At 69.7% G+C, this 57,671-nt stretch carries 48 protein-coding genes and 5 pseudogenes (2 of these 53 cut by a window edge); 37 read left to right on the plus strand and 16 right to left on the minus strand.

Annotation, left to right across the window (positions count from 1 at the left end; all coding sequences use genetic code 11):
- The 4 genes from AVL59_RS13375 to AVL59_RS13385 all read left to right on the plus strand — a co-directional run.
- Nucleotides 1-752 carry the 3' portion of a hypothetical protein gene (locus AVL59_RS13375; protein ID WP_067303276.1) on the plus strand. The gene continues 313 nt to the left of window position 1, outside the view, so the window shows 752 of its 1,065 coding nt (coding positions 314-1,065); the start codon falls outside the window, past its left edge; its stop codon occupies nucleotides 750-752.
- Between the two features lie 132 nt (nucleotides 753-884).
- Entirely contained in the window at nucleotides 885-1,310 is a 426-nt protein-coding gene (locus tag AVL59_RS13380) for an organic hydroperoxide resistance protein (RefSeq protein ID WP_067303277.1), read from the plus strand.
- Between the two features lie 390 nt (nucleotides 1,311-1,700).
- A complete protein-coding gene (locus AVL59_RS53550) occupies nucleotides 1,701-1,892 on the plus strand; it encodes a hypothetical protein (RefSeq protein WP_208870367.1) in 192 nt (63 codons plus the stop codon).
- The gene (locus tag AVL59_RS13385; protein ID WP_067303280.1) at nucleotides 1,889-3,067 is read left to right on the plus strand and encodes a DMT family transporter; all 1,179 of its coding nucleotides are present in this window, start codon (nucleotides 1,889-1,891) and stop codon (nucleotides 3,065-3,067) included. Before AVL59_RS53550 ends, AVL59_RS13385 begins: the two co-directional genes overlap by 4 nt.
- 180 nt (nucleotides 3,068-3,247) lie before the next feature.
- On the opposite strand, the pseudogene AVL59_RS13395 reads toward AVL59_RS13385, so the two are convergent.
- The 5 genes and pseudogenes from AVL59_RS13395 to AVL59_RS13415 form a co-directional block, all read right to left on the minus strand.
- Nucleotides 3,248-4,603: pseudogene (locus AVL59_RS13395) on the minus strand (GMC family oxidoreductase).
- A gap of 107 nt (nucleotides 4,604-4,710) precedes the next feature.
- A complete protein-coding gene (locus AVL59_RS13400; RefSeq protein ID WP_067303289.1) occupies nucleotides 4,711-5,652 on the minus strand; it encodes a hypothetical protein in 942 nt (313 codons plus the stop codon).
- A 207-nt stretch (nucleotides 5,653-5,859) separates the two neighbouring features.
- The gene (locus AVL59_RS13405) at nucleotides 5,860-6,297 is read right to left on the minus strand and encodes a DoxX family protein (protein WP_067303292.1); all 438 of its coding nucleotides are present in this window, start codon (nucleotides 6,295-6,297) and stop codon (nucleotides 5,860-5,862) included.
- A gap of 103 nt (nucleotides 6,298-6,400) precedes the next feature.
- The gene (locus AVL59_RS13410) at nucleotides 6,401-7,339 is read right to left on the minus strand and encodes a TIGR03619 family F420-dependent LLM class oxidoreductase (protein ID WP_308281837.1); all 939 of its coding nucleotides are present in this window, start codon (nucleotides 7,337-7,339) and stop codon (nucleotides 6,401-6,403) included.
- A gap of 53 nt (nucleotides 7,340-7,392) precedes the next feature.
- Entirely contained in the window at nucleotides 7,393-8,748 is a 1,356-nt protein-coding gene (locus tag AVL59_RS13415) for a glutamine synthetase family protein (protein WP_067303298.1), read from the minus strand.
- Between the two features lie 284 nt (nucleotides 8,749-9,032).
- Here AVL59_RS13415 and AVL59_RS13420 point away from each other — a divergent pair, with 284 nt between their 5' ends.
- The 5 genes from AVL59_RS13420 to AVL59_RS13440 all read left to right on the plus strand — a co-directional run bounded on the left by AVL59_RS13420 (nucleotide 9,033) and on the right by AVL59_RS13440 (nucleotide 13,780).
- Complete coding sequence (locus tag AVL59_RS13420; protein ID WP_067303300.1) at nucleotides 9,033-9,605, plus strand: MarR family winged helix-turn-helix transcriptional regulator; 573 nt, start codon at nucleotides 9,033-9,035, stop codon at nucleotides 9,603-9,605.
- Between the two features lie 291 nt (nucleotides 9,606-9,896).
- Nucleotides 9,897-11,321, plus strand: coding sequence for an APC family permease (locus tag AVL59_RS13425; RefSeq protein ID WP_067303303.1), 1,425 nt, complete (start codon nucleotides 9,897-9,899; stop codon nucleotides 11,319-11,321).
- Nucleotides 11,318-12,133 (plus strand): SDR family NAD(P)-dependent oxidoreductase, encoded by an 816-nt coding sequence (locus AVL59_RS13430; protein ID WP_067303306.1) that lies wholly within the window; start codon nucleotides 11,318-11,320, stop codon nucleotides 12,131-12,133. The genes AVL59_RS13425 and AVL59_RS13430 overlap by 4 nt, the downstream gene beginning before the upstream one ends.
- 20 nt (nucleotides 12,134-12,153) lie before the next feature.
- The gene (locus tag AVL59_RS13435) at nucleotides 12,154-12,894 is read left to right on the plus strand and encodes an SDR family NAD(P)-dependent oxidoreductase (protein WP_067303308.1); all 741 of its coding nucleotides are present in this window, start codon (nucleotides 12,154-12,156) and stop codon (nucleotides 12,892-12,894) included.
- Between the two features lie 79 nt (nucleotides 12,895-12,973).
- Nucleotides 12,974-13,780, plus strand: a complete 807-nt coding sequence (locus AVL59_RS13440) for an acetoacetate decarboxylase family protein (protein ID WP_067303314.1) — start codon at nucleotides 12,974-12,976, stop codon at nucleotides 13,778-13,780.
- 123 nt (nucleotides 13,781-13,903) lie between these two features.
- On the opposite strand, the gene AVL59_RS13445 is transcribed toward AVL59_RS13440, so the two are convergent.
- The 3 genes from AVL59_RS13445 to AVL59_RS13455 all read right to left on the minus strand — a co-directional run bounded on the left by AVL59_RS13445 (nucleotide 13,904) and on the right by AVL59_RS13455 (nucleotide 18,695).
- Nucleotides 13,904-16,348, minus strand: a complete 2,445-nt coding sequence (locus AVL59_RS13445; protein WP_067303316.1) for a SpoIIE family protein phosphatase — start codon at nucleotides 16,346-16,348, stop codon at nucleotides 13,904-13,906.
- Between the two features lie 119 nt (nucleotides 16,349-16,467).
- Nucleotides 16,468-17,211, minus strand: a complete 744-nt coding sequence (locus AVL59_RS13450) for a gamma-glutamyl-gamma-aminobutyrate hydrolase family protein (protein WP_067303318.1) — start codon at nucleotides 17,209-17,211, stop codon at nucleotides 16,468-16,470.
- Entirely contained in the window at nucleotides 17,208-18,695 is a 1,488-nt protein-coding gene (locus AVL59_RS13455) for an aldehyde dehydrogenase (protein ID WP_067303321.1), read from the minus strand. The genes AVL59_RS13450 and AVL59_RS13455 overlap by 4 nt, the downstream gene beginning before the upstream one ends.
- 115 nt (nucleotides 18,696-18,810) lie before the next feature.
- Here AVL59_RS13455 and AVL59_RS13460 point away from each other — a divergent pair, with 115 nt between their 5' ends.
- The 6 genes from AVL59_RS13460 (at nucleotide 18,811) to npdG (ending at nucleotide 25,062) form a co-directional block, all read left to right on the plus strand.
- Entirely contained in the window at nucleotides 18,811-20,301 is a 1,491-nt protein-coding gene (locus AVL59_RS13460) for an aldehyde dehydrogenase (RefSeq protein WP_067303324.1), read from the plus strand.
- Nucleotides 20,294-21,253 carry a 3,4-dihydroxyphenylacetate 2,3-dioxygenase gene (locus AVL59_RS13465; RefSeq protein ID WP_079146678.1) on the plus strand — a complete coding sequence of 320 codons (960 nt, stop codon included), beginning with the start codon at nucleotides 20,294-20,296 and terminating at the stop codon, nucleotides 21,251-21,253. Before AVL59_RS13460 ends, AVL59_RS13465 begins: the two co-directional genes overlap by 8 nt.
- On the plus strand, nucleotides 21,246-22,094 hold the full coding sequence (locus AVL59_RS13470; RefSeq protein WP_067303326.1) for a fumarylacetoacetate hydrolase family protein: 849 nt from the start codon (nucleotides 21,246-21,248) through the stop codon (nucleotides 22,092-22,094). Before AVL59_RS13465 ends, AVL59_RS13470 begins: the two co-directional genes overlap by 8 nt.
- 94 nt (nucleotides 22,095-22,188) lie before the next feature.
- The gene (locus AVL59_RS13475) at nucleotides 22,189-23,553 is read left to right on the plus strand and encodes a pyridoxal phosphate-dependent decarboxylase family protein (RefSeq protein ID WP_067303329.1); all 1,365 of its coding nucleotides are present in this window, start codon (nucleotides 22,189-22,191) and stop codon (nucleotides 23,551-23,553) included.
- Nucleotides 23,554-23,593: 40 nt separating this feature from the next.
- A complete protein-coding gene (locus tag AVL59_RS13480) occupies nucleotides 23,594-24,364 on the plus strand; it encodes a type 1 glutamine amidotransferase (RefSeq protein WP_067303332.1) in 771 nt (256 codons plus the stop codon).
- Nucleotides 24,361-25,062, plus strand: a complete 702-nt coding sequence (npdG, locus tag AVL59_RS13485; protein WP_067303335.1) for an NADPH-dependent F420 reductase — start codon at nucleotides 24,361-24,363, stop codon at nucleotides 25,060-25,062. Before AVL59_RS13480 ends, npdG begins: the two co-directional genes overlap by 4 nt.
- A 35-nt stretch (nucleotides 25,063-25,097) precedes the next feature.
- On the opposite strand, the gene AVL59_RS56360 is transcribed toward npdG, so the two are convergent.
- The 4 genes and pseudogenes from AVL59_RS56360 to AVL59_RS13500 all read right to left on the minus strand — a co-directional run bounded on the left by AVL59_RS56360 (nucleotide 25,098) and on the right by AVL59_RS13500 (nucleotide 27,975).
- Nucleotides 25,098-25,538 carry a phosphatase PAP2 family protein gene (locus tag AVL59_RS56360; RefSeq protein ID WP_079146680.1) on the minus strand — a complete coding sequence of 147 codons (441 nt, stop codon included), beginning with the start codon at nucleotides 25,536-25,538 and terminating at the stop codon, nucleotides 25,098-25,100.
- A gap of 66 nt (nucleotides 25,539-25,604) precedes the next feature.
- The gene (locus tag AVL59_RS13490; protein ID WP_237281870.1) at nucleotides 25,605-26,237 is read right to left on the minus strand and encodes a GNAT family N-acetyltransferase; all 633 of its coding nucleotides are present in this window, start codon (nucleotides 26,235-26,237) and stop codon (nucleotides 25,605-25,607) included.
- Nucleotides 26,238-26,239: 2 nt separating this feature from the next.
- Nucleotides 26,240-26,944 (minus strand): P-loop nucleotide/nucleoside kinase family protein, encoded by a 705-nt coding sequence (locus tag AVL59_RS51270; protein WP_159399911.1) that lies wholly within the window; start codon nucleotides 26,942-26,944, stop codon nucleotides 26,240-26,242.
- A gap of 135 nt (nucleotides 26,945-27,079) precedes the next feature.
- A pseudogene (locus AVL59_RS13500) lies at nucleotides 27,080-27,975 on the minus strand (IS982 family transposase).
- Nucleotides 27,976-29,071: 1,096 nt separating this feature from the next.
- On the opposite strand from AVL59_RS13500, the gene AVL59_RS47975 reads away from it, so the two are divergent.
- From AVL59_RS47975 to AVL59_RS13560, 12 genes and pseudogenes are all read left to right on the plus strand, one after another.
- Nucleotides 29,072-29,494, plus strand: coding sequence for an ATP-binding protein (locus AVL59_RS47975; protein WP_372450378.1), 423 nt, complete (start codon nucleotides 29,072-29,074; stop codon nucleotides 29,492-29,494).
- A 595-nt stretch (nucleotides 29,495-30,089) separates the two neighbouring features.
- The gene (locus AVL59_RS13515; protein WP_067303347.1) at nucleotides 30,090-31,367 is read left to right on the plus strand and encodes a vanadium-dependent haloperoxidase; all 1,278 of its coding nucleotides are present in this window, start codon (nucleotides 30,090-30,092) and stop codon (nucleotides 31,365-31,367) included.
- Between the two features lie 35 nt (nucleotides 31,368-31,402).
- A pseudogene (locus tag AVL59_RS55535) lies at nucleotides 31,403-31,912 on the plus strand (DUF6529 family protein); the annotation flags it as partial.
- 83 nt (nucleotides 31,913-31,995) lie between these two features.
- Nucleotides 31,996-32,262, plus strand: a pseudogene (locus AVL59_RS13520) (transposase); the annotation flags it as partial.
- Between the two features lie 32 nt (nucleotides 32,263-32,294).
- Complete coding sequence (gene pcaDC / locus AVL59_RS13525) at nucleotides 32,295-33,584, plus strand: bifunctional 3-oxoadipate enol-lactonase/4-carboxymuconolactone decarboxylase PcaDC (protein ID WP_067303350.1); 1,290 nt, start codon at nucleotides 32,295-32,297, stop codon at nucleotides 33,582-33,584.
- A 36-nt stretch (nucleotides 33,585-33,620) separates the two neighbouring features.
- Entirely contained in the window at nucleotides 33,621-34,256 is a 636-nt protein-coding gene (locus tag AVL59_RS13530) for an MBL fold metallo-hydrolase (RefSeq protein WP_067303353.1), read from the plus strand.
- Nucleotides 34,257-34,297: 41 nt separating this feature from the next.
- The gene (locus AVL59_RS13535) at nucleotides 34,298-35,077 is read left to right on the plus strand and encodes an exodeoxyribonuclease III (protein WP_067303355.1); all 780 of its coding nucleotides are present in this window, start codon (nucleotides 34,298-34,300) and stop codon (nucleotides 35,075-35,077) included.
- Between the two features lie 15 nt (nucleotides 35,078-35,092).
- Entirely contained in the window at nucleotides 35,093-35,548 is a 456-nt protein-coding gene (locus AVL59_RS13540; RefSeq protein WP_079146683.1) for a DUF6278 family protein, read from the plus strand.
- Between the two features lie 127 nt (nucleotides 35,549-35,675).
- Nucleotides 35,676-36,419 (plus strand): amino acid ABC transporter ATP-binding protein, encoded by a 744-nt coding sequence (locus AVL59_RS13545; RefSeq protein WP_067303359.1) that lies wholly within the window; start codon nucleotides 35,676-35,678, stop codon nucleotides 36,417-36,419.
- A gap of 17 nt (nucleotides 36,420-36,436) precedes the next feature.
- On the plus strand, nucleotides 36,437-37,348 hold the full coding sequence (locus tag AVL59_RS13550) for a glutamate ABC transporter substrate-binding protein (protein WP_067303361.1): 912 nt from the start codon (nucleotides 36,437-36,439) through the stop codon (nucleotides 37,346-37,348).
- An 11-nt stretch (nucleotides 37,349-37,359) separates the two neighbouring features.
- Nucleotides 37,360-38,004: an amino acid ABC transporter permease gene (locus tag AVL59_RS13555; protein ID WP_067303363.1), complete on the plus strand. Its 645-nt coding sequence runs from the start codon at nucleotides 37,360-37,362 to the stop codon at nucleotides 38,002-38,004.
- Nucleotides 38,001-38,882 carry an amino acid ABC transporter permease gene (locus AVL59_RS13560; RefSeq protein WP_067303365.1) on the plus strand — a complete coding sequence of 294 codons (882 nt, stop codon included), beginning with the start codon at nucleotides 38,001-38,003 and terminating at the stop codon, nucleotides 38,880-38,882. The genes AVL59_RS13555 and AVL59_RS13560 overlap by 4 nt, the downstream gene beginning before the upstream one ends.
- A gap of 48 nt (nucleotides 38,883-38,930) precedes the next feature.
- Here AVL59_RS13560 and AVL59_RS13565 read toward each other — a convergent pair whose 3' ends face one another.
- Both AVL59_RS13565 and AVL59_RS13570 read right to left on the minus strand, forming a co-directional pair.
- A complete protein-coding gene (locus tag AVL59_RS13565) occupies nucleotides 38,931-40,499 on the minus strand; it encodes a CocE/NonD family hydrolase (RefSeq protein WP_067303367.1) in 1,569 nt (522 codons plus the stop codon).
- Between the two features lie 106 nt (nucleotides 40,500-40,605).
- Nucleotides 40,606-41,352, minus strand: coding sequence for a hypothetical protein (locus AVL59_RS13570; protein WP_067303370.1), 747 nt, complete (start codon nucleotides 41,350-41,352; stop codon nucleotides 40,606-40,608).
- A gap of 142 nt (nucleotides 41,353-41,494) precedes the next feature.
- On the opposite strand from AVL59_RS13570, the gene ggt reads away from it, so the two are divergent.
- On the plus strand, nucleotides 41,495-43,294 hold the full coding sequence (ggt, locus tag AVL59_RS13575) for a gamma-glutamyltransferase (protein ID WP_067303372.1): 1,800 nt from the start codon (nucleotides 41,495-41,497) through the stop codon (nucleotides 43,292-43,294).
- A gap of 10 nt (nucleotides 43,295-43,304) precedes the next feature.
- Here the strand turns inward: ggt and AVL59_RS13580 are convergent, their stop codons facing one another.
- Nucleotides 43,305-45,848, minus strand: a complete 2,544-nt coding sequence (locus tag AVL59_RS13580; RefSeq protein WP_067303375.1) for an ATP-dependent Clp protease ATP-binding subunit — start codon at nucleotides 45,846-45,848, stop codon at nucleotides 43,305-43,307.
- 171 nt (nucleotides 45,849-46,019) lie between these two features.
- Nucleotides 46,020-46,796, minus strand: coding sequence for a type I methionyl aminopeptidase (gene map / locus AVL59_RS13585; protein ID WP_067303377.1), 777 nt, complete (start codon nucleotides 46,794-46,796; stop codon nucleotides 46,020-46,022).
- Between the two features lie 62 nt (nucleotides 46,797-46,858).
- On the opposite strand from map, the gene AVL59_RS13590 reads away from it, so the two are divergent.
- From AVL59_RS13590 to AVL59_RS13630, 9 genes and pseudogenes are all read left to right on the plus strand, one after another.
- Complete coding sequence (locus AVL59_RS13590; RefSeq protein WP_067303380.1) at nucleotides 46,859-47,110, plus strand: helix-turn-helix domain-containing protein; 252 nt, start codon at nucleotides 46,859-46,861, stop codon at nucleotides 47,108-47,110.
- 141 nt (nucleotides 47,111-47,251) lie between these two features.
- A complete protein-coding gene (locus AVL59_RS13595; RefSeq protein WP_067303383.1) occupies nucleotides 47,252-48,661 on the plus strand; it encodes a hypothetical protein in 1,410 nt (469 codons plus the stop codon).
- Nucleotides 48,662-48,819: 158 nt separating this feature from the next.
- Nucleotides 48,820-49,662, plus strand: a complete 843-nt coding sequence (locus AVL59_RS13600) for a nitrilase-related carbon-nitrogen hydrolase (protein WP_067303386.1) — start codon at nucleotides 48,820-48,822, stop codon at nucleotides 49,660-49,662.
- A complete protein-coding gene (locus AVL59_RS13605) occupies nucleotides 49,659-50,942 on the plus strand; it encodes an aspartate aminotransferase family protein (RefSeq protein ID WP_067303388.1) in 1,284 nt (427 codons plus the stop codon). The genes AVL59_RS13600 and AVL59_RS13605 overlap by 4 nt, the downstream gene beginning before the upstream one ends.
- A 41-nt stretch (nucleotides 50,943-50,983) precedes the next feature.
- A complete protein-coding gene (locus AVL59_RS13610; protein WP_067303391.1) occupies nucleotides 50,984-52,558 on the plus strand; it encodes a PucR family transcriptional regulator in 1,575 nt (524 codons plus the stop codon).
- Between the two features lie 155 nt (nucleotides 52,559-52,713).
- Nucleotides 52,714-53,556 (plus strand): nitrilase-related carbon-nitrogen hydrolase, encoded by an 843-nt coding sequence (locus AVL59_RS13615; protein WP_067303396.1) that lies wholly within the window; start codon nucleotides 52,714-52,716, stop codon nucleotides 53,554-53,556.
- Between the two features lie 94 nt (nucleotides 53,557-53,650).
- A complete protein-coding gene (gene hydA, locus AVL59_RS13620; protein WP_067303399.1) occupies nucleotides 53,651-55,054 on the plus strand; it encodes a dihydropyrimidinase in 1,404 nt (467 codons plus the stop codon).
- A gap of 11 nt (nucleotides 55,055-55,065) precedes the next feature.
- The gene (locus AVL59_RS13625; protein ID WP_067303401.1) at nucleotides 55,066-56,088 is read left to right on the plus strand and encodes a TIGR03842 family LLM class F420-dependent oxidoreductase; all 1,023 of its coding nucleotides are present in this window, start codon (nucleotides 55,066-55,068) and stop codon (nucleotides 56,086-56,088) included.
- A gap of 115 nt (nucleotides 56,089-56,203) precedes the next feature.
- A pseudogene (locus AVL59_RS13630) lies at nucleotides 56,204-57,671 on the plus strand (NCS1 family nucleobase:cation symporter-1) (it continues 70 nt past the right edge of the window).

A 57,671-nucleotide genomic window follows, 5' to 3' on the forward strand; every position in this document is an offset into this window, starting at 1 on the left:
CCGTCCGGGTGGACTCCAAACGGAACCGGATCCTGGCCACCAACGTGGATTACGGACTCGCCGACCGCTCCGCGCCTGCCACCAGGTTCCGGGTCGCGGGTGTCGCGAGCTACGACACCGACAGCGGACGCCGGCTTTGGTACGCCGACCTGAGCAAGGTCGCGGGCGACGGCAAGCAGCATCTGGTGTCCGACGTGACGATCGCTGCGGACGGCACGGCGTACGCCGTCGACGAACTGACCCCGACGATCTTCCGCATCGACCGTGACGGGCGGGCCTCCGTCCTCCTGCGCGACGACCTGCTGGCCGGGAAGCTGGACATCCCGGACTTCCTGAACGACGTGGGCATGAGCGCCGTCGCATGGATGCCCGGGAACATCCTCGTCGTCGCGATGGCCGACGGCAGCCTGGTGCGGGTGCCGGTCGACCACCCCGAACAGGCCGCCAAGGTCCGGCTCACCACCGATCTCAAGACCATCACCGCGGGCATCCGGGTCCTGCCGGACGGGTCGATCGCCGCGATCAGCAGTGGACTGCTCAGCGGGCAGGCCGCCGTCGTGCAGCGGGTGCGCCCCGGCCCTCACTGGAAATCCGCCACCGTCACGGTCACCGACACCGTCGCCGACCCGGTCAGCAGCGCCGTCACGGCCGGCCCGCGGGGCACGACCTACGCGCTCAGCGGCGGCCTGGCCGCCCTGCTGGCCGGCGGACCGAACGACGGCTTCACACTGCGCCCGGTGAACGTGCGCTGACCGCACTACCGGTCGGGCCCGCCGAGCCGGCACCTCTCTCCTCGTGCCGGTTCCGAAAAAGACACCGGCCCGAGCGTCCGCACCACACCTGCCCACCACCACCATCCGTGGCACCCACGAAAGGCACACAACATGTCTGCGCTGTACACCACCGAGGCCCTGTCGACCGGTGACGGTCGTAACGGCGAAGTCCGGTCCCTCGACGGCGTCCTGGACGAAGTCCTGGCGGTCCCGAAGGAGATGGGCGGCCCCGGCGGCGACAGGACCAACCCGGAGCAGCTCTTCGCCGCCGGATACGCCGCCTGCTTCCACAACGGACTCCGCCTGATCGCGGGCGGGCAGGGGGTCAAACTGTCGGCCTCGACCGTGCAGTCGAAGGTGAGCCTGCTTGCGCTGGAGACCGGCGGTTTCACCCTGGCCGTGTCGCTGACCGCGCACCTGCCGGGCCTGGAGCAGTCCACCGCCGACCAGTTGATGCAGGCCACACGTGAAGTGTGCCCGTACTCCAACGCCACCCGGGGGAACATCGAGGTGACCCTCACGGCCACAGTCCGGTAGGGGACTTCGGACGGCTGACGCCCCCGAAGAGGCTCAGCGGCTGCCGCCGCCGCATGGTGGCGGCAGCCGTGCCAGCCCGTCCCGTTGGCCGCCGCAGTCTTACCGCGCACAGCAGAACGTCCCCCACAGATCGGGCCGCCCGGTAACCCCGGCGCCGGCCGGTCTCCCCTCCGCTGTCGAAGCCCTGAGCCGCCCCGCACTTCCCACAACACAGAAACCGCGGACCCAGTGCCCCATATTGGACATACAACCGACGACCTATGCGCCGTGTTCGACAAAAGCGGTCTCACCCCACACCTGCCCGTCCTCGCGCGTGATGCCGTTCACCTGCCGGACGCCGGTGCAACAACGACCGACGGCACGTCGGTATCCGCGGCTCCGTGGCAGGGCGTGCGAGTACGCCACGGAACACGGCTCGGCCTGCCCGGCATGGACGTCCTCGATCGCAACCGCGGCGAGAGGGACGGCGCGGAGTACCGCCACGCGAACGCCCATGTTCCACCGCCGCGTTCCACGCACGACGGCATCGGAACCCCGGCATCCGCCGCCCGGTCGACCGCGGACGGCGGTACGAACGCGTGAAGTCCGAGATCGATCCGCTGTCCATGGCGGCGATGGCCCTCACCGTGGTCTCCGTCTCGGCCACCGCCCCGCTCACCGCCGCAGCCACCGCCTCGCCGCTCGCCATGGCCTTCTGGCGCAACTGCCTGGGCTTCGCCGTACTCGGGCCTCTCCTGCTGTTACTGCGCCGTCGCGAGGTGGTGCGCGTCGCTCGAGGCGAGCGCGGCATCCTGCGCCGGGAGCAGTGGCGGCCCCTGGTCTTCGGCTTCCTCGCGGCCACGGCGCTCGCCCTCCACTTCGCGGCCTTCATGACCAGCACCCGGCTGACCTCGGTCGCCATGTCCACGGCGCTCGTCGCCACCCAGCCCGTCTGGCAGGCCCTCATCGCCGCGGGCCAGGGCGTCCAGACGTCCCGCCGGACATGGGCGGGTCTCGTGCTCTCCGTGGTGGGAGCGGCCGCGGCGGGCGGTCTCGACATCAGGTCCGGCGGTACGGCGCTGCTGGGGGACCTGCTCGCCCTTGTCGGGGCCATCGCCCAGGCCGGGTACACCGCGCTGAGCGAACGGTCGCGCGCGGATGTGAGCACACCGCTGTATTCGACGTTCACTTCGCTGGTCTGCGGTCTGGAACTCCTCGCCGTCTGCTGGCCGGCCCACATCCCGCTGACGGGTTTCGACAGATCCACGCAGCTGTCGCTGCTCGGGCTGCTCATCCTTCCCCAGATTCTGGGGCTCGGCTCACTGAACTTCGCCCTCGGCAGGACATCGGCGACGACAATGAGCGTCCTGCTCCTGCTGGAGACCCCCGTGGCGGCGCTCGCCGCGTGGTGGTTCATGGGGCAGGGCATCAAGCCCGCGACCGTACCCGGGCTCCTGCTGATCATCGTCGGCGTCACGGTCGTGGTGACGAGCGGCGGCGTGGAACAAGCCACGGCACAGCAGGGCAGACACCGCAGTACAGGAATACCGCCGTACCCGGCCTACGCCCCCCGCACACCCCAGCCCCCGCCCACACCTCAGCCCCTGACGTTCCCGGACTCCGCCAAACGGGACCCCAGAGTGGACTGGGCAAAGTACACCGGAGACGAGATCCCAACGGTCACCCTCACCTATCACGGTGCGGGGGCGTTCGACACCCTGTTCTTGCGCATGCCGTACGTGGAGGAAGAGGAGCCCGGGCCTCGACGGCCCCACTGAGGCATTGGCGGACCGCAGCCGACGGCGGTAGACCGCCCATCCGATCGCAGCTCGAGGGTTGCGTCCAGAGAAGTGGTGTACGGGTTCGACCATATCTGAGGTTTGCTCCGGCTTCCGGATGATGCCCGTGTAGTCCCTCAGCACCATGGCCTTGACGGCATTCTGCGTGCAACGTCGAGTTCAGCGAGGCCGCTCCCCGATCAGCTCGGCAGCCTTTTCGGCGATCATGATCGTGGGTGCGTTGGTGTTTCCACTGGTGACAGTCGGCATGACCGAGGCGTCGACGACGCGGAGCCGCTCGACTCCGTAGACCTCCAGATCCGAATTGACGACGGAGTCGTGTCCGGTTCCCATGGCACAGGTGCCCACTGGGTGATAGGCCGTGGCACTTCATCTGCGGACGTGCTCTTCGAAAGCCGCGTCGCCCAGGCCGTCCAGACAGTCCAGGTCGTCACTGGCCGGCAGGTACGACCGCGCCAAATATTCGGCGAACGGTGCGCAGTGGGCGATGCCCATGACCGCTCTGAGTCCGGCGACCATGACCGACGCATCCGCGGGCACGTCGAAGTACCGGGGATCGATCAGCGGTGGGGCTTGCGGATCAGCCGACGCGAGACGGACGGTGCCGCGAGTCTGCGGGTTCAGGGGGAGGCAGTTCATCGTGAACACCGCCCGGTCAGGTACTTCCTCACCACTGAGAACGAGCGCCGTGGCCCCTCCCACCAGCTGGACGTCAGGACGGCTGGTGCCGTCCGTGACGTTGAGGAACGCGCCGACCTCGCCGTAGTTGGAGGCGAAGGGCCCGTCGCCGTGGGCGCACCACCGTTCGAGATTGTCCGGGGTGAGCAGGTCCCGGACGATGTCGGTGGAGTTCCGGGTCTCCCACACGACGGGAATCATCAAATGGTCCTGCAGGTTACGCCCGACCCCGGGCAGGGGTACTCGGACGTTTATGCCCACATCGTGCAGCTCGTCGGGATCGCCTATGCCCGACAGGAGCAGCAGCTGGGGCGAGTTGATGGTTCCGCCGCAGAGCAGAATCTCCCTGTCGGCGTGGGCCGGACGTTCCTGTCCGTCCCGGAGATAGGTGACGCCGGCCGCGCGTGATCCGTCGAGTGTGATCTTCGTTGCCATGGCGCTGGTACGTACCGTGAGATTGGGTCGGCCGAGGGCCGGGCGCAGGTAGGCGTCGGCCGTGGACCACCGTCGCCCGTGATGGCATGTCACCTGGTACAGGCCGGCGCCGGCAGGGGACGCACCCGCGAAGTCGTCGTTGCGGTCCAGTCCCCATTCCACGGCGGCGTCCAGCCAGGATTGTGAGAGTTCGTGGGTGTAGACGCGGTCCTCGACGTGCAGGGGGCCCTTCGAACCGTGGTGGGGCTCGCCGAGGCGGCGGTTCGACTCGGACTTCATGAAATAGGGCAGGACGTCGTCGTAGCCCCAGCCTTTCGCACCGTGCTCGTCACGCCAGCTGTCGTAGTCGTGCCGGTTGCCCCGGGTGTAGATCATGACGTTGGTGGACGACGAGCCGCCCAGTGTCTTGCCCCGTCACCGCCGTGTCGATGCGGCTCCGGGTCGTCCGTGGCGCTGACAGCAGGTCAGATGTGAATGAGAGGCGCAGAGGGAGGCGCCGTCGCGGGTGCTCAGCCCAGGAGCCTGGTGTGCCAGTGCGAGAAACGTTCCAGGGGATCCCCGTCCCAGCCCCAAGGCCGTGCTGTCGCCACCCCACCGAGGGCACGGAGCACGTCGGCAGCCTCTGTCAGGCGATCTGCACGAATGAGGGCGTACGCAAGCATGTTGAGGTCGGCGAGAGCTGCGGCGTGGCACAGGAATCCCGGCTGCGACCAGCGGGCGACGGCGTGATCGAGGGCCTGGGCAGCTTGTCGTTGCGTCCAGAAGAAATTCGCGCTCAGAGCCTCGATCCCGCCCTTCGACACGGCCCGCTGGTAACGGTCGACAAATGCGGCAAGCTCCAGACCGGACACCGGGGAGCCGACTGGAGCTGTCGCCCGCACCTCTTCGATGAAGTCCGTGGTCTTCGCGCTGGAACCGCACTCATCAGGTGAGAGGTAGCCCAGCAGCTGCAGATGTGCTTCGCGATTCCAGGGGTCCCGGTCCTTGACCTCCCACCACAGGGGCCGTAGCTCTGCGGCGGGACGGCCCTGGAGCCGCAGTATGCCCAGGAGTACGACCCACGGAGCGGGATCGGCCGATCTGAGGTCGGCGGCGCGGTGGCATGTGTCGACCGCGGCCGGGAGCCGCGTGGCGGAGCCGTCCCGCCGGGCATGGACCAGGTCTGACCAGGCATGGAGGACGAGGGCGTCCTGGGATTGAGGCCGACGGCGCCGCCAGGCGTGGAGCAGCCCCTGCCCCGCGGCTTCAGCGAGTACATCGAGGCGGTGCGTCCGCCGGTCCCAATCGTCCCCCGCGTCGTTGACGAGGTCCTCCACCAGCGCGACCGCGAGGTCGAGCCGGGCGGGGGAGGAGGGCCCGGTCAGCCTCCGACGGGCGTTTCCGAGGGCGACGTCATCGAGCTCCGGGGACAGACGGGGGGCGGGGCTTCTGCGGCGTCCGATGAAAGGCATGGTTTCCGAGGAGATGGTTGTGGGCGTAGGGCTCGATGCGTCGGAGCGACACGACGGGACGAGACGGCCGAGCGCCCGGGGCGCGTGGCGCCGATCGCCGCCGAGACGGGACAACGGCGAATGCCGCGGATGAGGGGGCGGGTGTGGCTCGCTATCCGTGTGTCCCAGGCGCAGGCCCGGCTCCGGATCCCATCCTCGACGGCCGCGTCAGACGGCGGATGCCGCGGCCTGCCGGCCCTGCCCGCGCCGGCGTGGAAGCAGTGCTTCCAGGGCCCAGGCGCCTGGGCCGAATACGGCGATGACCAGCAGTGCCCAGCAGAACAGCGTGGCCGCCTCGCCGCCGTCGGCGATCGGCCAGAGACCAGTCGGCAGGTGCACGGTGAAGTAGGCGTAGGCCATGGCCCCGGAACCGACGACGGAGGCGGCGCGGCTGCCCAGACCCATCATGATCAGAGGGCCACAGATCAGGTGGATGAGCGACGCGTACCAGTACGGCCACACGCCGGCCGACACGGTGGTGCCGTGGCCGTCGGCGCCGCCCATGGCGCCGAAGAGGTTGGCGATGCCGTGGCAGGTGAAGAGCAGTCCTATGACGACGCGATACACGGCAAGGAAGTGATTCTGGGTGGTGGCGGGGACGGACATGGTGGGCTCCTGCGGGGGAGGGTTTCCGGCGGTGGGAGGCCGGTGGAGCGCGGGACTGGGGCAGGACGGCGGGTAGGGGGGAGCGAGCGGTGATTCCGGCCGGTCAGACCAGGGAGCGGACGCGGCGCATGACCCGGCCGCAGAAGTCGCCGATACCGCCCGGGTCGTCGGTGAACTGGGAGGGCTTGATACAGAAGGTGGTGAAGCCCTGTTCGAGCTGAGCGGGGATATGAGCCAGTGCCTGGTCGAGGTCCGCGCAGGAGTTGTTGTCGGGGAAGACTGCGCGGGTGCCGCCGACGAGTTCCAGTTCGCTGATGTCGCGTCCTGCTTCCGCCATGGCGGCTCTGAGCCTGTCCATGTCCTCGGGTGCGGGACGCCCAAGCGGATTGAAGCCGTGACCGTGACGCACCAGCCTGCGGGTGAGCGCGTCGTGCATCCTGCTGCCGCCGAACCAGATCCGAGGGCCTTCCGGTCGGTGGGCCTTGGGCTCGAAGTGGACGTCCTGGAAGCGGTAGTGCTTCCCCTCGTACGACGCGGGGGATTCGCGCCAAAGGAGCTCCCAGATGTCCAGGTGTTCGTCGAGGAGTTGCCCACGCTTGTCGAAGGGCACGCCCAGCGCGGCGTACTCGTCCCGGCTCCAGCTCACGGTCGGCAACACGATCAGGCGTCCCTGGGACAGCAGGTCCAGGGTGCCCAACTCCCGTGCCAGAAGCAGCGGGTGACGCAGTGGGGCGAGGATCGCCGCGGCGGCCAGACGCAGCCGTGTGGTCACGGAGGCGATCGAGGCGAGCAGCAGAAGGGAATTGGGCCAGGGCGTGAAGGGGTCCTGATTGCCAGGGAGGGCATACTCACGCGGGTTGGGCATCAGGCCCTTTGCGCCCGCGTCGGGGCCGAGGACGATGTGCTCGCTGATCATGACGGAGTCGAAACCGGCGTCCTCGGCCTCTCTGGCCCAGCGGACCAGAGTCGGCAGGTCACGTCCGGAGGTGAGGGTCCAGTTCTCGCTGAGGACGAGTTGCATACGGGGGATGGGTGCTGTCAACGGTGTGCTCCAGGCAGGGCTGAGCGGGGGGTGCAAGTGGCGCGGGTCGGGCGTCAGAGCAGGTGGGAGTACTCGCGGAACTCCCAGTCGGTGACGTAACTCCGGAACCGGGTCAACTCGTCGCGCTTGAAGGTGAGGAAGGCGTCGACGAAAGGTTTGCCGAGCACTTCGGTGAGCTGGTGGTCGGCTTCCAGAGCGTCGAGCGCCTCGCCGAGGTGCGTCGGCAGCTTGGGGGCGCCGGCCGCGTCGTATCCGTATCCGCTCATCGGGGCCGGGGGCTCGGCCGCGTCGCTGATGCCCAGATGGACGGCGGCGACCAGCCCGGCGATGGCGAGGTACGGGTTCGCGGTGGCGTCGCCGAGGCGGATCTCCAGGCGCGAGCCGCTGCCGCGCTCCGGCGGGATACGCACCATGGCGCCCCGGTTGTCCAGGCCCCAGTCGATGAGCCAGGGGGCGGCGGTGTCGGGGCCGAAGCGCTTGTAGGAGTTGATGGTCGGGTTGAACAGCGCGGCGAGCGCCGGGGCGTGGTTGAGCAGCCCGGCTATCGCGTGACGCGCGGTGGCGGACAGCCCGTAGGGCTCACCCGGGTCGTCGAAGACGTTGCGCTGCTCGCTGTCGACGACGGACAGGTGCAGATGGAAGCCGGAACCACCACCGTCGTTCAGCGGCTTGGCCATGAAGGTGGCCAACCGGCCTTCGATGCGGGCGAGTTCCTTGACTGCGGCCTTGAAGCGGAAGGCACGGTCGGCTGCGTCCAGAGCCTCGGAGTGGTCGAGGTTGATCTCGAACTGTCCGCCGTCGAACTCCCGGTTGCCGCTGGTGACGCCGATCCCGAGATCGTGCAGATGACGCAGGGTTCGCAGGAGGTGTCCGTCGGGGTCACCCTTGCGCCCCACGGTGTAGACGTTGCCCGGTGCGCCGGCGTACCGGCGCCAGCCGGTGGGCGAGGCCGGATCGGGGTCCAACAGAACGTACTCCAGCTCGGGGCCCACCACGGCTGTCAGCTCGCTCTCCCGCAGCCGGCCCGTGACCTGGCGCAGCAGATCCCGGGGGGATTCGGGTGCGGGCCGACCGGTCTCCGGATCGCGTGCGTCACCGATGCACCAGGCAACGCCGGGTTCCCACGGGAGGGGAACCAGGGTGGCCAGGTCGGGACGTACGGCGATGTCGGGCATGCCGGCGTCGAGGCCGCCGGGGATGTCGGAGTGCTCGCCGAGGGCGGCGGTGTGGTAGATGGCCCGACAGAAGGCGATCCCATGGCCGATCGCGCTGGGCAGGTGGTGCAGCAGGACGTCCCTGCCGCGGTCGGAGCCGATCAGGTCGGGATACGCGACGCGTATGACGTCGATCCCCTGAGCGGCGAGCGCATCGATTCTCTGGCGGATCTGCGGAGGTGTTTCGGCGCTCACGGTTCGCTCCTCGGGGGCGCAGAGGAAGTCATGATGTAAGGAGAAATTTCCGCCTAGGCCACCATTGTGCCCTTGTGATCAAGGCTTGGAGGTGGACGGCTTTCGTTTGGTGCCAAACGATACGAGCCGTGTGGCCCCGCCGCAAGAGACCGGGCGCAACTTCTCGCAGGTCTCGCTTCTGTTCGCCCTTTGGTGTGTCCCGGAGTCAAGGCCCGACGGTTACATTTGGCAGCAAACGAATGTCCAGGTGGCGTGCATGTCGCCAGAAAGCAAGGGGGAAGTCCGTGGCCGGCCATCGATCCATCACGGAGACCGAGCGCGCAGTCCAGGCGAAGCTCAGCGGCTTCCAGCTGCAGCGCGAGCAGATGGCGGCCGTGGCGAACATCCATCGAGCGGCCACGGCCGTTCGGTCGCACCTGGAGAACTCGGTTCTGCGCCCTTCTGAACTGACCTGGACGGGGTTCGTCGTCCTCTGGGTGCTCTGGATCTGGGGCGAGTCGGAGACCTGGTCCGTGGCGGAAGAGGCGGGGATCTCCAAAGGGACTCTGACCGGGATCGCGCGCACCTTGGAGTCGCGGGGGCTGGTGACCCGCTCGACCCACCCCGAGGACGGTCGGCGCGTCCTCCTCTCGCTGAGCCCCGAGGGGGAGAAGCTGATGGAGGATCTCTTCCCTGCCTTCAATACCGAGGAAGCCTTCGTGGTCTCACGGCTCACCGTGGACGAGTGCCGTCAGCTCGCGGACGGGCTGCGCGCCGTGGTCGCGCAACTTGAGGAGCATGGGGAGGAGCGGCGCCGTGAGCTGCTGGGTGGTGCCGAGCCTGCCCCGCGCCGCTCCGGCCGGCGGTCGCGCTCGTAGTCCTGTGGCTCCTTCGGACGTGGCGCCCCGGTCGCGATCTGCGGCCGGGGCGCGATTGCCTTCCCGGGTCTCTTGTGGGAGCGGACCCCTCTGGGTATCGTACGGGCCCAAACGAATAGAGAGGCGGAGCGTTCACCGCCCCCTCTAGGGCCTTCGGTCGAGGTCCGACAGCACAACCCTCACCCCTCCCCACCGCTCGAGTGCGCAGCCGCATCCGATGCCGGCGCACTGTTCTCGGCTCCCTCACGCCGGTTTCGCCTCGACGGCCTGTCTCCCCGGACGGAGCACGCAATGACCCAGCCACCCGGACCCCCCGCAGAGCGCAGACACGACGGCCTGTCACTCATCGACGTCGTGGCACAGTCGGTCGGCTTCATGGGGCCCGTCTTCTCCGTGTCGATTCTGCTGCCGCTGCTCATCGGCGTGAACGCCGCAGGACGGGGGGCTGGTGCCGCCGCCCCGCTGGCGGTCCTGCTGGCCACCGTCGGCATGCTCGCACTCGGCTGGATCGTCTCCGCCTACGCGCGCCGGGTGAAGGCGGCGGGCTCGCTCTACAACTACGTGACCCTCGGCCTCGGCAGACGTGCAGGTGCCGCCGCGGGCCTGATGTACTACGGCGGAGTGCTCCTCCTGGGTGCCGCCATAGGCCCCCTCGTCGGCGGCTACCTCCACGACACCCTGCAGGCCGAGTTCGCCATCGAGCCGCTTCCCGTATGGGGCTGGCAACTACTGCTCCTGGCGGGCCTGATCGCCGCGGTGTATGTCGGCGTGGAGTTCTCCGTGCGCAGCCAGCTCGTGCTCGCTCTTGTTTCGGTCGGGGTGCTGCTCGTCTTCTTCGTCTACCTGATCCTCAAGGTGGGCGACGGAAACAGCATCAAGGCATTCAACCCCCATACGTCGCAGGATGGTTGGGCGGGAATCATGTTTGCCGTGCTCTACGGAGTGCTGCTCTTCACCGGTTTCGAGGCGGCGGCCAACCTGGCCGAGGAGGCCAAGGACCCGCACCGCCACATCCCCAAGGCCGTGATGTTCTCCGTCCTCGCCGCGGCGGTCTTCTTCCTGCTCGGCACCTACGCCCAGGTCGCCGGCTTCCACTTCGACCTGGATGCCATGACCAAGGCGGCGGGAGCCCCCTTGAACACACTCGCCGGAGGCGGTCCCGGCGGCTACGGCTCCACCACATGGGGACGCCTGGTCGAGCTGGTGGTCTTCCTTGACATGGCTGCCGTCTACATCGGAGTCTCGGTCTCCGCGACCCGTGGTGTGCTGACCATGGCCCGTGACGGCTGGCTGCCCAGGCCGCTCGCGTCCCTCAGCTCGCGGCGGGGGACGCCCAGCGGCGGCACGGTGCTCGTCGGCGCCGTCTACCTGGCGGTCATCGCGATGTCCGACCTCTTCCCGAAACTGCTGGCGCTTCCGGGCGCCCCCTCGTATCTGGCCGTGTACTCCTGGTTCTCGACCTTCGGGGTCTTCTGCCTGGCGGCCATCTACCTGATGATGGCCATCGGCGCGCCGCGCGGCCTGCGCGGTCAGGCCTCGGGCCCGGTGGTGTGGGCGTGTTCCGTGGTGGGTGTCCTGCTCACCGCAGGGGCCCTGTTCGGCTCGGTGTACAAGGTGCCCGCACCCACGGTGTACGCGACGTACTTCGCGCTCGGATGGTTCGTGGTGGCCGTGGTGATCGCGGTGGTCGTCGGCCGCCGGCAGGACCGACGATGACCCTCGATCGGAAACCTGTCGTACTGGTCACGGGGGCAGGCACCGGAATCGGCGCAGCGATCGCCGAGCTGGCGGCCGCAACCGGAGCCCGTGTCGCGATCTGCGGGCGACGCCGCGAGCCGCTGGAGAAGGTCGCCGATGCCACCGGCGCGATCCCGTACACCGCCGACGTCACCTCGCCCGCGGACGTCGAGCAACTGGTGTCGCAGGTCGTGGACGAGCACGGTCGACTGGACGGCGTGGTGGCGAACGCCGGGGTGATGCGCCCCGGAAGTGTCCTCGACCTGACCCAGCAGGACTGGGACGCCACCGTGCGCACCAACCTCACCGCACTGTTTCTGCTTGCCAGATGCGCCCTGCCGCACTTGGTGGAGTCGCGGGGCGCATGGGTGACCGTCAGCTCCGTCGCCGGGCTGAGAGCGCCGACCGGCGCGGCCGCGTACGCCGCGTCCAAGGCCGGTGCGGCGATGCTCACCCAGTGCATCGCCGCGGACTACGGCCCGCGTGGGGTCCGAGCCAACGCCGTTTGTCCCGGATGGACACGCACCGAGATGGCGGACGAGGAGATGCGGGAGTTCGGCGAACCGCTCGGTCTCGACCGCGAAGAGGCGTACGCACAGGTGACGCATGTGGTGCCGCAACGGCGCCCGGCCGCCGCGTCGGAGATCGCCGACGCCGTGCTGTGGCTGCTCGGCCCGCGCTCCTCCTACGTCAACGCGGCGGTGCTGACAGTCGATGGTGGCACCACCGCGATCGACCCGGGGACCATCCCGTTCGACTTCGATGTCGCACTCCGCGCGACGCGCCCGTAGCGGCAGACGAGATGTCTGACATGGATCTGGAACTGGAGGACCGTGCGGTGCTGGTAACCGGTGGTGCCAGCGGCATCGGGCGGGCCACAGTCGCAGCCTTCCGTGAGGAAGGCGCCCGCGTGGCGGTGATCGACCGGTCACCCCGGCCCCCCTGGGCGCCCGACGATGTGCTCTGGCATCAAGGAGACATCACGGACGAGGCCGCGGTCGCCCAGGCGGTGGGACGGGCGGCCGGCCGCTTCGGCGGACTGGATGTGGCCGTCGGCTGTGCGGGGGTCTCCGGCCCGATGGGGCAGAACGCGATCCGCACCAGCCGGGACGACTTCGCGCACACGGTCGACGTCAACCTCACCGGGCAGTTCCTCCTCGCCAAGCATGCGGCCGGCGTCATGCGGCGCAACGGAGGAGGGGCGATCGTCATGGTCGCCTCCGACTCCGGCTTCGTCGCGGCGCCCGGCATGGTGGCCTACTGCGCGTCCAAGGGCGGTGTGCTCATGCTGGCCAAGGCGCTCGCGGTCGACCTCGACCAGGACCGGATCCGGGTGAACTGCGTCTGCCCGAGTGTGGTGGACACCCCGATGTCGCGCGCCGATCTGGGGCTGGTCAAGGAGGGTTTCGACGGTCAGCCGTACCGGGTCCACCGCCCGGAGGACATCGCCCGTTCGATCCTCTTTCTCGCCTCCCCTGCTTCGGCAGGCGTCAACGGCACGGCCCAGGTGATCGACTTCGGGGGCCTGGCGCGCTCCACATTTCCTGCCTGAACAGGTGTGACGCCCAATTGCGCGTGAATCGTATGGGTCCAAATGAATTGTCCGTCCCTTTCGAAACAAGGAGTCTCACATGACCGGCGTCCGCGGGTTCTTCCATCCCAAGACGGCCACAGGCCGTTCCTCGCTCGTTCCGTCGCCGCCCTGGTACTACTCCGGCGACCTGATCACCGTCGAGTACCGGACCGATCCCGCACGGGTCGCCGAGCTGCTTCCGCAGCCGTTGGAGCTCGCGGACGAGGACCCGGGAGCCGTCGCTCTGATCTGGGCCGACTGGCAGTCGTGCAGCGGTTCCAGGGAAGAGCTCCTGGATCCGGTGCGCTCGCAGTACAAGGAGTGCTTCGCGGTGGTGCGCTGCAAGTACCGCGGGACGACGTACTCCCGGTGCGTATACATCTGGGTGGACAAGGACTTCGCCATCGCGCGCGGCTTCCACCAGGGGTATCCCAAGAAGCTCGGCTCGATCCACATGACGCGTCCCCACCCGTACGGCCCCGCGCCGCGGATCGAGCGGGGTGCGGCGTTCGGGGCGACGCTGGCCGCGGCGGACCGGCGACTGGCCGAGGCCGTGGTGACATTGCGCGAGCCGACCGAGCACAACGGCTTTGTCAACGGCCACCCGATGGCCCACCACCGCTGGCTGCCCTCGATCGAGAAGGGCAAGGGACTGGCGCTGGACGAACTCATCGAGACCGGCGCGGCGTCCTTCGAAGGCGGGCAGCCCTGGGCCGCCGACGCCGAACTGCGGCTCTTCGACGCGCCGACGGAGGAACTGGCCCGGCTGGAGGTGCGGGAGCTGATCGGCGCCTACTACCGGCAGGTGGGCGTCTGCTGGGACGGCGGGACACTGCTGGAGACCGGGACTTCCGGCGCCGAGTAGCGGCTCGCGAGGGTACGTCGTTGCGGTCCTGCGGGGGTTTGCCGCGCAGGACCGCAGAGGTGTGGCACGCCGACGCGGTGGCCCAGGCGGCCGGTCGCACCCGTGCGCCCACGGACTACGCCGTCATGGCGTGACAGCCGTCGGGAGGGCCTGCTCGGCCCAGATGGTCTTGCCGCGGGCGTGGTAGCGGGTCCCCCACAACTGGGCGAGCTGCGCCACCATGTAGAGCCCTCGCCCACCCTCGTCGGTCTCCAGCGCGCGCCGGATGTGCGGGGAGGTACTGCTGGCGTCGGACACCTCGCAGATCAGGCCGCGGTCCCGGATCAGGCGCAGCTGGATCGGCGGGCTGCCATAGCGGATGGCATTGGTGACCAGTTCGCTGACCACCAGCTCGGTGGTGAACTCCAGCTCCTCCAGGTCCCATTCGGCCAGCTTCCGGGTTGCGAGCGCACGTGCCTCGCCCACGACCTCGGGCTCGGCAGCCAGTTGCCAGGTGATGTGGCGGTCCGGATGCAGCCCGCGGACGCGTGCCACGAGCAGCGCGATGTCATCCTGCGGGCGGCTCGGCGGCAGGCGGCGGACCACCGAGGCGCAGATGCCGTCGAGCCGGGGAGATGCGGCGAGCTGAGGCTCGGACAACGCCTCGCGAAGCCATGTGAGATCGGTCCCGGCGCTGTCCTTCGCGGTCTCCTCCGGACGACTGGTGTGCAGGACGAGAACATCCCCGTCGTTGAGAGTCACCTCGCCACTTTCGAAAGGAGCTCCACCACGTCCAAGGGGAGGGCCGCCGGGCAGACCGAGGAGCTCCACCTTCCCTTCCGCCGAGAGACGGGCGGCCGGTGGACGCCCCGCCCGAGCCATGGCGCACCGCCGTGAGATGGGATCGAAGACGGCGTACAAACACGATGTGCCGGCCGCTCCACCGGCGAGTCCCTCCCCGCGCTCGTCCTGGAACCGGCTGACCTGGTCGTCCAGGTGGGTGAGCAGTTCCTCGGGCGACAGATCGAGATCCGCGAGCGTCCGCACCGCGGTGCGCAATCTCCCCATGGTCACGGCCACATGCAGGCCTTGCCCGGGGACATCGCCCACGACCAATGCCACACGCGCGCCCGACAACGGAATCACATCGAACCATGCGCCCCCGAGCACCGCACGGCCGCCTGCCGGCAGGTAGCGCGACGTCGTCTCAACGGCACGGAGTAGCGGCAACTGCTGTGGCAGCAGATTGCGTTGGAGCGCCATCGCCGTCGCCCGCTCGTGGGTGTAGCGCCTCGCGTTGTCAATGCATACCGCCGCACGCGCCACGAACTCCTGGGCCAAGAGCACGTCATCCGCCTCGAACGGATCTGCACGCCTGAAGCGCAGGAAGACCGCCGCCCCCAGCGGGGCGCCTCGTGCGAACATCGGTACCAGAAGATACGAGTGGGTCCCGTACTCGCGGACAAGGGCGGCCCGTCGGGGATCGACCGGGGCGAGCTCGGCGATCACTTGCTCCGTTGTCAGAAACAAGGGCTCGCCCGTGGTCAGCGCCCGGCCGAACAGGGCACCCGGTCCCGAGGTGAACGAGTCGACCTCTCCCGTGGCGACCACCACCTCCGTCGGGCTTTCGGGGGTGGAGGAAGTCGCCGCCCGCCGCAGCGGCACCGTCTCGGCGATGGGGCCGAGTACCGGCTCCTCGCCGCCGAAGACAGGGTCGAGCAGGTTGACGAACGCGTGGTCGGCGAAAAGCGGGACGGCGACATCGGTCAGTTCCTGCGCGGTGCGCAGGACGTCAAGAGTGCTTCCGATCTTCGCGCTCGCGTCGTTGACCAGCGCCAACCGCTCCCGGGCCCTGACCCTGTCGGTCACCTCGAACACGGCGTGCGCCAGTCCGATGACCGCCCCCGAACTGCTGCGCAGCGGCACGATCGTTTCCGAGAACGCCTGGTCCCGATGCGGGGCCTCGGAATCGCGGGCGCGCACCTCTGTGGCTACGAGGGCCTCCCCGGTGGCCAGGACCTGTTGTTGCCGGGCCTCGAAGGCCGCCATGTCCAGCACCCCGGCCGGCGCCACGTCCCGCATGGTGCGCCCGATCACGTCCTGGTCCCGGAAGCCCTTCAAGCGTCGCGCGTTCTGCGCGACGAAGCGCAGCTGGGCATCGAACACGTCGATGTGGAAAGGTGATTCGGTGAACAGGCCCCGCAACAGCGCGCGGCCGAGATTCTGCCGCCGTACGGCGTCTGCGCTCTGCGCACGGATGAGCCATTGCCGTTCACCGGTGGTGGGCACCAGGGGCTGAGCCCACAGTGCGGCCTCGACCCGGCTGCCGTCCCGATGTCTCAGGGATACGCGGCAGAGGGCGGTTGTCTCCCCTGCCCGGCAGCGCTCGGTGAGTCGGGCGGCGTCGCTCTGGGCGTGCAGCAGGTCGGTTCCGTGCTGCCCGCGTATCTCGTCCGCCGCGTAGCCGAGCAGCTGCTGGGCGCCGGGGCTCCAGCTCGTCACCACGCAGTTCGCGTCGAGGGTGGCGTATGCCTCGGCTTCCTCTTCGGGGAGATTGTCGAGGGCGTCATGGAACGGGGCGTCGCTCATGTGTCACCCCCACTCCGCGACTCGCGGCACTCGGAAGTGCGATGCCCCGGTGGGGTCCGCGGCCGCATTGCGGGAAGCAGCCTTGTATCTCCGCTTGGACCATCAACTGGACTGCAATTCTATCGTCGGGCGAACTGCCCTGCCGGTCGGCAAGCTGCTGCGACCAGGGCGGCGAAAAGTTCCTGCTGAGCGGCGTCATACGAGGCGGTGTCCTCGGGGTGCCACTGGACGCCGAGGAACCACCCTGCACCGTTGGGTCGCTCCACGGCCTCGACGGTGCCGTCGTCGGCGGTTGCGACGACGCTCAGCCCGGCGCCGACGCGATCCAGGCACTGGTGGTGATAGCAGGAGATCTGGGCCTTCTCCACCCCCAGGACCCCTCCCAGCAGCGAGCCGCTTTCGATCGCGATCGGGTGCATCCGGGGGCGGTGATCTGCGTCGGGGCCGCCCATCGTCTGGCGCAGCGTGCCGCCGAGGGCGGTGTTGACCACTTGCAGCCCACGGCAGATGGCGAGCATGGGCAGTGCAGTGTCCAGGGCGTACCGGGCGAGGGCTAGGTCGAATGCGTCCTGCTCGTCGTCCACGTCGTAGATGGATGCGTGGGCCTCGGCGGCCTCGTAGCGGTGCGGGGCGAGATCGCCGCCCCCGGGGAGTACGAGTCCGTCGCAGTGCTCGAGGCGTCGGGCGATCTCGTCGGGGTCGGCATGGCCTCCGGGTGCGTGCGGGTGCATGGTGAACGGTTCGCCGCCCGCATGGTAGACGGCCTCGATCAAGGCGCGGGCGTTGACTTCGGCGGCGTAGCGCAGGGCGGCTGCGGAGTCGGAGAAGCGGGCCGGTACGGCGATCAGCGGGCGGCGCGTCACAGCCGGATCCAGGTGGTCTTGAGCTCGGTGAACTTCTCCAGGGCATGGGCGGACTTGTCACGGCCGTTGCCGGACTGCTTGTAGCCGCCGAAGGGGACGTTGAGGCCGCCCTCCTCGTAGCAGTTGACCCACACGGTGCCGGCCCTGAGCTGCCGGGAGACCTGGTGGGCGGTGCCAAGGTCGCTGGTCCACACCCCGGCTGCCAGCCCGTAGTCGCTGTCGTTGGCGAGTGCAACGGCCTGTTCCGTGGTGTCGAAGGTCAGGACGGCCAGGACGGGGCCGAAGACTTCCTCGCGGGCGATCCTCATGTCGGGGGTGACCTGGTCGAAGACGGTGGGTTTCAGGTGAAGACCCCCTGGGTGGGGCAGCGGGGATCCCCCGGTTCGCAGACGGGCGCCGTCCTGCTTCGCATGGTCGATGTGGGCGAGAACGGTGTCGCGCTGGCGGGCGGTGGCGACCGGTCCCATCTCGGTGGTCGGATCGAGTGGGTCGCCCACCCGTAGTGTGCCGGCACGTTCGACGATCAGGTCGATGACCTGCTCGGCGATGGAGGTGTGGACGAGCAGGCGGGAGGGGGCGGTGCACATCTCGCCGGCGTTGAAGAAGATCCCCCACGCGGCGGTGGCCGCGGCCTCGCTCAGGTCGGGTGCGTCGGGGAAGACGATGTTGGGGGACTTGCCGCCGAGCTCCAGCCAGACCCGCTTGAGGTTGGAGTCGGCGGCGTAGCGGAGATAGTGGCGGCCGACGGCGGTGGAGCCGGTGAAGGCGAGCACGTCGACGTCGGGGTGCAGGCCGAGGGCCTGTCCGACGGCCCGGCCCTGCCCCGTGATCACGTTGAGTACACCGTCGGGGACACCGGCCTCGGCGGCGAGACGCCCGAGCCGCAGCGCGGAGAGCGGCGTCTGCTCGGAGGGCTTGAGGACCACGGTGCAGCCCGCCGCGAGCGCGGGGGCGATCTTCCAGGTGCCGAGGGTGAGGGGGAAGTTCCATGGCACGATCGCGGCCACCACGCCGATCGGCTCCCGGGTGACCAGGGCCAGCGCGTCGCTGTGCGTCTGAGGGGCCTCGTCGGACAGTTTGTCGGCGAGTTCCCCGTAGTAGCGCAGGGTGTTGGTCACGGCCCGCAGTTCGATGCCGTACGCCTCGGTGACGGGCTTGCCCATCTCCAGGCTTACCAGCAGGGCCAGTTCGGCGCGGTGCTCTTCGACCAGGTCGGCGAAGCGCTGCAGGATGCGACCCCGCTCGGTCGGCGACAGGCGAGGCCAGGGCCCGTGGTCGAAGGCGCGACGTGCGGAGGAGACCGCGCGGTCCACGTCGGCGCCGCTCGCGTCGGCGACCTCGGCCAGGACCTGTCCGTCGCGGGGCGAGACCAGTGGGAAGATCCCGGCTTCTCCAGGGGCGTCGGTTCCGTCGATCAGATGGTGAACGGGCGGCGTGAGACGTGCCGCCAGGGTCAGCCATTCTTCGTGGGTGGCAGGTGGCATGGAGCCCTCCAGCGATTATGTTTGGGCTCAAACGATACACGCCTCGAAGGTGTTGACCAGTCCCTTCGGGCTCGGCTAGCTTGTTTGGAGCCAAACGAAATCTGGAGGCTTTGACATGTCCCCACGGCGCGACACAGACGCGACCGAGGCGAGAGTCGCCGGCGTCGCCGTCGACACCCGCCACTGGATAGGCGGCGAGCGGGTGGCGTCCGCCGACACCTTCACCACCACCTCACCGATCGACGGCAGCCCCCTCGCCGAGATCGCCCGCGGCGGCGCCGCCGAGGCGGCCCAGGCTGTGGCAGCGGCACGCTCCGCGTTCCCGGCGTGGGCCGCGACCTCACGCGAAGAGCGAGCACGCATTCTGCACGCCATCGCCGACGGCATCGAGAAGCGCATCGAGGAACTGGCCGTCGTCGAGACCGCCGACAACGGGGCGCTCCTGCGCTCCCACCGGCGCGGCGTGATGCCCCGGGTGGCGCACAACTTCCGCTTCTTCGCCGACTGGCTTCTCACCCTGGACCACGAGGACTTCGAGACACGCGGCCACACCAACCACGTCTCCTGGGACCCGGCCGGCGTCTGCGCCCTCATCACGCCGTGGAACGCGCCGCTGATGCTCGCCACCTGGAAGGTCGCCCCGGCGCTCGCGGCGGGGAACACCGTTGTCCTCAAGCCCGCCGAATGGTCGCCCCTCACGGCGTCGCTGCTCGCCGACATCGCGGCCGAGGCGGGGCTGCCCGCCGGAGTGCTCAACGTCGTCCAGGGTTACGGGGAAGAGGTCGGCGCCGCTCTTGTCTCCGACCCTGGAGTGGCCCGGATCAGCTTCACCGGCTCGGTACCGACGGCCCGCCACATCGCCGCCGCCGCGGCGGCCAACCTGGTCCCGGTCAGCCTGGAGCTCGGCGGCAAATCACCGCTGCTGGTCTTCGCCGACGCCGACCTCGACCTCGCCGTGGACCTCGCGATCGAGCAGTACGACAACGCCGGGCAGGTCTGCCTCGCGGCCACCAGGCTGCTGGTCGAGGAGAGCATCGCCGAGGAGTTCACCGCCCGCTTCCTCACGCGAGCCCGGAAACTCAAGCAGGGCGACCCGCGCGACGAGGCCACGGACATCGGCCCGAACATCCACCGCGACCATGTCGAACGCATCAACGGCTTCGTCCTGAACGCGATCGACGACGGAGCGACGGTGCTGCTCGGCGGCAGCCCCAACTACCACCTGGGCGGGCTCTACTACCAGCCCACCCTCCTGGCCGTTGTCGCCCCCGACGCCGCGATCGTCACCGAGGAGGTCTTCGGGCCCGTCCTCACCCTCCAGACCTTCGCCACCGAGGACGAGGCCGTCGAGCTGGCCAACGGCACCCGCTTCGGCCTCGCCGCCACTCTCGCCACGGGAGATACCGAGCGCGCCACGCGCGTCAGCGAGCGGCTCGTCGCCGGAACGGTCTGGGTCAACTGCTTCTTCGTCCGTGACCTCCAAGCCCCCTTCGGCGGGTCCCGCCAATCCGGCATCGGGCGCGAGGGCGGCACCTGGAGCTTCGACTTCTACTGCGATGTCAAGAACACCGTGACCGCGCCGAAGGGATGGCACACCCATGGGTGAGATCGTCGGCGCCGGCCTGCTCGCACACGTACCCACCATCATGCTCTCCGAGGCCGCTCGCCGGGAGCTCAACCACGGCCAGGACACCACCCTCGTCGGCGGGTTGGAGCAGCTGCGCCGCGAGGTCTTCGAAACGGCCGACTACGACACCGTGGTGCTGCTCGACTCCCACTGGGCCACCACCGTCGAGTTCGTCGTCACCGCACACGACCGCCGCGCCGGGCTGTTCACCTCGGAGGAACTGCCGCGGGGGATGTGCCGCATCCCCTACGACTTCCCCGGCGACCCGGAACTCGCCCACGCGATCGCCGCCCAGGCCGACAAACACGGCACCTGGATCACCCCCATCGACGACCCCTACCTCCCCATCTACTACGCCACCGTCAACCTCTGGAAATACCTGGGCGTCGAGGGCAAACGCTGGGTCTCCATCGGCGTGTGCCAGACCGGAGACACCGAGGACCACCTACGACTCGGCCGCGCGCTCGGCGACGCCATCGCCGCCACCGACCGCAAGGTGCTGCTCATCGCCTCCGGCGCGCTGTCGCACACCTTCTGGCCGCTGCGCGAGATCCGCGACCACGAGGCCAGCCACCCCGAGCACGTCTTCACCCCCGAGGCCCGTGACGCCGACCTCGAACGCATCGAGTGGTTCCAACAGGGCCGCCACGACCGGGTGCTGAAGGCCATGCCGGACTTCCTGAAGCACAAGCCCGAGGCCCGCTTCGGCCACTACCTGATGATGGCCGGCGCCCTTGGCGAAGAGCGCCTGACGGCCTCCGGCCGCCTGTTCAGCAAGTACGAGAACTCGGTCGGCACCGGACAGGTCCACCTGTGGTTCGACCGGCCCGCGGGCGGCTGGACGGCCCCGCGCTCAACCGGCGCCCTGCGCCACGACATCCACCACCACGTCGACCCTCACCATGACGAGGAGGCACCCCTCCATGCCTGAGTACCGCCGCATACTCCTCGACGGCGCGGTCTTCGAGGTCATCCGTGAAGGCGACGAACTGGTCGCCGCCGACGGACGACGCGTAAAGATCGCTGAAGCCCACCACCTTCCGCCGGTCGTCCCTTCCAAGGTCGTCGCCGTTCACCTCAACCATCGCAGCAGGGTGGAGGAGTTCGCCACCTCACTGCCACCCGCGCCCACCTACTTCCACAAGCCGACCTCCGCGCTCAACGCACACGGCGGCGCGATCGTCCGGCCGGACGGCTGCAAGTACCTCAACTACGAGGGCGAAGTGGCCATCGTCATCGGCCGCACCTGCCGCAATGTCTCTCCCGCCGAAGCGGGTGACTACATCGCCGGATACACCATCGCCAACGACTACGGCCTGCACGACTTCCGGGACACCGACGCCGGATCCATGCTCCGCGTCAAGGGATCGGACACGCTCTGCCCGCTCGGCCCCGGGCTCGTCACCGACTGGGACTTCCGGGGCAAGCGGCTGCGCACCTACGTCAACGGCGAGGTGGTCCAGGACGGCTCCACCGACGAGATGGAGTGGGACATGCACTACCTCGTCGCCGACATCGCCCGCACGATCACCCTGTACCCCGGTGACGTCCTGCTCTCCGGCACGCCCGCCAACTCCCGGCCGGTGCAGCCCGGCGACGTCGTCGAGGTGGAGGTCGAGGGGCTCGGACGCCTCACCAACCACATCGTCATCGGACCGGTGGCCGTACGTGACGACTGCGGGGCCCAGCCGACCACCTCCGAAGAGGTCCTTTCCACCGCCCTGGGCGGCGATTGGGAGTTCCGGGGCATCCGAGCGCCCCAGCGGACCTGACTCTCCACACTCCGGTACCGACCTGCCCGACAGGTCGGTACCGGGCTCGCAAATGGACATGCCCCCTCCGTCGAACAGTCAGGAGTGAATCCCTGTGGACCTCGGATTCTGGCTCAGCGAGGCTGTGGTCTCGAACGAGGACTGGTCCGCCGGCTTCGGCCCCTACCAAACGCACCCGGCGCTGGAGGTCGACGACGCCCGGTTCGCTGCAGCATTCCGGGAATTTGCCGAGCGCCTGAAGGACAACTACCCCTTCTTCCACCCGCGTTACGCCGGACAGATGCTCAAGCCACCGCACCCGGCCGCGATCGTCGGATACCTCACCGCTGCGCTCGTCAACCCCAACAACCACGCCCTGGACGGCGGCCCGGCCACGGCCCGGATGGAGCGCGAGGTGGTCCAGCAGCTGGCCGGCATGTTCGGCTACGACTCCCATCTCGGCCACCTCACCACCAGCGGCACGATCGCCAATCTGGAAGCCCTCTACGTGGCTCGCGAGACCCACCCCGGGCGCGGCGTCGCATACAGCGCCGAGGCGCACTACACACACGGCCGGATGTGCGGGGTCCTGGGGATGGAAGGCCATCCGGTCCCGGTCGACGACCACGGCCGGATGGACCTCGACGCCCTGGAGGACCTCCTGCGCGCAGGGAAAATCGGCACCGTCGTACTCACCGCGGGCACCACCGGCCTCGGGGCGGTCGAGCCGATCCACGAGGCCCTCGCCCTGCGCGAGCGCTACGGCGTGCGCATCCACGTGGACGCCGCCTACGGAGGCTTTTTCACCCTGCTGGCCGGCGCGGAAGGTCCCGAGGGACTGCCCGAGGCTCCTTGGCGTGCCATCGCACAGTGCGACTCGATCGTGGTCGACCCGCACAAGCACGGCCTGCAACCCTACGGCTGCGGGGCGGTCCTGTTCCGGGATCCGGAGGTGGGCCGGTTCTACCTGCACGACTCCCCGTACACCTACTTCACCTCCGAAGAGCTGCACCTCGGTGAGATAAGCCTTGAGTGCTCGCGAGCCGGCGCGGCTGCCGCAGCCCTCTGGCTCACCTTCCAGATACTGCCGCCAACCCGAGAGGGGCTCGGCCAAGTGCTGGCCGCCGGCCGCCGGGCGGCGGTGCGCTGGGCGGGACTGATCGAGGAGTCGGAGCGCCTGGAGCTCTATCAGGCCCCGGAACTCGACATCGTCACCTACTTCCCCGTGACGGAGCCGAAGGCTCTCTCCCGGATCGACGAAGCCAGCGCCATGATCCTGCACGCGGGTATGAACGACACCGAGGATCCGGTGTTCCTCAGCACACTCCGCGTCTCAGCAGACGCCTTGACGGCCCGTCACCCGAAGGTCACCGCGGACGCGGACGGGGCTCGGACCCTTCGCAGCGTGCTGATGAAGCCCGAGTCCGAAGGCTACGTGGACCACTTGCACGCCCGGCTGGAAGAACTCGCGCGGTTCTGATCACCGGCAGAGCCGACAAGAGATGCAAAGGAGGCCGTCTGTGCGAGCGCTGATCATCAAGCACGACCACCTGTCCACACCGGGTTACGTGGGGGAGAGGCTCACTCAACGAGGCTACGTACTCGATGAGTTGCTCGTTGTCCCCGAGTCGCGCTTCACCGATCCTGGCGTCGGATGCACCTTTCCCGAGGTGGTGGATATCGATCTGGTCGTCGCCCTGGGGGCGCCCTGGTCGGTGGATCACACCGACCTGATCGGATCATGGATCGCGCCCGAACTGACACTACTGGGATCGGCGCACGCCGGTGGGATCCCCGTGCTGGGCATCTGCTTCGGCGGCCAGGCGCTGGCGACCGCGCTCGGCGGCCGAGTCGAACGATCCCCGCGCTTCGAGCTCGGCTGGACCAACATCCACACCGACGCGCCCCGGCTCGTACCGGACGGCCCCTGGTTCCAGTTCCACGGTGACCGGTGGGTACTCCCGCCCGGAGCCCGGGAGATCGCCCGCAATGACGTCGCTTCTCAGGCGTTCGTGCACGGTCGCAGCATGGGTGTCCAGTTCCACCCCGAGCTCACCCCGGAGACACTGGCGGCATGGCTCGCCCATGGTGGCGATGCCACGGCAAGTGGGCTGGGCCTGGACCCTGGTGAGCTGCTCGCCCGCACGCGCGAGGACGCGCAGGCTGCCCGGAAGCGGGCACACCTGCTGGTCGATGCCTTCCTGGCACTGCCGTGCTCCGGCAGTTCGCCGGCGCGACCGGCAACCACATCTCCTCCGGCTGCGATCGAAAGAAGACGGGAACTGACATGACAGCACCTGATGCGGCGACCGAGAATCCACGCGGAGAGCATGATCTCCCTGATGTGTCGAGTTTGACCGTCGGCGTTCTCGGCGGAACCGGCGACCTGGGCAGTGGTCTGGCTTACCGGCTGGCCAAAGCGGGGCAGCGGGTGGTGATCGGCTCGCGGAGTGCCGAACGGGCCGAAGCTGTCGCCGCCGAGCTGGGGCTTGGCATCCGAGGCGCGGACAACGCCGCTGCCGCCGCGGCCGGCGACATCGTGATCATCGCGGTCCCCTGGGACGGCCACCGCGCTGTCCTGGAGTCCACCCGTAGGGACCTCGCTGGCAAGGTCGTCATCGATTGCGTCAATCCACTCGGTTTCGACAAGCAAGGCGCCCATGCCCTGAGACCCGACGAAGGAAGTGCTGCCCAGCAGGCCGCTGCTCTGCTGCCGGACTCGCATGTCACCGCCGGCTTCCACCATGTTTCCGCGAAGCTGCTGTTGGACCGGGAGGCAGAGCGGATGGACACCGACGTCATGGTCCTCGGCGACTCGCGTGCGGCCACTGACATCGTCCAGGCTCTGGCCTGCCGGATCCCTGGCATGCGGGGAATATTCGCCGGTCGGCTGCGCAACGCCCACCAGGTAGAGTCGCTGACCGCGAACCTGATCTCGGTGAACCGCCGCTACCGGGCGCACGCAGGGCTGAGGGTTACCGATGTCTGAGGCCAGTTGGCCTTCGACCGGTAGGAACAGCGCCGTCACCCTCGGACTGCCGGCTGCTTCCCGACGCCATCCAGGCTTCTGACCGACAGCGCTGCCGTACGGGCGATTCGCACGGCCGCCAGCCAGCCGCCCACCACATCGGTGGGCCAATGGACGCGCAACGCGATGCGGCTGAGGCCGACAATGGCGGCCACCGCGCCGGCCACCGCTCCCGAGCGAGTGACCAGCCCGGTGGCCAGCAGAGCCGTCGCGGTGTGCCGGGAGGGAGGACTCGCCCCTGTGCAGTGTGCGAGTAGCTCGACTGGACCCTCCGCACTGAGCAATCTCGGTCTGGCCTGACGGCCCGTCCTGCCGGGCTGCGGTTGTCGAAGTGAGCCGCCGGGAACGGCCGTTGACGGGCTGTGCTGGCGGGGGTGCAGCTCTTCCGCTGGGAAGATCCTGAATCTTGTTGTGAGGTAGTCAGGCTTGGTGTCGATGCAGGCGAAGGCGGGGTCGGCGGCCCACGCGAGGAGAAGGCGGCTCTTCTCCGGGTAGCTTGCTGCTCAGTCAGTTGGTGGCGGGTCGATCCCGAGGACCGGTAGGCACTCGCCAACGGCGACGAGATTGATGTCGTCGCGCCGCCGCTTGATCCACTGCTGCCGGGTCAGCCTCCACTGTTTGATCTCCGCCGGCTCGCCACGCCGGGTGTCCCAGGCGACGCCGTTCGGCACGTACCCCAGAGCTTGGGAAACACGGTTCGAGGCATGGTTGTCGAAGAAGGCATCGCTGCTCGCCTCACGAGCCCCCAACCCATCGAAGGCCAGATGCAGCACCGCCTGCCGCATCTCCTTGCCCAAGCCGCCGCCCCGAACGTCCGGGCTGAGCCAGGAAAAGGTGTGGACCGTACCGAACGCGGCGAAGTCGGTGCCGATCAGATCCTGCATGCCCACCGGCTCGCCGTTGACGACCACGACGAAGTACAGACGCCAAAAGTTCGCGCTGACCCGGCCCCGGCCACGCCACACCCCCTGCAGCCAGCCCCATTCGCGCTCTGGGCTGTCCGCATACAGGGATATCGGATCGTCGAAGGGCCACGGGGGCTGCCCGACCACGCCCTTGCGAACCGTCGGGACCAGGCGCTCCAGGAGCTCGTCCGTCGCTCCTAGCAAGGACAGACGGGGTGTGTGCACCTGCACGTTCAACGGGGGATATGCAGACAAAGGCGAGGCAGCCATCGGCATGGGCGCAACCCTATGGGCCGACCAACATGGCGCGCATCACATATTCGAGGTGTGGCTCCGCTGACGGGAACGTGAGCGGAGGCAGCTCTGATCGGGGTGTGTTCGGGTCTTTCCGTCTCTACCGTGGCCGTGGAGGAGGCGACTTTGATGGGCTCATTGCTCGAGGAATTGGAGGCCCGCGAGGCGATTGTCCGAGTGCGGGTGGAGGCGCTCGAGTCGCAGATCGCGGAGCTGACGGCGCGGCTGGAGGCCGAGCGGGTCACCACCTTCCTCGCCGTCCGCACCTCGAGGCGACGCTCCAGCGTCGTCCGGTCGGCCTTGAGATGGACCAGTTCCCAGCGACAGCCGTGGCTTTCAAACAGCGCATTGTAGTCGTCGCGGGCGGCCCGACTCCAGAAGCCGTAATCCACCACCACATCGCGCCCGGTCATTATCAGCTCCACCAGTTCCTGCCTCTGCTCGCGGCGGACCTCTTCCTTGAGCTGATCGAACGCCTCGGCCTCCATCGCCAGGCCGGCGTCGCGCTGCCCGAGTCGCTGCCAGACCACCTCGTCGATCGAGAGCCGAACGTAACCGCGTCGCACCAGCTCCATCGCGAAGGTGGTCTTGCCCGCTCCCGGAAGACCACACATCAGCACCATCGTGCTCAATCGCTGTGTCACGGAGCCAGGTTAGACCCGGAAAACACGCCCTCCTCAGTGGCGACAAGGGCGCCCGCTGGAAGCGGACCCCTCCGGGGCTGACCCACCCGGCGAACCTAAGCGGTCAGAGCACTAGACGAGTAGTTCCGATGTGGCTCAGTGGTCGTAGGCGATCAGTGACCTGGTGATGGGTGTGCCGATGGTCCGGTTGTGCCAGATCGCGCAGGTCATCGCCAGGATCCGCTGGGCCACGCGGACACCGACCCCTTCGATGGTCCGGCCGCCGTGCTGTTCCAGGTCGAGCTGGCCCTTGAGGGTGTCGTTGACCGACTCGATCAGTTGCCGCACCGTCTTGAGTAGGGCTTCTGCGGGCTGTGGGGTGCCGCGGTTGCGGTAGGAGGGCCGCAGTAACTGGATGCCCCGGGCGGCGAGGAAGTGGTCGAGTTCGGCGGCGATGTAGCCCTTGTCCGCCAGGATGAGCAGGCCCGGCCGGGCGGTGGTCAGATGCGGCTCATTGTCGATCAGGGCGGCCAGGACCTGTCGTTCGTCGATCTTGGGATCGGCCAGGGCCCAGGTGACGGGCAGGCCGGCCGGGGTGCACACCAGGTGCAGTTTCAGGCCCCAGTAGAAGCGTGAGTGGGAGCGGCAGTAACCGTAGTTCGCCCAGCCGGCCAGGTCGGAGCGTTTGACGGTCTCACGCGAGCGGGCGCATTCGACGGGGGTAGAGTCCACGATCCACACATCGTCAGCCACAGGTCACAGTCGGTGGCCAGGGACCGGATGACCCGCTTGACCAGCCCCAGTGCGGCCCGCAGGCGCTTGTTGTAGGCCGGGCGCTGGGGCAGATACGGGAACAGTCCGTGCAGGTGGGCATGGGCGAAGCGCAGCCAGCGGGCCTCGCAGTGAAAGCCCAGCACCGCCTGGGCCACGGCCAGGGTGACCAGTTCCGCGTCGGTCAGCCGGGGCGGCCGGCCGCGCCACCGCGGGGTCTTCAGATGGTCATCGACATGCACGTACAGTGCGGTCAAGAGGGTGTCCAATTCGGTCGTCACAACTTGATGTTGGACACCCTTCCCGCGTCCGTGAACCCCGCAATCGGAACTACTCGTCTAGCCCTCCGCGCCGGGTTGGAGGGCCGCTTCCTCGGCGCACTGCGTGCGGACGTGCCGATCGACGGATCCGCCACCGCGGAGCGGGCGCTGGAGGAGCTCCAGCTCGAACCGGTCGGCGACGGCAGCACCAGCCTCTCCCACTTCCTGCGCAACCACGGCACACTCGACCAATTCCGTGAGTACGCCGCGCTGCGCTCGGGTGCGCGCCCAGCGGGTCGAAGGGTGGGTTCAAGCAGCCGTCCGATCGATCTGTCCGCTGTGGTCCCACACATCGCGAGGCCGGTCAGCTGCCGCGGCTGCATCGCCTGCACGACCTGTCATCGGGGGACTGCGTCGGTATCGGGGCAGTTCTGCGGCTCGGTCATGGGGCTCTGGCCCGCTTCCGTCACGCGACCTCCGCAGTGGCAGGCCGGCCACCCCGCGCCGGGCCCCTCGGGTGCCGGTCGCGTACACGGCGGGCATGGCTGAAGGAGGGGAAAGCCGGCGCCCTGGTCTTTCCCGCGACGCGCCGACGGTATCCGGGCCCTGGTCGCTCTCGCCCCCGCTCCGGCGAACTGGCCCAGTTCGCAGCTGACTTCATGCATGAGTGGGCTGACGGGGCGTGCACGACTGCTCTTTCTCCCCGAAGTCCGTACCGCTCGGAGGAGAGGATCCAGCATGTCTGCACGCCGAGGACCGCGACACGGCCGAGATGCGGGCAGGGATGTCCGTCCCGCTCTACGGCGCGACGCTCTCGCAGGGCCGTCCGGAAGACCACGGGCGAGGGGACCGAGCTGCCGGTGCCCGGTCCGGCCGTGCGGCAGCGAGCTCTGGGCAGAGGCGGCTGAGCCCAGACAGGCGGCGCCATGGACATGACTCGCAAGAATCCGAATAAAAGAGGCGAATAGCTCGAACCATCCGGCATGCGTCGTCCGTGGAACTGAATGAGCGCGCCCATCCAGGATCAGGATCTGGCCTACCGACCGCCCCCGAAATTGTTTGCGGTCCCCCCGTTCCGGTCTCCGCACATCCACAGAAGAGCCAGAAGACCATGTTTGTGACCGATTCCGCCAGCCCGACTCCGCTGCTCAGCCGGCCCTGCCGCCGCCAGGCACTGCTCACCCTGCCGGCGCGGGAGGCGCACGTCTCCGCCGCTCGTCACTTCGCGGCCGATTTGCTGGAGACCTGGAGTGTGCCAGCGAGCGAGCGGGATTCCGCCGTTCTCATCGTCGACGAACTCGCCGCCAACGCTGCCCAGTACGGCCATGAGCTCATGACCCTGCTACTCGCCCTCGACCACGAAACTCTGAACATTGTGGTCACTGACTCCGGCGCGGCCGTGGAGCACCATCGTCCCGACATCGCCCCCGACGAACACGGCCGTGGGACCGGCATCGTCCAGTACCTCGCCCAGTCGACCGAGATCCGCCAGACACGCAGCGGCCGCGAAGTCCGCGCCTGCCTGAGGTGCTCGCCATGACCGGACCGTACGCTCCGCACGAGCTGCGACCCCCTGCCGGGGCCGGCACTGCTGCACGGCGACGGGCTACCGGGGGCGGCCGCGGCGCCGGGTCCCCCGACGCCCCGGCCGAGTGGGCCTTCGCGACCCACAAGCCGTGCCCCGTCGACGGCTGCCCGGGCCCGGCCCACGTACCCATGCGGTCCACGGCGGCACACCCATCGGCCCTCGATCACGGCGGCCCCCACCACGACACGGTGCTGTGTCAACGCTGCGGCGTCGGCCCCTGCGTACCGGCGGAGGTGTGAGCGTGGACGTCACCCCGAACAGCGGCAAGGGCATCGACGCCCCGCCCGGCCCCCGAACGCGCCCGGCTGCTACCACGCCGGACCGCCCTCATGGACCGGATGGCCTTGGACGAGCCCGCGGCCCCGGCCCGGTCGCAGCTGCCGCAGAACCCGCCGGACAACTCGTCCTCCACGACCGCCGCCATCTCGACCTGGCGGCCGGCCCGCACCATCCCGACACCATCACGCTCGCGTGGCCGGCCCAGATGAGCCACGTGCATGACCGCCAGTTGCCACAGCCCGTCACCAGAGACAAGGAGCCACAGAACATGGGTGGAAAGCAGAAGACACTCGCCATACTTGCCGGAGCCGCGCTGGCTGCAGGACTCACCAGCCCGGCCTTCGGGTCCACCACCGCTCACTCGCCGGCCCAGCGCACCGCCGCGACGGGGTCGGGGATGTCGGTCGTGGAGTGGAACCGCGAGCTCATCACCATCCTCGGCGATCCGAAGGCGCAGCCGTCCACCGTCCAACCCACGCGCAGCTTCGCGCTTCTCCAGGCCGCCGAGTACGACGCCGTGGTATCGATCACCCGGGCCGGCCCCGCCTACGTATTCTCGGTGTCGGCGCCGGGAGGCGCTCGTGCGGATGCCGCGGCGGACCAGGCGGCCCACGATGTGCTGGTCGCCCTGTACCCGGCCAAGCGCGCAGGCGTGGACCAGCGGCTGAGCAGCCAGCTGTCCGCGATTCCGGGCGGCCCGGGCAAACAGGCCGGCACGACCGTGGGAGCCGAGGTCGCCCGCCGACTGATCAGCCTGCGGTCCGACGACGGGTCCTCAGCCAAGCCGCCGCGGTTCGACCCCGGCGACAAGGCCGGTGACTACCGGCCCACCCCGCCCGCCTTCCCGGCACCGGTGTTCACCAACTGGGGCTCGGTCAAGCCGTTCGTGCTGGCCAGCGGACGCCAGTTCCGCCCCGCAGCGCCGCCGGCCGTGAGCGGCGCCGCGTACGCCACCGCCTTGAACGAGGTCAAGAGCCTGGGGAGCAAGACCAGTACCACCCGCACCCCCGACCAGACGGCAGCCGCGAAGTTCTGGGCGGCGGCACCCGTCTGGAACGTCTGGAACCAGGTCGCGCAGGGCCTTGTCACCTCCCAGAACGCGAGCCTGGAGAAGGCGGTGACGGTCTTCGCCCGGCTCGACCTGTCCCTCGCCGACACCGCGATCGCGATGTACGACGCCAAGTACGCCTACCACGTATGGCGGCCCGTGACCGCCATACGGCTCGGCGGTACGCACTACAACCCGAGCATCGTCGGCGATCCCCACTGGACCCCCCTGCTGCCGACCGCACCGGATCCGTCCTATCCCGGCGCTCACGGCGCCCTCAGCCAGGCTGCGGCAACGACGCTCGCCGGGTTCTACGGTGCGCGGCATCATCTCGCGGTGACATCGAAGGGCGTCACCCGAACCTTCGCCGGCTTCCAGGACACCGCCACCGAAGCGTGGCTCAGCCGGATCTGGTCCGGCCAGCACACCTCCCTCGACAACCGCGCGGGCCAGCAACTCGGCACCCAGGTGGCCGATTTCGTGGCACGTCATCTCTGACGCCCCACCGCGCGACAACCACGCACCGCTTGGCAGTGGCCAGACTCCAGTGGTCCCGGCGCATCGGGTGCCACTGGCTTTTGGCCGCGCTCAGAGAGCAGCCATCCCCCGCGCCGAGAGCCCGCGGCTGTTGGCAGCGCCCGAGCACCCGGGGCCAACTGGGAGATGAGGTCCGCTGCGGTCGTTTCCCGCGGCTGCCGGGACGCGCCGTCCGACACCATGGAGCGCTTGCTTTGCTGCCGGTCGCGGTCGCGGTGGGGGTGTATGCGTTCGGTCGCACGCACACACCCGACTACACCAGCGGCCTGTTCGGGTGGCACGGCGTCGGCGTCAACGATCTCAAGGCGCGCCTTGGTAGCGCTCTCATGGCACTCGCGGTCGTCCAACTGCTGCTCGGGCTGTGGATGTACCGGCGCCTACCGGGAGCAGGGACTGCGCCGCACCGGGTGCACTCCACACACCTGCTCATCGGCCTCCTTGCCTTTCTGCTCTCGCTGCCTATCGCTTACCACTGCATCAGCGCCTACGGAGTTCAGTTCACGAGCAGCCGAGTGGCGGACGTTGGTTCAGCCCTGCCCGGGCCTGCGCCGACGATTGCGGCGATCGGCTTCGCACGTCGCGGCGTCATGCGATGTGCGGAGTCAGCCCCATGGAGTACTCCTCGGGCGGCCGGAGCTCGCGCCGGCTCAACCATGGTGGCGACCGGCAGGCGAATGCCGCTCTGCACCGCATCGTCTTCACCCGGCTGCGCGTCGACCCCCGCACCCAGGCGTACTACGCACGCCGCACTCAGGAGGGCAAGACCCGGCGTGAGATCATCCGATGCCTCAAGCGAAATGCCGCCCGCAAGGTCTTCAACCTGGTCGGGACGGCGTCTACCGACCCCCCGTTATAGGGGCGTCCGTGACAGATGAGAGGGTCGGGCGGGTGAGCGAGACACCACCGAACACCCTGCAATACCGCTTTGACGGGCCAGAAGACGCCCCGGTCCTGATCCTGGGTCCCTCACTGGGTACCACCTGGCACATGTGGGACCGCCAGGTGCCCGAGCTGTCGAAGCAGTGGCGGGTCTTCCGGTTCGACCTGCCGGGACACGGCGGCGCACCGGCCCACCCGGCCGGCTCGGTCGGTGACCTCGCGGCCCGTCTGCTGGCCACGCTGGACGCGCTCGGCGTGCAGCGCTTCGGCTTCGCCGGCTGTGCGCTGGGCGGCGCGGTCGGTATCGAGCTGGCGCTGCGCCACCCGGAGCGGCTCGCCTCACTCGCCCTGGTCGCCACCTCGCCCCGGTTCGGCACCGCCGACGAGTTCCGCCAGCGCGGGGTGATCGTCCGCACGAACGGGCTCGACCCGATCGCCCGGACCGCGCCCGACCGCTGGTTCACCGGAGGGTTCGCCGCCGCCCAGCCCGCGATCACCGAGTGGGCCGTCCAGATGGTCCGCACCACCGACCCGGGCTGCTACATAGCCGCCTGCGAGGCCCTCGCCGGGTTCGACGTCCGCCCGGAGCTGGGCCGGGTCGGCGCGCCGACCCTGGTGCTGGTCGGGTCCGACGACCAGATCACCGGTCCGGCCGAGGCCCGCACGCTGGTCGCCGGGATACGGGACGCCCGGCTCGCGGTCGTGCCCGGTGCCTCCCATCTGGTGCCGGTCGAGCAGCCCGCCGCGGTCACCGACCTCCTGGTGCGGCACTTCTCCACCGCCTGGCAGCAGCCGTTCGACACCGGCCAGACGGCTCTGCCGGCCGCCCCGGTCAACCCGGCCATCGCCCCGCCGCCGCAGGTCGTGCCCGTCGCCGAGATCGCCCCCGCCGTCGTACCGCCGCAGCCGCTCGGGCCGCCGGACCGGTACGAGACGGGGCTGAAGATCCGCCGGGAGGTGCTCGGCGACGCGCACGTGGACCGGGTGCTGGCGCAGGCCGACGACTTCTCCCGCGACTTCCAGGAGTTCGTCACCCGCTACGCCTGGGGGGAGATCTGGGACCGGCCCGGCCTGGACCGCCGCACCCGCAGCTGTGTCACGCTCACCGCGCTGGTCGCCGGCGGCCACCTGGACGAGCTGGCCTTCCACACCCGCGCCGCCCTGCGCAACGGCCTCACCCCGGACGAGATCAAGGAAGTGCTGCTGCAGTCCGCCGTCTACTGCGGTGTCCCGGCGGCGAACAGCGCGTTCAAGGTGGCCCAGCAGGTCATCCGCGAGGAGACCACGCCCGCCGAGTGAGGCCGATGCGGGCCGTACCCGGCAGGATGGGGAGACATGAAGCTCACCAAGAAGTCCCACGCCTGCATCCGCCTCGACAAGGACGGACGGACGCTCGTCATCGACCCCGGAGGGTTCAGCGAGCAGGACGCGGCGGTCGGCGCGGACGCGATCCTGGTCACGCACGAACACCCGGACCACTTCGACGAGGGCCGGCTGCGGGCCGCGCTGGAGGCGAACCCGGCCGCCGAGATCTGGACCCTCAGGTCCGTCGCGGAGCAGATCACGGCCGCCTTCCCGGGCCGTGTGCACACCGTCGGCCACGGCGACACCTTCACCGCCGCCGGCTTCGACGTCCAGGTCCACGGCGAGCTGCACGCGGTGATCCACCCGGACATCCCGCGCATCGCGAACGTCGGCTATCTGATCGACGGCGGCAGGGTCTTCCACCCCGGCGACGCCCTCACCGTCCCCGACCACCCGGTGGAGACGCTGATGCTCCCGGTGATGGCCCCCTGGAACAAGATCTCCGAGGTCATCGAGTACGTCCGCGAGGTCGAGCCGCAACGCGCCTACGACGTCCACGACGCCCTCCTCACCGATCTGGCCCGCCCGATCTACGACCGCCAGATCGGCGCCCTGGCCGGAGCCGAGCACCTGCGGCTCGCCCCGGGAGGCTCCGCCGACGTGTGAGCCGGGACCGGTTGTCACACCCGGCAGGTAGGTTGTGAGGCATGCGCATCGCCACCTGGAACGTGAACTCGATCACCGCCCGCCTTCCGAGGCTGCTCGCCTGGCTGGAGAGCAGCGGCACCGACGTGCTCTGCCTCCAGGAGGCCAAGATCGCCGAGGAGCAGTTCCCGTTCGACCAGCTGCGCGAGCTGGGCTATGAGGCGGCGGTCCACGCGACCGGCCGGTGGAACGGCGTGGCGGTGCTCTCCCGCGTCGGCCTGGAGGACGTCGTCAAGGGCCTGCCCGGCGACCCGGGCTACGACGGCGTCACCGAGCCGCGCGCCCTCTCGGCGACCTGCGGCCCGGTCCGCGTCTGGTCGGTGTACGTGCCCAACGGCCGCGAGGTGGACCACCCGCACTACGCCTACAAGCTCCAGTGGTTCGAGGCCCTGAAGGCCGCCGTCGCCGGTGACGCGTCCGGCAGCCGCCCGTTCGCGGTCCTGGGTGACTACAACGTGGCGCCGACCGACGACGACGTCTACGACGTGGCCGCCTTCGAGGGCTCCACCCACGTGACCCCCGCCGAGCGCGCAGCCCTGGTCTCCCTCCAGGAGGCGGGCCTGTCGGACGTCGTCCCGCGCCCTCTGAAGTACGACCACCCGTACACGTACTGGGACTACCGCCAGCTCTGCTTCCCCAAGAACCGCGGCATGCGCATCGACCTGGTGTACGGCAACGAGCCCTTCGCCAAGGCCGTCAAGGACGCCTATGTCGACCGTGAGGAGCGCAAGGGCAAAGGCGCGTCCGATCACGCGCCCGTGGTGGTCGACCTCGACGTGTGATGCCACGCTGGGCTCATGCACCTTCCGTTCCTGGGCCACCGGCACAAGAAGAACGGCGATGGCGGGGGTGCCCCCGCGCGAGCTCGTTCGGGCGTGGGGGAGTTCCCCGCCGACCCCGAGGGGATCGCCGCCCTCCTGTCCGAGTGCGCACTGCTGCGCTCGCAGGCGGCCCAGGCAGGCGTCCGGCTCGATGACACGCCGGCCTCCCTGGAGGCCCTGGACCAGCTGGTGCCGCGCTGGCGCGACGACGCGGAGATCCTGCCCTGGCTGGGCAGCGACGCCGGGTTGTATCTGGGCACGGTCGTCGTGCGCACCGTGCCCGGCGCCGTCTGGGAGATCCGGTCCGACGGCGAGCCCGTCCTGCGGCTCGTCTCCGGCCGCGAGGTCGAGGTCGTGGAGTCCGGCCGGGCGTGGGCCGCGAGCGGCGTCCCCGAACTGTCGCAGCTGTATGCCGAGCTCGCCGAGGCCTGATGCCTGGGCAAATAAAGACGCGATAAATACGGCTATTGCCCGAAAAGTGCGTGTCGTCTCTCAACTCCGCGGGTGTCTGGATAGTTTGCGGCAACCACGACACGGCTGAGAGTGAGTAGGGCTGCGGATGGCCGTCGATCCGTTGATCGAGCTGCGTGACGTCAACAAGTACTACGGGGACCTGCATGTCCTGCGGGACATCGACCTCACCGTCGGCAAGGGGGAGGTGGTCGTGGTCATCGGCCCGTCAGGGTCGGGAAAGTCGACGCTGTGCAGGACGATCAACCGGCTGGAGACCGTCCAGTCCGGGACGATCAGGCTCGACGGGCAGCCGCTGCCCGAGGAGGGCAAGGACCTCGCCCGGCTCCGCGCCGAGGTCGGCATGGTCTTCCAGTCCTTCAATCTCTTCGCCCACAAGACGGTCCTGCAGAACGTCTCCCTCGCCCAGATCAAGGTGCGAAGACGCAAGAGAGAAGACGCCGACCGCCGCTCCCGGGAACTCCTCGACCGCGTCGGCCTGCTGAACCAGGCCGACAAGTACCCGGCCCGGCTCTCCGGCGGCCAGCAGCAGCGCGTGGCCATCGCCCGCGCCCTGGCCATGGAACCCAAGGCCCTGCTGTTCGACGAGCCCACCTCGGCCCTCGACCCCGAGATGATCAACGAGGTGCTGGAGGTCATGCGGCAGCTGGCCCGCGAGGGCATGACCATGGTCGTCGTCACCCATGAGATGGGCTTCGCCCGCTCCGCCGCCAACCGGGTCGTGTTCATGGCCGACGGCCGCATCGTCGAGGACCGCAGCCCGGAGGAGTTCTTCACCAACCCGCGCAGCGAGCGCGCCAAGGACTTCCTCTCCAAGATCCTCAAGCACTGACCGGGGGAGTGCGAACCATGTCCCGTACCACCCGTGTGCGCCTCGCCCTGTTCTGCCTCCTCACGCTGCTCGCCGTCGCCTGCGGCAAGGAGGGCAGCCCGCCGAGCAAGGGTCCGGCGACCGACAGACTCCCGCACTACCAGGTGGCCCAGGGCTATCACCTGCCCGCGTCCCGCACCTGGTCGCGCGCGAAGAAGCGTGGCTACTTCGTCGTCGGCGCCAAGGAGGACCAGCCCTACCTGGGCGAGAAGAACCCGGCGACCGGCACCTACTCCGGCTTCGACATCGAGATCGCCAAGATGATGTCCGCCTCCCTCGGCCTCCCGCCGCAGACCATCCGCTTCAGGACGATCGCCTCCGCCAACCGCGAGACCGCCCTGCAGAACGGCCAGATCGACTACTACGTCGGCACCTACACCATCAACGACAACCGCAAGAAGCTCGTCGGCTTCGCCGGTCCCTACTACATGGCCGGCCAGTCCCTGCTCGTCCGCAAGAACGAGAACGACATCCACGGCCCCCAGGACCTCGACGGCAAACGCGTCTGCTCGGCGGCGGGTTCGACGCCGTACCAACGCATCAAGGCCGACTACCCGAAGGCGATCCCGGTCGCCTACGACACCTACTCCGTCTGCGTCGACAACCTGCTCACCTACCAGGTGGACGCGGTCACCACCGACGACGCCATCCTCATCGGCTACGCGGCCAAGGCCCCCGGCGAACTCAAGGTCGTCGGCAAACCCTTCTCCGAGGAGCCGTACGGCATCGGCGTCCCGCGCGGGGACACCGCCCTGCGCTTCGCCCTCGACGACGCCCTGGAGGCACGGGAGAGGAACGGCGACTGGAAGAGGGCCTACGAGGCGACGCTCGGCCTGTCCGGCGTGCCCGCACCCCACCCGCCCGCGATCGACCGCTACCCGGCGAGCTGAGCGAGGACGGCATGAACGTACTGACAGACAACTTCCCCACCTACTGGGAGGGTTTCCTCGGCACGGTGCAACTGACCGTCTACTCCTCTCTGCTGGCCCTGGTGCTCGGCTTCGTGATAGCCTCCTTCCGGGTCGCGCCCGTCGCCGCCCTGCGCTTCTTCGGCACGGCGTGGGTCACCGTCCTGCGCAACACCCCGCTGACCCTGTTGTTCTTCGCGGTGCTCCTCGGACTGCCCCGGTTCGGGCTCGTGCTGCCCTTCGAGGTGTTCGCGGTCCTCGCCCTCGGCTGCTACACCTCCGCGTTCATCTGCGAGGCTCTGCGCTCCGGCATCAACACCGTGCCCACCGGGCAGGGCGAGGCCGCCCGGAGCCTCGGCATGAACTTCCGTCAGACGCTGTCCCTGGTGGTGCTGCCGCAGGCCTTCCGGTCCGTGATCCCGCCGGTCGGCTCCACGCTGATCGCGCTCGCCAAGAACTCCGCGATCGCGGGCGCGTTCAGCGTCACCGAGCTGCTGGGCACCTACAAGACCATCAACGAACTCGGCTACAACATCGTGTGGACGTTCGTCTGGATCGCCGCCGGCTACCTGGTCATCACGCTCGCCATCAGTGCCCTGTTCAACCTGCTGGAGCGGACATGGGGAGTCGCCCGATGACCGGGGCAGCCAGCGCGCTCTACGACATTCCGGGTCCCGCCACCCGGCGACGGCATGTCGCCTACGGCGTCCTGTCCACCGTCGTCCTGCTCGCTCTGGTCGCCTGGATCCTGTATCTCCTCTTCGACACCGGCCAGTTCACCTCCACCAAGTGGATGCCCTTCGCGTACAAGGGCATCCAGGAACTGCTGCTGCGCGGCCTCGGCAACACGCTCAAGGCGTTCGGGATCGCGGCCGTGCTCTCGCTGGCCCTCGGCGGACTGCTGGCCACCGGGCGGCTGTCGGAGCACCGGCCGGTGCGCTGGGCGGCCACGTTCGTCGTGGAGTTCTTCCGCGCCATGCCGGTGCTTGTGATGATCTTCTTCATCTTCGTGGCGCTGAAGGTGCAGCCGCTGCCCGCGCTCGTCGCCGGGCTCACCCTCTACAACGGCTCGGTGCTCGCCGAGGTCTTCCGCGCCGGCGTGAACGCCGTCGAACGCGGCCAGAAGGAGGCCGCGTTCGCCCTCGGCATGCGCAAGACCCAGGTGATGACGTACGTCCTCGTCCCCCAGGCCGTACGCGCCATGCTGCCCGCCATCATCAGCCAGTTGGTGGTGGCCCTGAAGGACACCTCGCTCGGCTATCTCATCACCTACGAGGAGTTCCTCCACGCCGGGAAGCTCATCGCATCGAACCTCGACTACGATTTGCCCTTCATCCCCGTGGTGATGGTGATCTCACCGATCTACATCGGGATGTGCATGCTGCTCTCGTGGTTCGCCGGCTGGGTGTCCCGCCGTGAGCAGCGCAGTCCCAAGACCGAGGCCGTGGTCATCGCCGCGGCCGGACCTGGGACGCTGCTGCCGGGTGGGGAGCCCCCCACGGCCCCGAGACCGTAGGGGGGTGGCAGTTCATACGGGCCAGGCTCGTCCGGCGGCAGCCGGAGATCACTGCTCGCGCACGGGGACGGACACGTACGACGGGTCGTCCGAGGGCGAGGAGAAGGTCAGCTGCGCGCCGGACGGGTTGTGCTCTATGTAGAGCGGGTCGACCGTGTCGACCACCAGCGCGAGGCGGTGTCCGGCGGGGACGTCGTAGGCCGTGGAGAACAGGTCCAGGTCCACGTCGAACGGTTCGCCGGGCGTCCGCCCGTGCCAGGTGTAGGGCGCGTTGGTGACCAGCTTGCCGAAGCCGAGCGGGCCCACGTCGTACAGGTAGGCGATGAGGGTGCCGCTCTCCTTCGTCGGGGTGAGCGTGGTGTGCAGCTTGGCCGTCCCGCGCACCTGCTGGGCCGTGCCGTACCGCTCCGACTGCCATACGGCCGCCCACCAGCGGGGCAGCAGCGGGATCGAGGCGACGGGCGGCAGCTGGGCGATCTGGTCCAGGATGCTGGACAGGAAGACGATCCCGCCGTCCGCGCCCGAGTCGATGTTGGCGTGGATCGTGGTGGAGCCCGCCAGCTCGATCTTCCGGCGGGTCGCGCTGATCGACTTCCAGTCCGGGTAGCCCTCGTACCCCCCCGCGCTACGGGACTTCAGCTGGACCGGCTGCTCGCGGTCGACGCCGTTGTCGGCGCCCTTCAGGTAGTGGTCGAACCAGCGCCCGGTGTCCGTCCACACATCGTTGGGCAGCCCGAACAGGCCGGTCATCTCGGCGGTGGCGTGGTCGCCGGGGCGCAGCTCGAGGCGCTTCGGGCCGGTCAGCTTCTCGTAGAAGTCGGCGTACTGGTTGACCGGGAAGACCGTGTCGCCCCAGGCGTTGGCGAGCAGGACCGCGGCGCCGTTCCTGTTCAGCTGGTCGACGTAGGTGGCGGCGGAGCGCTTGCGCCCCCAGTCGATCATCTCCTGTTCCTTGGACAGGTTGGAGGAGTACAAGTTGTCGAAGATCTCGCGCAGTTCCGGGCTCTCCCGGCCGGTGAGCGTGCCCGCGCCGTCGAGCACGGCCGCCGCCTGGATGTGCTGGGTGCGGCCGGAGTAGATGGAGGCGATGAGGTCGGCCCAGCCGCTGAGCGCGGCGACCGCCTTGATGCGCTTGTCGTGGGCGGCGGCGAGCAGGCTGATCCCGGCGCCGTAGGAGACGCCCGCCATGCCGATGTGGCGCGGGTCCGCGGGCGTGTTGGCCAGAGCCCAGTCGATGACCTTGGAGGCGTCCGCTACGTCGGGCGGACCCGCCACTTCTATCTGGCCGCCGGACTGCCAGAAACCGCGCACGTTGTACGTGAGCACCACATAGCCGGAATCGGCGAGCTTCTGCGCCTGGGCGAGGTACTCCACCTGGGGCAGGCCCCAGCTCGTGGGCAGCACGATGAGCGGATAGCGGTGCGAGCCGTCGGCGTCCGCGGGCGCGACGACGTTGGCCTTCAGTACGGTGCCGCCGTCGCCGCCGATGTCCACGAAGCGGACGGACGGGGCGGCCTGTGCGGCCGGAGCCAGGCCGACGACCGTTCCGGCGATCAGCGCCCCGCACACGGCTCCGACGGCCGAGGTGCGCAGGGCGATGGTGCGACCGTGTCCCATGGGTCACTCCTCACTCGTGTCAGTGCAAAGTGACCCGACGGTAACCGGACATCCTTACCTTAAGTAACCCGTCGGTAAGTTACGTGCCGGTAAAGATTGTTGAACGCTAAGAGGCGACCGCCGGTGTCTCGTCCGGCACGGGGGTGCGTGCGGCCCGCGTCACGTCCGCCACCAGCTCGACCACATCAGGGCCGTACGCCTGTGAGTTGACCACCTTCAGCAGCAGGATGAAGGGCCCGGTGCCGTACTTGCGGTGCAGTCGCTCGTGGTGGCGGGCGAGATAGCGGGTGGCGGCCTGGTTGGTGATCGCCCGCTGGCCGCAGAAGAGGAACACCGGCCGGGAGTCTTGCTGTCCGTTCGCGGTGAGCCGGGCGAGGAGTACGTACTCGCTCCGGCCGCGCTCCATGCGGTACTCCTCCGCGCCGATCCGGAGGGTGCCGAGCTCGGGACCGGAATCGGTCTCGACGTTCATCCGCACACCCGTCAGCAGCGAGGAGAGGTGGGCTGCCATCCTGCGGTTGGAGTAGGGCCCGCCGACGCAGAACTCCGTCCGCTCGCCGAAGCCCTGCTGGATGGCGTCGTGCGCCACGACCTGGGCGTGCGCCTTGCATTCCTTGATCAGCGCGGAGAGTTCCAGCAGGGCGAACACGTCGTACCGGCTCACCGTCAGCTCCGGTCCGCCTGCCTTGTGGTTGACCACGAGCAGCGATTCCGAGTTCTCGGGCATTCCGAAGAACGTCTGCTTGCGCCGGAGTTTGCGGCGCCACAGATACGTACGGGCGAGCCAGCCCAGCGAGGCCGAGATCCCGGTCGCCGCCAGACCCAGGACGATATTGCGCACGTCGTCGTTCATGGCCGCGCATGGTAGCGGGCCCGGGGGACAGGTACGCACCGGTGTTCGATGTCTGACGTGGGTGTGGCGGGCGCCCCAGGCGTACTGTCGGGGTAACGGCAATCTCGTTACGCTGCGCGGACGGTCCCGACGGGAGGTACGGATGGGTCGCTCTGGCACGCGGAAACTGGCGGTTGTGGCGGTCTCGGTCGCCGTGGTGTCGGTGGGGGCGGCGGCGCCACCCGCCGCGACCGGCGAGACGCCCACGAAGGTTCCGGTGGCCGTCGGCTACGGCGGCGCCGTGGCGAGCGTCGACGCGGACGCCTCGGCCGCCGGCATCGAGGTGCTCAAGAAGGGCGGCAACGCGGTCGACGCGGCCGTCGCCACCGCGGCCGCGCTCGGCGTCACCGAGCCCTACTCGGCCGGCGTCGGCGGAGGCGGCTACTTCGTCTACTACGACGCCAAGTCCCGTACCGTGCACACCATCGACGGCCGCGAGACCGCGCCGCTGACCGCCGACTCGAACCTGTTCACGGAGAACGGCAAGCCGCTCGCCTTCGCCGACGCCGTCAGCAGCGGTCTGAGCGTGGGCACCCCGGGCACGCCCGCCACCTGGCAGACGGCGCTGGACCAGTGGGGCAGCAGAAGCCTCGGCACGGTCCTGAAGCCTGCCGAGCGGATCGCCCGCGACGGCTTCACGGTCGACGACACCTTCCGCTCGCAGACCGCCTCCAACGAGACCCGGTTCCGCTACTTCCCGGACACCGCCAAGCTCTTCCTGCCGGGCGGACAGCTCCCGGTCGTCGGCTCCACCTTCAAGAACCCCGACCTGGCCCGCACCTACCAGGAGCTGGCGGACCAGGGCGTCGGCGCGATCTACCACGGCGACCTCGGCCGGGACATCGTCGGCACGGTGAACAAGCCGCCGGTAAACCCGGGTTCCGGCTGGAACGCCCGCCCCGGCAAGCTGTCCGGCAAGGACCTGGCCGCCTACCACGCCAAGCTCCAAAGGCCCACGAAGACCTCGTACCACGGCCTGAAGGTGTACTCCATCGCGCCCTCCTCCTCCGGCGGCACCACGGTCGGCGAGGCGCTCGGCATCCTGGAGAGGACCGACCTTTCGAAGGCGAGCGAGGTGCAGTACCTGCACCACTACATCGAGGCCAGCCGCATCGCCTTCGCCGACCGCGGACGCTGGGTCGGCGACCCCGCCTTCGAGGACGTACCGACCAGGCAGCTGCTGTCGCAGAAGTACGCCGATTCGCGCGCCTGCCTGATCCACGACGACGCGGTGCTCACCAGCCCGCTCGCGCCCGGCGACCCGCGCCACCCGGCCGCCTGCGCCACCGGCGGCACGGCGGCCCCGACGACGTACGAGGGCGAGAACACCACCCACCTCACCGTCGCCGACAAATGGGGCAACGTCGTCTCCTATACGCTCACCATCGAGCAGACCGGCGGCAGCGGCATCACCGTGCCCGGCCGGGGCTTCCTGCTCAACAACGAGCTGACCGACTTCTCCTTCACCCCGGCCAACCCGGCCGTGCACGACCCGAACCTGCCGGGACCGGGCAAGCGGCCGCGCTCCTCCATCTCGCCGACCATCGTGCTCGACCGGCACGACAAGCCGGTGGTGGCGCTCGGTTCGCCCGGCGGCGCGACCATCATCACCACCGTGCTGCAGACCCTGACCGAGTTCCTCGACCGGCATCTGCCGCTGGTCGACGCCATCGCCGCACCGCGCGCCAGCCAGCGCAACGCGGCCAAGACCGAACTCGAACCCGCCCTCTACAACAGTGACGTGCGGGGGAAGCTGGAGGCCATCGGGCACAGCTTCACACTGAACCCCGAGATCGGCGCGGCGACCGGCGTCCAGCGGCTGCCGGGCGGCAAGTGGCTGGCCGCGGCCGAGAAGGTACGGCGCGGTGGCGGCTCGGCGATGGTGGTGGATCCGGCCCCGTGACCTCGTAGCCCTACCGCACCGGCTTCGGGGCGGGCGGCGCTTCCTCGGCACGGAAGTCCAGCTGCCCGCCCCGCACGTCCACCCTGACCCGGCTGCCGTGGGAGATCGTGCCGTCCAGCAGCAGCCGGGACATCTGGTTGTCGACCTCCCGCTGGATGGTGCGGCGCAGCGGGCGGGCGCCGTACTCGGGCTGGTAGCCGTGCTCGGCGAGCCAGTCGACGGCCGCGTCCGTGAACTCGACGCCTACGCCCTGGCCGTCCAACAGCCGGCGGGTGCGCTCCAGCAACAGGTCGGTGATCTGCCGCAGTTGCTCGCTCGTGAGCTGTCTGAAGACCACGATCTCGTCGATCCGGTTCAGGAACTCCGGCCGGAAGTGCTCGCGCAGCGGCCGCAGGATCTGCTCGCGCCGTGCCTCCTCGTCGGCGTCCGCGCCGCCCGGCCCGAAGCCGATGCCGGCACCGCGCCGGCTGATGACGTCGGAGCCGAGGTTGCTGGTCATCACGATGACCGTGTTGGTGAAGTCCACCGTGCGGCCCTGGGAGTCGGTGAGCCGGCCGTCGTCCAGGACCTGAAGGAGGATGTTGAAGACGTCCGGGTGGGCCTTCTCCACCTCGTCGAGCAGGAGCAGCGAGTAGGGATGCCTGCGCACCACCTCGGTGAGCTGGCCGGCCTCCTCGTGGCCGACGTACCCGGGCGGGGCGCCGACCAGCCGGGAGACCGTGTGCCGCTCCTGGTACTCGCTCATGTCGAGGCGGATCATGCGGTCCTCGCTGCTGAACAGGGCCTCGGCGAGCGCGCGGGCCAGCTCGGTCTTGCCGACGCCGGTCGGGCCGAGGAAGAGGAAGCTGCCGATGGGCCGGTCGGGGCTGGCCAGCCCGGCGCGGGAGCGCAGCACGGCCTCGGCGACCACGGCGACCGCCTCCTCCTGGCCGACCACCCGCTGGTGCAGATGGGCCTCCAGGCCCAGCAGCCGCTCCTTCTCCTCCTGGGTCAGGCGGCTGACCGGGACGCCGGTCTGCCGGGACACCACCTCGGCGATGGCCTCCGCCGTCACCTCCAGGTTCTGCCCCTCGTCGGCCTCGTCGCCGCCGCTGGCGTCGGAGATCCGCCGCTTGAGGCCGCCGATCCGGTCGCGCAGCTGGGTGGCCTGCTCGTACTGCTCGTCGGCGACCGCCTGGTCCTTGTCCCGGACCAGCTGCTCGACCTCGCGCTCCATCGCCCGTACGTCCGTGCCCTTGGTCCCGGCACCGAGGCGCACCCGTGCGCCCGCCTGGTCGATCAGGTCGATGGCCTTGTCCGGCAGCCGGCGGTCGGTGAGATAGCGGTCGGACAGCCGGACCGCGGCCACCAGCGCCTCGTCGGTGTAGCGGACCTGGTGGTGGGCCTCGTACCGGTCGCGCAGCCCGCGCAGGATCTCGATCGTGTCCTCGACCGTCGGCTCGGGCACCAGGATCGGCTGGAACCGGCGGGCCAGCGCCGCGTCCTTCTCGATGCGCCGGAACTCCTCCAGCGTGGTCGCGCCCACGATGTGCAGCTCGCCCCGGGCGAGCGGGGGCTTGAGGATGTTGCCCGCGTCCATCGCACCGCCCTCGCCGCCGGCACCGGCGCCGACGACGGTGTGCAGCTCGTCGATGAAGACGATCAGCCGCTCGGAGTGGGACCGGATCTCGTCCACGATGTTGTTCAGGCGCTCCTCGAAGTCGCCCCGGAAGCGGGTGCCCGCGACGACCCCGGGCAGATCCAGGGCGACCACCCGCCGCCCGGCCAGGATGTCCGGCACGTCCCCGTCCGCGATCCGCTCCGCGAGCCCCTCCACGATGGCCGTCTTGCCGACTCCGGCGTCGCCGATCAGCACGGGGTTGTTCTTCCCGCGCCGGGACAGCACCTCGATGGTCTGTTCGATCTCGTCGTCGCGGCCGATGACCGGGTCGACCCGGCCCTGCCGGGCCAGTTCGGTCAGATCGCGGCCGTACTTGTCGAGCGTCGGCGTGGACGTGGGCCGCTGCCGCTCGGGGCGCGTCTGGGCCGTCTCCGGGGCCTCCGCCGGAAGGGTGCCCGCCGAGAAGCGGGCCGCGTGCAGGATGTGCCCGGCCGCCGAGTCCGGGTTCGCCGCGAGCGCGTTCAGCACATGCTCCGGGCCGATGTATCCGGCGCCGGTCGCCCGTGCCATGTCGTGCGCGTCCAGCAGGGCGCGCTTGACGGCCGGGGTCAGCGACAGCGAGGTCGGCGGCGGCGCCTCGCCCGGCGGGTGCTGGACCGGTCCCGCGCGGCCGTCGATCTCCGTCGCGAGCGAGTCCGGGTCCGCTCCGGCCCGGCTGAGCAGGCTACGGGTGGGCTCGGCGGCGACGGCCGCGCGCAGCAGGTGCTCAGTGTCCAGGTCCCGGCTGCCGTGCTCGGCGGCATACAGGGCGGCCCCTCTGACCAGCTCGCGGGCCGGCTGGCTGAGCAGACGGCCGATGTCGATGTGGCGGGGGCCTTGCGCTCCGCTCGGGGGGCCGCCGAAGAAGCGGGCCATAAATTCACCGAAGGGGTCAGGAGGGTAGCCGTTGGTCATGGCGTTCCGTTCCTTTGGTGCCGTTCATAACACCTTGGCACGAGTTGTCTGCGACGGCATGTGCGGGGCGCCTGTTGTTCGGGGGGCTTGTTCGGGTTGGCGTGTGCGGCTTTCGTTGTGGCTGGTCGCGGCCACGCGGCGGAGCCGCATATGGACACAGCCCCGCGCCCCTCAGGGAGTCTGCCGTGCCGTGAGGATTCTGGGGCCGTCTTCCGTGATCGCCACCGTGTGTTCGGCGTGGGCCGCGCGGGAGCCGTCTGCCGTGCGCAGGGTCCAGCCGTCCGGAGCCTCGTAGTAGCCGTCCTTGCCGCTCGCGATCAGCATCGGCTCGATCGCCAGGACCATGCCGTGGCGCAGTGGAAGACCCCGGCCGGGGCGGCCCTCGTTCGGGACATCGGGGTCCTCGTGCATGCGACGGCCGATGCCGTGGCCGCCGAAGCCGGAGGGGATGCCGTAGCCGGCCGTGCGGCAGGCCCGGCCGACGGCGTGGGCGATGTCGCCGATGCGGTTGCCGACGACGGCCGCCTCGATGCCGGCCGCCAGGGCGCGCTCGGCGGTGTCGATCAGGCGCAGGTCCGCCGGTCGCGCGCGGCCGACCGTGAAGCTGATCGCCGAGTCGCCGGCCCAGTCGTCCAGGATCGCGCCGCAGTCGATGGAGACCAGGTCGCCGTCGCGCAGGCGGTGGGGTGTGGGGATGCCGTGCACGATCGCGTCGTTCACCGAGGCGCAGATGACCGCGGGGAAGGGGGTCGGGGCGAAGGAGGGGCGGTAGCCGAGGAAGGGGGAGGAGGCTCCCGCCTCGCGCAGCACCTGCCGGGCCACCTCGTCCAGCTCCAGCAGGGAGACGCCGACGCCCGCGGCCTCCCGTACGGCCGTCAGGGCCCGCCCGACGACCTGGCCCGCAGCGTGCATCGCGTCGATCGATGTGTCCGTCTTCAGTTCCACCATGCCAATTACTATACCGGTATTTGAATGGGGATCGGATGGTGGGTGGTATTAGAATGGGCGGTATGGTGCGCACCCCTCTCACCCCCGAAGAGCGCGAACGAGGCGAACGGCTCGGGCGGCTGCTGCGCGAAGCCCGCGGAGGGCGGAGCATGGCCGAGATCGCGGCCGAGGCGGGCGTCTCGGCCGAGACGCTCCGCAAGATCGAGACCGGGCGGGCGCCGACGCCGGCCTTCTTCACGGTGGCCGCGCTGGCCGGGGTGCTCGGGCTGTCCATGGACGAGCTGGTCGCGATGTGCGCTCCGGTGGGCGTCTGAGGTGTGCCCGGGGCGCGCGCAAGGGCCGGACGTCCGCGCTGAGCCCCTCGCACTCTCCCTGAAAACTGTGCGTAGCAGGCCCGTAACACGACTGGTGTTGCCTACCGACCGGAGTACTGGCGGTCGGGCGGGAGTCGGGCGATGGCGGTGGATCAACTCCCAGGTCCGGTCCGGGAGTTCGCGAACTACCTGGACGGCCTGCTGGGACGCCTGGATCAGGGCGGGGGCTGGTGCGGGGTCTTCTGGCAGCGCGACCCGGACGGCATGCGGGCCTGTCTCGACGGGCATGAGGTGCCGCCGTGGGACGTGCTGGAATCGTTGCTGGAGGACCTCGCGGCGGCGTACGGCCCCGCCGCGGCAGGGGCTGAGAGGAAACGGGCCCGCCTGCTGCGCGCGGCCGCCGTCTCGGCGTACGACGCCCTGCCCGGCGCCCGGGACACCCTCGGCGACCGCCTCGACGTCATGCTCCGCGAACAGCGCTACGCCGCCGAGCGCCAGGCCGGACTGAGCCGCCTGCTCACCGCGGCGACCACCCGTGAGGAGGCCGACGCCCTCCGCGTCGACCTGGCCTGGGCCCGCGACGACCAGGAGAGGGCCGACGCCCGGTGCGCCGAACTCCGCAGGCGGACGGCGGACCTTGACCGACGGGCGGTGGAAGTGCCGGTCCCGGACGCCCCCCTCGCCTGGAGCGTGGAGCTGGACTTCGAAGGTCCCCGTGGGGCGGGAGAGGGTGCGGCCGCACCCGGGGGGCACGGGGCTGCCGGGGGAGATACGGGCACGGGTGGAGCGGCCACCACGGTCCCCGCGCGGCCCCGCAAGCGCCGTCGTGGCAGTGCGCGGTTCGCCGGGATGGCCGAGGACGAGGTGGCCCCTGCCGTCGTACCGCGGACCGGTGCCGTCGCGGTGCCGGAAGTGCCCGCCGGGCGGCGTACGCCGCGTGGGGCCAGATTCGCCGGGGCGGCGGAGGCCGATGTGCCGGTGCGGGTACCCGCCGGGGCGGTGGACGCCGGGGTGGTGGACGCCGAGGCGGGGGCGGCGGTCGCCGGTGCCGTCGAGAAGCTGGAGCGGCTGCGGGCGCAAGGGCTCGGCGGTGAGGCGCATGTGCTGCTGGTCGAGATCGCGCACTGGCCCGCCGCCCGCCTCCCGCTGCTCGCGGACGGCCTGCACCGCGCCGGACTCGGCGCCGACTGGGCCACGCTGCTGTGGGAGGCCGCCTCGCTGCCCGCGGAGCGGCTGATCGCCGCCGCCGACGCGCTGCGGGCCGCCGGAAGGGCCGCGGACGGGCAGGAGATGCTGCGGCAGGGGGTCGCCCGGCCGGCCGCGGAGATCGGCGCCGCCGTGCTCGGGCTGGCCGCCGAGGGCCGCCTGAGGGAGGTGCGTGCCCTGCTGGACGCCTACGTCCGGGTGCGCACGCCCGAGGAGGCCGCCCGCAGCGCCGCCGCCGACCCGGGCCGCCTCGTCCCGCTCCTCCTGGAGGCCGCCCGGGGCGTCTCCGAGGAGCGCCACTGGGACCTGGTGCACGCTGTGCGGGTGGCCGGGTTCACCGCCTGACCGGAGGCGCGGCTCACCCTATGGAGTGTGAAACGTGATCGACTCCGCGGGTTAACGACGATGGTCTTGGCAAGGACCTTCATGAGGCTTACGTTCGTGCCTCTAGGGGCCGTTTCTACGGGCGTAGAGGCTCGGACGTCACGTCGAAGGAGCAGCTCATGGCCAACGTCGTACGTGCCGCACTGGTCCAGGCCACCTGGACCGGCGACACCGAGTCCATGGTGGCGAAACACGAGGAGCACGCCCGCGAGGCGGCCCGCCGTGGCGCACGGGTCATCGGATTCCAGGAAGTCTTCAACGCCCCCTACTTCTGCCAGGTCCAGGAGCCCGAGCACTACCGCTGGGCCGAGCCGGTGCCCGACGGCCCGACCGTCCGCCGGATGCGGGACCTCGCCCGCGAGACCGGCATGGTGATCGTCGTACCGGTCTTCGAGATCGAGCAGTCCGGCTTCTACTACAACACCGCAGCCGTCGTCGACGCCGACGGCACCTACCTCGGCAAGTACCGCAAGCACCACATCCCGCAGGTCAAGGGCTTCTGGGAGAAGTACTACTTCAAGCCCGGCAATCTGGGATGGCCGGTCTTCGACACGGCCGTCGGCAAGGTCGGCGTCTACATCTGCTACGACCGGCACTTCCCGGAGGGATGGCGGCAACTGGGGCTGAACGGAGCCCAGTTGGTCTACAACCCCTCCGCCACCCACCGTGGGCTGTCGTCCTACCTGTGGCAGCTGGAGCAGCCCGCCGCGGCGGTCGCCAACGAGTACTTCATCGCCGCCATCAACCGGGTCGGCCAGGAGGAGTACGGGGACAACGACTTCTACGGAACCTCGTACTTCGTCGACCCGCGCGGGCAGTTCGTCGGCGACGCCGCCAGCGACAAGGCCGAGGAACTCCTCGTCCGCGACCTCGACTTCGACCTCATCGAGGAAGTGCGGCAGCAGTGGGCCTTCTACCGCGACCGCCGTCCCGACGCCTACGAAGGGCTGGTCCAGCCGTGAACGACCTCTACTCCCGCCACCGCGGTGTCCTGCCCGACTGGCTCGCCCTCTACTACGACGAGCCGCTGGAGATCACCCATGGCGAGGGCCGCCACGTCTGGGACTCCGCAGGCAACAAGTACCTGGACTTCTTCGGCGGCATCCTCACCACGATGACCGCGCACGCCCTGCCCGAGGTGACCAAGGCGGTCACCGAGCAGGCGGGGCGGATCATCCACTCCTCGACCCTCTACCTCAACCGGCCGATGGTCGAACTCGCCGAGCGCATCGCCCAGGTGAGCGGCATCCCGGACGCCCGGGTCTTCTTCACCACCTCCGGCACCGAGGCCAACGACACCGCCCTGCTGCTCGCCACCACCTACCGGCGCAGCAACACGGTCCTGGCCATGCGCAACAGCTACCACGGCCGCTCCTTCAGCACCGTCGGCATCACCGGCAACCGCGGCTGGTCCCCGACCTCGCTGTCCCCGCTGCAGACCCTGTACGTCCACGGCGGCGTCCGCACCCGCGGCCCGTACACCGAGCTGGACGACCGCGCGTTCATCGACGCCTGTGTCGCGGACCTGAAGGACATCCTCGGCCACACTCGTCCGCCGGCCGCGCTGATCGCCGAACCCATCCAGGGCGTGGGCGGCTTCACCTCCCCGCCGGACGGACTGTACGCGGCGTTCCGCGACGTGCTGAACGCCCACGGGATCCTGTGGATCGCCGACGAGGTACAGACCGGCTGGGGCCGCACCGGCGAGCACCTCTGGGGCTGGCAGGCGCATGCCCAAAGCGGCCCGCCGGACATCGTCACCTTCGCCAAGGGCATCGGCAACGGCATGTCCATCGGCGGGGTGATCGCCCGCGCGGACGTCATGAACTGCCTGGACGCCAACAGCATCTCGACGTTCGGCGGCACCCAGATCACCATGGCCGCGGGCCTCGCCAACCTCAACTACCTCCTCGAACACGACCTCCAGGGCAACGCCCGGCGCGTCGGAGGCCTGCTCATCGAACGGCTGCGGGCCGTCACCGCCCAGCTGCCCGGCGTACGGGAGGTGCGCGGCCGCGGCCTGATGATCGGCATCGAGCTGGTCAGGCCGGGGACGGACGAGGCCGATCCGCAGGCGGCCGCCGCGATCCTGGAGGCGGCCCGCGAGGGCGGCCTGCTCATCGGCAAGGGCGGCGGCCACAACACCAGCGCCCTGCGCATCGCCCCGCCGCTGTCGCTGACCGTCGCGGAGGCCGAGGAGGGCGCGGCGATCCTGGAACGCGCGCTGCGGAGCACGTTCTAGAGCCGCCCGAGGAGTACGTACGAGAGAGCAGGTGCACGGCCATGACCACCACCTCGGAGACCCGGCACGGCTGGGAACCCGTGCTCTCCGTCCGCCAGGTGCTCACCCTGGAGCGCGTTCTGGCCGGGGAGCCCGAGGTGGTGGCCGGAGCCGGGCAGCTCGACCGGCCGGTGCGCTGGGTGCATGTCGCCGAGGCCGCCGACGTCGGCGTGATGCTCAGCGGCGGCGAGATGGTGCTCACCACCGGCGTGCTCCTCGCCGGCGACGAGGCCAAGCAGGCCGAGTACATCCAGTCCCTGCACCGGGCGGAGGCCGCGGCCGTGGTCCTCGGCCTCGGGCGGGCGTTCCCCGCACCGCCGGAGGTGATGCGCAGGGCCGCCGAGCGGTGCGGGCTGCCCCTGGTCGTCCTGCACCGGCCCTTCCCCTTCGCCGAGCTGACCGAGGAGGTCCAGTCCCGGCTGGTGCGGCGGAAGTTCGCCGCCGTGAGCCTGTCGGAGACCGTACGGACCGCGCTCACCGGGCTGATCACCGCGGGCGCTCCGCTCGGACGCCTCCTCGACGAGGTCGCCCAGCACAGCGGCTGCCCGGTCGTGGTCACCAACCTCGCCCACCGTGTCCTCGCCACGGCCGGCGAGCGGCCGGCCGTGGACGACGTGCTGCGCGACTGGGAGCGGATCGCCCGGCAGGCCGGCGGCAGCGAGGGCGACGGCTGGATCCGCGCCGAGCTGGACGGCCGCGGAGAGCGCTGGGGCCGGCTGCTGCTGTGCGGGTACCGGGGCGACGCGGCGACCGGACGGCTGCTCGCCGACCGGGCCGCCGAGGCGCTCGTCCTGCACCGCATGCTCGGCGGCCATGTGACGCACACCTGGGAGGAGCAGTCCGCGCAGAGCCTGCTGACCGACCTGGTCTCCGAGGTCGTACCGGCCCGGCAGCTGCTGCCGAGGGCACGTGCGGCCGGACTCCCCGTCAACCGCCGGACCTTCGTGCCCCTCGTCGTCCCCGGCGGCGATCCGGCGCGGCTGGACCGGGTGCTGCGCATGCTGGGGCTGTCCGGGCTGGTCGCCGAGCTGGCCGACGGTGCCACCGCCGTCCTGCTGAGCCTCGCCCGCGACCAGGGGGCCGAGACGCTGACCGCCCACTTCGCACAGCGGCTGCGCACCGAGACCGGGCTGCCGGCCACGGTGGTCGCCGCCGCCGATCCGCGCACCGGCTGGGACGACGTGCCGGCGGGCCTGCGCGAGGCGCGGCATGTCGCCGAGGCGGTGGCCGACTCCTCCGCCGCCCGCGACCTGCCGGCGGTCGTACGGCTCAGGGACGTCCATCTGCGCGGTCTGGTACGGCTGTTGCGCGACGACCCGCACGTGCAGTCCTTCGCCGAGCGGGAACTCGACGGGCTGCTGAACGGCGCGGACCAGGAACTGCTCGGCGTACTGCGCACCTATCTGGCGACCGGCCGCAACAAGTCCCGCACCGCCCAGCTCCACCACGTCTCCCGGCCCGCCCTCTACCGCCGGCTGGAGGCGATACAGACACGGCTGGGCGTGGACCTCGACGACTTCGAGCAGGCGGCCTCCGTGCACATCGCGCTGCTCGCGCACGACGCGCAACAGCGGTGAAACATGCCACGACCTGGGAAAACGGTGGTGAAACATGGGCCCCCGAACGCGTGACACGGTGGCACGCGGCGCGCCCGCACGCGTGACACGCTGCAACTCAAAGGGTCCATCCGGACTTTCTAGGCTCACCGCACACCGAGCTACCGGAGGTCCCGATGAGCCGAGTGATCCGTGCCGCCCTGTTCCAGACCGCGTGGACCGGCGACAAGGAATCCATGATCCAGGTCCACGAGCAGGCGGCCCGCGACGCGGCCGCACAGGGCGCCCAGGTCCTGTGCTTCCAGGAGCTGTTCTACGGCCCCTACTTCTGCCAGGTCCAGGACAAAGCCTTCTACGAGTACGCCGAGCAGATCCCGAACGGCCCGACCGTCAGGCGCTTCCAGGCGCTCGCGAAGGAACTCGGCATCGTCCTCGTGCTGCCCATGTACGAGGAGGAACAGCCGGGCGTCCTCTACAACACCGCGGCCGTCATCGACGCGGACGGCTCCTATCTGGGCAAGTACCGCAAGACTCACATCCCCCAGGTGCGGGGATTCTGGGAGAAGTTCTACTTCCGCCCCGGCAACAGCGGCTGGCCCGTCTTCGACACGGCCGTCGGCAGGATCGGCGTCTACATCTGCTACGACCGCCACTTCCCGGAGGGCTGGCGGGCGCTCGGCCTGGCCGGCGCCGAGATCGTCTTCAACCCGTCGGCCACCTCCCGCGGCCTGTCCCGCTACCTGTGGCAGCTGGAACAGCCGGCGGCGGCCGTCGCCAACGAGTACTTCGTGGGCGCGATCAACCGGGTCGGGGTGGAGGACCTGGGCGACAACGACTTCTACGGCACCACGTACTTCGTGGACCCGGAGGCCCAGTTCGTCGGCGAGGTGGCGAGCGACAAGGAGACCGAACTCGTCGTCCGCGACCTGGACCTGGCCAAACTCCGCGAGGTCCGCGACCGCTGGCAGTTCTACCGCGACCGGGAGCCGGGGACGTACACGCCGCTGACCGCACCCTGACAACGCCGCTCGTGTGGACGCGCCCCACAGGGGCGCGGGGAACTGCGCGACCAGCCCAAGACGACCCGCACCCGATCATGAAGGAGAGGGCCCCATGACCGGCCGTACCGTCATCCGCGGTGGTCTCGTCATCACCGCGTCCGACGAGATCCACGCCGACGTCCTGATCGAGGACGGCCGCATCGCCGCCCTCGCCGCCTCGGCCACGCCCGCCGCCGAGGCGTTCACCGCCGAGAGGGTGATCGACGCCACCGGGAAGTACGTCATCCCGGGCGGCGTCGACGCCCACACCCACATGGAGCTGCCGTTCGGCGGCACGTTCGCCTCCGACACCTTCGAGACCGGCACCCGGGCCGCCGCCTGGGGCGGGACGACCACCATCGTCGACTTCGCCGTGCAGAGCGTCGGCCACACCCTGCGTGAAGGACTGGACGCCTGGCACGCCAAGGCCGAGGGCAACTGCGCGATCGACTACGGCTTCCACATGATCGTCTCCGATGTGAACCAGGAGACGCTCAAGGAGATGGACCTGCTGGTCGAGGAGGGCGTCACCAGCTTCAAGCAGTTCATGGCCTACCCGGGCGTCTTCTACTCCGACGACGGCCAGATCCTGCGGGCCATGCAGCGCTCCGCCGACAACGGCGGCCTGATCATGATGCACGCCGAGAACGGCATCGCGATCGACGTCCTGGTCGAGCAGGCACTGGCCCGCGGGGAGACCGACCCCCGCTACCACGGGGAGGTCCGCAAGGCCCTGCTGGAGGCCGAGGCCACCCACCGCGCCATCCGGCTCGCACAGGTGGCCGGAGCGCCCCTGTACGTCGTGCACGTCTCGGCGATGGAGGCGGTCGCCGAGCTGGCGCGGGCGCGCGACGAGGGGCTGAACGTCTTCGGCGAGACCTGCCCGCAGTATCTGTTCCTGTCCACCGACAACCTCGCCGAGCCGGACTTCGAGGGCGCCAAGTACGTGTGCAGCACGCCCCTGCGGCCCAGGGAGCACCAGGCCAAGCTGTGGCAGGGCCTGCGCACCAACGACCTCCAGGTGGTCTCCACCGACCACTGCCCCTTCTGCTTCGTGGGCCAGAAGGAGCTGGGCCGCGGGGACTTCTCCAAGATCCCCAACGGCCTGCCCGGCGTCGAGAACCGCATGGACCTGCTCCACCAGGCCGTCGTCGACGGACACATCTCCCGCCGCCGCTGGATCGAGATCGCCTGCGCCACCCCGGCCCGTATGTTCGGCATGTACCCGAAGAAGGGCACCATCGCCCCGGGAGCCGACGCCGACATCGTCATCTACGACCCCCACGCCGAGCAGGTCATGTCCGCCGAGACGCACCACATGAACGTCGACTACTCGGCCTACGAGGGCAGGCGGACCACCGGCCGGGTCGAGACCGTGCTCTCGCGCGGCGAACCCGTCATCACCGAGCGGGAGTACACCGGACACGCCGGCCACGGCGTCTACACTCCACGCTCCACCTGTCAGTACCTCAACTAGGAGTGGCGCCCATGGACTTCGGACTCGTCCTGCAGACCGACCCGCCGGCCTCCCGCGTCATCAGCCTGATGAAGCGGGCCGAGCGCAACGGCTTCACGTACGGCTGGACCTTCGACTCCGCCGTGCTGTGGCAGGAGCCGTTCGTGATCTACAGCCAGATCCTGGCGAACACCGAGAAGTTGACCGTAGGTCCGATGGTCACCAACCCGGGCACCCGCACCTGGGAGGTCACCGCCTCCACCTTCGCCACCCTCAACGACATGTTCGGCAACCGCACCGTGTGCGGCATCGGCCGCGGCGACTCGGCGATGCGGGTCGCGGGCCGCAAACCCAACACGCTCGCGCGCATCAGCGAGGCCATGAAGGTCATCCGGGCGCTCGCCCGGGGCGACTCCGCCGACCTCGGCGGCGGCACGGTCGTCCGGTTCCCGTGGACCAAGCCGGGCGCCGAACTCCCCGTCTGGATGGCCGCGTACGGCCCGAAGGCACTGAAGATGACCGGCGAGGAGGCCGACGGTTTCATCCTCCAGCTGTCCGACCTGTACCTGACCGAGTACATGGTGAAGGCCGTCAAGGACGCGGCCGTCGCCGCCGGGCGCGACCCGTCCGAGGTGACGATCTGCGTGGCGGCCCCGGCGTACGTCACCGAGGACGACTCGCCCGAGGCCCTCGCCCACGGCCGCGACCAGTGCCGCTGGTTCGGCGGCATGGTCGGCAACCACGTCGCCGACCTGGTCGCCAAGTACGGCGAGCACTCCTCCCAGGTTCCCGAGGAACTCACCGACTACATCAAGGCGCGGCAGGGCTACGACTACTCACACCACGGGCGCAGCGGCAACCCGGACACCGAGTTCGTGCCCGACGAGATCGTGGACCGCTTCTGCGTCATCGGGCCGCCCGAGAAGCACATCGAGAAGCTCGAAGCGCTCCGCGCGCTGGGCGTCGACCAGTTCGCGGTGTACGACATGCACGACGCGCAGGAGGCCACCATCGACGCCTACGGCACGACGGTGATCCCGGCCGTCAACGCCTGACCCCACCCTGTCCCCTCCCCAACCCCCCACCTCTGGTCACCCCTCCCCGCCGTCCGGGGGAGGGGCTGGTGCCCGCACGGCCTCTTACGACCCACCTCACTCGATTGGCCTGCCCATGACCGACACCGCCCCCACGGCCATACCACCGTCCGCTCAGGTCACCCGCCCCGACGGCCGGGTGGAGATCGCCCCCGGTTCGCCGCAGCCCAACGGCCCCTACGCCAACGCGGATCTGCTGCCGGTCCCGGTCGAGAGCGCACCTGGACCACGTACAACTTCTCCGCGCTCTGGGTCGGCATGGCCCACAACACGGCCTCCTGGACCCTCGCCTCCGGTCTGATCGCCGTCGGCATGGACTGGAAGCAGGCGGTGTTCACCATCGCCCTCGCCAACCTGATCGTGCTGGTGCCCATGCTGCTCACCGGCCACGCGGGACCCAAGTACGGCATCCCGTTCCCGGTCTTCGCCCGCGCCTCCTTCGGGGTGCGCGGTGCCAACCTCCCCGCCGTCGTCAGGGCGTTGGTGGCCTGCGGCTGGTTCGGCATCCAGACCTGGATCGGCGGCGAGGCCATCTACTTCCTGGCCGGCAAGCTCATCGGCGACAGCTGGGCGAACGCCGCGCACATCGGTGGCTACGCCTGGACCATGTGGCTGTCGTTCGCGATCTTCTGGGCCATCCAGGTCGCCATCATCTACCGGGGCATGGAGACCATCCGCCGCTTCGAGAACTGGGCCGCGCCCTTCGTCCTCGTCGGCGCCTTCGTGATGCTGTGGTGGATGAGCGCCAAGGCGGGCGGCGTCGGCCCGCTGTTCGACCAGCCCTCCAGACTGGGCTGGGGCGGCGACTTCTGGAAGCTGTTCTGGCCCTCCCTGATGGGCATGATCGGCTTCTGGTCCACGCTGTCCCTGAACATCCCCGACTTCACCCGCTACGGCAAGAGCCAGCGGGCCCAGACCTCGGGTCAGGCGCTCGGTCTGCCGACCACGATGACCCTCTTCGCCTTCCTGTCCGTGCTCGTCACCTCCGGTTCGCAGGCCGTCTACGGCAAGCCCGTCTGGGACCCGGTCCAGCTCGCGGCCAAGACGGACAACGTGGTCGGCCTGCTCTACGCCCTGGTCACCGTGCTGGTGGCGACCCTGTCCGTGAACATCGCGGCCAACCTGGTCTCCCCGGCCTTCGACTTCTCCAACGTCGCGCCGCGCAGGATCGGGTTCCGCACGGGTGCCCTGATCACCTCGGTCCTCGCCGTGCTGATCTTCCCGTGGAAGCTGTACTCCGACCCGCAGGGCTACATCTTCACCTGGCTCGGCCTGGTCGGCGGACTGCTCGGCACGGTCGCGGGCATCCTCGTCGCCGACTACTGGATCCTGCGCCGCACCCGCCTCGCCCTCGCCGACCTGTACCGTGCGGGCGGCCGCTACTGGTATGCGGGCGGCTGGAACTGGCGGGCCGTGGCCGCCTTCGCGGTCGGCGGCGTCCTCGCGGTCGGCGGCGCGGACTTCCATCCGCTGATCGACGGCCGCCCCGTCCCGGTCCTCAAGCCTCTCGCCGACTACGGCTGGGCGGTGGGGCTCGGCACCTC

Origin of the sequence: Streptomyces griseochromogenes (assembly GCF_001542625.1) — a bacterium.
Classification (GTDB): Bacteria; Actinomycetota; Actinomycetes; order Streptomycetales; family Streptomycetaceae; genus Streptomyces; species Streptomyces griseochromogenes.

Bases quoted from the DNA above. Each gene is read 5' to 3' on its own strand.
- AVL59_RS13380 (WP_067303277.1), top strand. From the start codon at position 885: ATGTCTGCGCTGTACACCACCGAGGCCCTGTCGACCGGTGACGGTCGT.
- AVL59_RS13400 (WP_067303289.1), bottom strand. From the start codon at position 5,652: ATGCCTTTCATCGGACGCCGCAGAAGCCCCGCCCCCCGTCTGTCCCCG.
- AVL59_RS13405 (WP_067303292.1), bottom strand. From the start codon at position 6,297: ATGTCCGTCCCCGCCACCACCCAGAATCACTTCCTTGCCGTGTATCGC.
- AVL59_RS13425 (WP_067303303.1), top strand. From the start codon at position 9,897: ATGACCCAGCCACCCGGACCCCCCGCAGAGCGCAGACACGACGGCCTG.
- AVL59_RS13430 (WP_067303306.1), top strand. From the start codon at position 11,318: ATGACCCTCGATCGGAAACCTGTCGTACTGGTCACGGGGGCAGGCACC.
- AVL59_RS13435 (WP_067303308.1), top strand. From the start codon at position 12,154: ATGGATCTGGAACTGGAGGACCGTGCGGTGCTGGTAACCGGTGGTGCC.
- AVL59_RS13440 (WP_067303314.1), top strand. From the start codon at position 12,974: ATGACCGGCGTCCGCGGGTTCTTCCATCCCAAGACGGCCACAGGCCGT.
- AVL59_RS13445 (WP_067303316.1), bottom strand. From the start codon at position 16,348: ATGAGCGACGCCCCGTTCCATGACGCCCTCGACAATCTCCCCGAAGAG.
- AVL59_RS13455 (WP_067303321.1), bottom strand. From the start codon at position 18,695: ATGCCACCTGCCACCCACGAAGAATGGCTGACCCTGGCGGCACGTCTC.
- AVL59_RS13460 (WP_067303324.1), top strand. From the start codon at position 18,811: ATGTCCCCACGGCGCGACACAGACGCGACCGAGGCGAGAGTCGCCGGC.
- AVL59_RS13465 (WP_079146678.1), top strand. From the start codon at position 20,294: ATGGGTGAGATCGTCGGCGCCGGCCTGCTCGCACACGTACCCACCATC.
- AVL59_RS13470 (WP_067303326.1), top strand. From the start codon at position 21,246: ATGCCTGAGTACCGCCGCATACTCCTCGACGGCGCGGTCTTCGAGGTC.
- npdG (WP_067303335.1), top strand. From the start codon at position 24,361: ATGACAGCACCTGATGCGGCGACCGAGAATCCACGCGGAGAGCATGAT.
- AVL59_RS13515 (WP_067303347.1), top strand. From the start codon at position 30,090: ATGGGTGGAAAGCAGAAGACACTCGCCATACTTGCCGGAGCCGCGCTG.
- AVL59_RS13530 (WP_067303353.1), top strand. From the start codon at position 33,621: ATGAAGCTCACCAAGAAGTCCCACGCCTGCATCCGCCTCGACAAGGAC.
- AVL59_RS13535 (WP_067303355.1), top strand. From the start codon at position 34,298: ATGCGCATCGCCACCTGGAACGTGAACTCGATCACCGCCCGCCTTCCG.
- AVL59_RS13540 (WP_079146683.1), top strand. From the start codon at position 35,093: ATGCACCTTCCGTTCCTGGGCCACCGGCACAAGAAGAACGGCGATGGC.
- AVL59_RS13545 (WP_067303359.1), top strand. From the start codon at position 35,676: ATGGCCGTCGATCCGTTGATCGAGCTGCGTGACGTCAACAAGTACTAC.
- AVL59_RS13550 (WP_067303361.1), top strand. From the start codon at position 36,437: ATGTCCCGTACCACCCGTGTGCGCCTCGCCCTGTTCTGCCTCCTCACG.
- AVL59_RS13555 (WP_067303363.1), top strand. From the start codon at position 37,360: ATGAACGTACTGACAGACAACTTCCCCACCTACTGGGAGGGTTTCCTC.
- AVL59_RS13560 (WP_067303365.1), top strand. From the start codon at position 38,001: ATGACCGGGGCAGCCAGCGCGCTCTACGACATTCCGGGTCCCGCCACC.
- AVL59_RS13565 (WP_067303367.1), bottom strand. From the start codon at position 40,499: ATGGGACACGGTCGCACCATCGCCCTGCGCACCTCGGCCGTCGGAGCC.
- AVL59_RS13570 (WP_067303370.1), bottom strand. From the start codon at position 41,352: ATGAACGACGACGTGCGCAATATCGTCCTGGGTCTGGCGGCGACCGGG.
- ggt (WP_067303372.1), top strand. From the start codon at position 41,495: ATGGGTCGCTCTGGCACGCGGAAACTGGCGGTTGTGGCGGTCTCGGTC.
- AVL59_RS13580 (WP_067303375.1), bottom strand. From the start codon at position 45,848: ATGACCAACGGCTACCCTCCTGACCCCTTCGGTGAATTTATGGCCCGC.
- map (WP_067303377.1), bottom strand. From the start codon at position 46,796: ATGGTGGAACTGAAGACGGACACATCGATCGACGCGATGCACGCTGCG.
- AVL59_RS13590 (WP_067303380.1), top strand. From the start codon at position 46,859: ATGGTGCGCACCCCTCTCACCCCCGAAGAGCGCGAACGAGGCGAACGG.
- AVL59_RS13595 (WP_067303383.1), top strand. From the start codon at position 47,252: ATGGCGGTGGATCAACTCCCAGGTCCGGTCCGGGAGTTCGCGAACTAC.
- AVL59_RS13600 (WP_067303386.1), top strand. From the start codon at position 48,820: ATGGCCAACGTCGTACGTGCCGCACTGGTCCAGGCCACCTGGACCGGC.
- AVL59_RS13610 (WP_067303391.1), top strand. From the start codon at position 50,984: ATGACCACCACCTCGGAGACCCGGCACGGCTGGGAACCCGTGCTCTCC.
- AVL59_RS13615 (WP_067303396.1), top strand. From the start codon at position 52,714: ATGAGCCGAGTGATCCGTGCCGCCCTGTTCCAGACCGCGTGGACCGGC.
- hydA (WP_067303399.1), top strand. From the start codon at position 53,651: ATGACCGGCCGTACCGTCATCCGCGGTGGTCTCGTCATCACCGCGTCC.
- AVL59_RS13625 (WP_067303401.1), top strand. From the start codon at position 55,066: ATGGACTTCGGACTCGTCCTGCAGACCGACCCGCCGGCCTCCCGCGTC.